47 protein-coding genes, 1 tRNA gene and 1 pseudogene (2 of these 49 only partly in view) are annotated in these 57,231 nt (G+C 73.2%); 20 read left to right on the top strand and 29 right to left on the bottom strand.

Features of this window, described 5'->3' with window-relative positions; genetic code table 11:
• The 4 genes in view from ACIRG9_RS25735 to ACIRG9_RS25720 are tightly spaced (at most 9 nt apart) and all read left to right on the top strand, a layout consistent with a single transcriptional unit that may run on beyond the window.
• Positions 1-1,673: the 3' portion of an MFS transporter gene (locus tag ACIRG9_RS25735; RefSeq protein ID WP_402861127.1), read on the top strand. Its footprint begins 235 nt before the window's first position; 1,673 of the gene's 1,908 nt are visible here — the last part of the coding sequence; its start codon lies beyond the left edge, outside the window; it ends in the stop codon at positions 1,671-1,673.
• Complete coding sequence (locus ACIRG9_RS25730) at positions 1,670-2,227, top strand: hypothetical protein (protein WP_402860875.1); 558 nt, start codon at positions 1,670-1,672, stop codon at positions 2,225-2,227. The genes ACIRG9_RS25735 and ACIRG9_RS25730 overlap by 4 nt, the downstream gene beginning before the upstream one ends.
• On the top strand, positions 2,224-3,393 hold the full coding sequence (locus tag ACIRG9_RS25725) for a M23 family metallopeptidase (protein ID WP_402860872.1): 1,170 nt from the start codon (positions 2,224-2,226) through the stop codon (positions 3,391-3,393). The genes ACIRG9_RS25730 and ACIRG9_RS25725 overlap by 4 nt, the downstream gene beginning before the upstream one ends.
• A 9-nt stretch (positions 3,394-3,402) precedes the next feature.
• Positions 3,403-4,005, top strand: coding sequence for a hypothetical protein (locus tag ACIRG9_RS25720; protein ID WP_402860869.1), 603 nt, complete (start codon positions 3,403-3,405; stop codon positions 4,003-4,005).
• Positions 4,006-4,012: 7 nt separating this feature from the next.
• On the opposite strand, the gene ACIRG9_RS25715 is transcribed toward ACIRG9_RS25720, so the two are convergent.
• On the bottom strand, positions 4,013-4,573 hold the full coding sequence (locus ACIRG9_RS25715) for a hypothetical protein (RefSeq protein ID WP_402861124.1): 561 nt from the start codon (positions 4,571-4,573) through the stop codon (positions 4,013-4,015).
• 281 nt (positions 4,574-4,854) lie between these two features.
• Here ACIRG9_RS25715 and ACIRG9_RS25710 point away from each other — a divergent pair, with 281 nt between their 5' ends.
• On the top strand, positions 4,855-7,413 hold the full coding sequence (locus ACIRG9_RS25710; protein WP_402860866.1) for an FtsK/SpoIIIE domain-containing protein: 2,559 nt from the start codon (positions 4,855-4,857) through the stop codon (positions 7,411-7,413).
• 37 nt (positions 7,414-7,450) lie between these two features.
• Positions 7,451-8,149, top strand: coding sequence for a hypothetical protein (locus tag ACIRG9_RS25705; RefSeq protein ID WP_402860863.1), 699 nt, complete (start codon positions 7,451-7,453; stop codon positions 8,147-8,149).
• A gap of 71 nt (positions 8,150-8,220) precedes the next feature.
• Here ACIRG9_RS25705 and folE read toward each other — a convergent pair whose 3' ends face one another.
• The 5 genes from folE to ACIRG9_RS25680 form a co-directional block, all read right to left on the bottom strand.
• The gene (gene folE, locus ACIRG9_RS25700; protein ID WP_402861121.1) at positions 8,221-8,886 is read right to left on the bottom strand and encodes a GTP cyclohydrolase I FolE; all 666 of its coding nucleotides are present in this window, start codon (positions 8,884-8,886) and stop codon (positions 8,221-8,223) included.
• A gap of 32 nt (positions 8,887-8,918) precedes the next feature.
• Positions 8,919-10,925: an ATP-dependent zinc metalloprotease FtsH gene (gene ftsH / locus ACIRG9_RS25695; RefSeq protein WP_402861118.1), complete on the bottom strand. Its 2,007-nt coding sequence runs from the start codon at positions 10,923-10,925 to the stop codon at positions 8,919-8,921.
• Positions 10,926-11,302: 377 nt separating this feature from the next.
• The gene (hpt, locus tag ACIRG9_RS25690) at positions 11,303-11,878 is read right to left on the bottom strand and encodes a hypoxanthine phosphoribosyltransferase (RefSeq protein WP_402860860.1); all 576 of its coding nucleotides are present in this window, start codon (positions 11,876-11,878) and stop codon (positions 11,303-11,305) included.
• Positions 11,879-12,014: 136 nt separating this feature from the next.
• Positions 12,015-15,332, bottom strand: a complete 3,318-nt coding sequence (locus ACIRG9_RS25685; RefSeq protein ID WP_402860857.1) for a S8 family serine peptidase — start codon at positions 15,330-15,332, stop codon at positions 12,015-12,017.
• A 485-nt stretch (positions 15,333-15,817) separates the two neighbouring features.
• Positions 15,818-16,066 carry a hypothetical protein gene (locus ACIRG9_RS25680; protein WP_402861136.1) on the bottom strand — a complete coding sequence of 83 codons (249 nt, stop codon included), beginning with the start codon at positions 16,064-16,066 and terminating at the stop codon, positions 15,818-15,820.
• Positions 16,067-16,105: 39 nt separating this feature from the next.
• Between ACIRG9_RS25680 and ACIRG9_RS25675 the strand changes: the two genes are divergently transcribed.
• The gene (locus tag ACIRG9_RS25675; RefSeq protein WP_402860854.1) at positions 16,106-17,065 is read left to right on the top strand and encodes a GlxA family transcriptional regulator; all 960 of its coding nucleotides are present in this window, start codon (positions 16,106-16,108) and stop codon (positions 17,063-17,065) included.
• Here ACIRG9_RS25675 and ACIRG9_RS25670 read toward each other — a convergent pair whose 3' ends face one another.
• The 4 genes from ACIRG9_RS25670 to dacB form a co-directional block, all read right to left on the bottom strand.
• Positions 17,066-18,694 (bottom strand): gamma-glutamyltransferase family protein, encoded by a 1,629-nt coding sequence (locus ACIRG9_RS25670; protein WP_402860851.1) that lies wholly within the window; start codon positions 18,692-18,694, stop codon positions 17,066-17,068.
• Positions 18,695-18,788: 94 nt separating this feature from the next.
• The gene (tilS, locus tag ACIRG9_RS25665; RefSeq protein WP_402861115.1) at positions 18,789-19,802 is read right to left on the bottom strand and encodes a tRNA lysidine(34) synthetase TilS; all 1,014 of its coding nucleotides are present in this window, start codon (positions 19,800-19,802) and stop codon (positions 18,789-18,791) included.
• 60 nt (positions 19,803-19,862) lie between these two features.
• Positions 19,863-20,933 (bottom strand): zinc-dependent metalloprotease, encoded by a 1,071-nt coding sequence (locus tag ACIRG9_RS25660; RefSeq protein ID WP_402860848.1) that lies wholly within the window; start codon positions 20,931-20,933, stop codon positions 19,863-19,865.
• An 80-nt stretch (positions 20,934-21,013) separates the two neighbouring features.
• Positions 21,014-22,516: a D-alanyl-D-alanine carboxypeptidase/D-alanyl-D-alanine-endopeptidase gene (gene dacB / locus ACIRG9_RS25655; protein WP_402861112.1), complete on the bottom strand. Its 1,503-nt coding sequence runs from the start codon at positions 22,514-22,516 to the stop codon at positions 21,014-21,016.
• A gap of 625 nt (positions 22,517-23,141) precedes the next feature.
• On the opposite strand from dacB, the gene ACIRG9_RS25650 reads away from it, so the two are divergent.
• The gene (locus ACIRG9_RS25650; RefSeq protein ID WP_402860845.1) at positions 23,142-23,642 is read left to right on the top strand and encodes an inorganic diphosphatase; all 501 of its coding nucleotides are present in this window, start codon (positions 23,142-23,144) and stop codon (positions 23,640-23,642) included.
• A gap of 58 nt (positions 23,643-23,700) precedes the next feature.
• On the opposite strand, the gene eccD is transcribed toward ACIRG9_RS25650, so the two are convergent.
• Entirely contained in the window at positions 23,701-25,104 is a 1,404-nt protein-coding gene (gene eccD / locus ACIRG9_RS25645) for a type VII secretion integral membrane protein EccD (RefSeq protein ID WP_402860842.1), read from the bottom strand.
• 103 nt (positions 25,105-25,207) lie between these two features.
• On the opposite strand from eccD, the gene eccCa reads away from it, so the two are divergent.
• The 3 genes from eccCa (at position 25,208) to ACIRG9_RS25630 (ending at position 31,532) form a co-directional block, all read left to right on the top strand.
• Positions 25,208-29,215, top strand: a complete 4,008-nt coding sequence (gene eccCa / locus ACIRG9_RS25640) for a type VII secretion protein EccCa (protein ID WP_402860839.1) — start codon at positions 25,208-25,210, stop codon at positions 29,213-29,215.
• A 68-nt stretch (positions 29,216-29,283) separates the two neighbouring features.
• The gene (gene mycP, locus ACIRG9_RS25635) at positions 29,284-30,645 is read left to right on the top strand and encodes a type VII secretion-associated serine protease mycosin (RefSeq protein WP_402860836.1); all 1,362 of its coding nucleotides are present in this window, start codon (positions 29,284-29,286) and stop codon (positions 30,643-30,645) included.
• Between the two features lie 29 nt (positions 30,646-30,674).
• Entirely contained in the window at positions 30,675-31,532 is an 858-nt protein-coding gene (locus tag ACIRG9_RS25630; RefSeq protein ID WP_402860833.1) for a phosphatase PAP2 family protein, read from the top strand.
• Positions 31,533-31,605: 73 nt separating this feature from the next.
• Here the strand turns inward: ACIRG9_RS25630 and ACIRG9_RS25625 are convergent, their stop codons facing one another.
• The 6 genes from ACIRG9_RS25625 to ACIRG9_RS25600 form a co-directional block, all read right to left on the bottom strand.
• On the bottom strand, positions 31,606-32,784 hold the full coding sequence (locus ACIRG9_RS25625) for a MarP family serine protease (protein WP_402860830.1): 1,179 nt from the start codon (positions 32,782-32,784) through the stop codon (positions 31,606-31,608).
• A 63-nt stretch (positions 32,785-32,847) separates the two neighbouring features.
• Positions 32,848-33,540, bottom strand: coding sequence for an NUDIX hydrolase (locus ACIRG9_RS25620; protein ID WP_402860827.1), 693 nt, complete (start codon positions 33,538-33,540; stop codon positions 32,848-32,850).
• Between the two features lie 34 nt (positions 33,541-33,574).
• Positions 33,575-34,183 (bottom strand): TlpA family protein disulfide reductase, encoded by a 609-nt coding sequence (locus ACIRG9_RS25615; RefSeq protein ID WP_402860824.1) that lies wholly within the window; start codon positions 34,181-34,183, stop codon positions 33,575-33,577.
• Positions 34,180-34,959, bottom strand: coding sequence for an endonuclease III (gene nth, locus ACIRG9_RS25610; RefSeq protein WP_402860821.1), 780 nt, complete (start codon positions 34,957-34,959; stop codon positions 34,180-34,182). The genes ACIRG9_RS25615 and nth overlap by 4 nt, the downstream gene beginning before the upstream one ends.
• Positions 34,960-35,021: 62 nt before the next feature.
• On the bottom strand, positions 35,022-36,182 hold the full coding sequence (locus ACIRG9_RS25605; RefSeq protein WP_402860818.1) for a CapA family protein: 1,161 nt from the start codon (positions 36,180-36,182) through the stop codon (positions 35,022-35,024).
• 106 nt (positions 36,183-36,288) lie between these two features.
• Positions 36,289-36,951, bottom strand: coding sequence for an adenosylcobinamide amidohydrolase (locus ACIRG9_RS25600; RefSeq protein ID WP_402861109.1), 663 nt, complete (start codon positions 36,949-36,951; stop codon positions 36,289-36,291).
• Positions 36,952-37,080: 129 nt separating this feature from the next.
• Between ACIRG9_RS25600 and ACIRG9_RS25595 the strand changes: the two genes are divergently transcribed.
• On the top strand, positions 37,081-37,758 hold the full coding sequence (locus ACIRG9_RS25595) for a Crp/Fnr family transcriptional regulator (RefSeq protein WP_402860815.1): 678 nt from the start codon (positions 37,081-37,083) through the stop codon (positions 37,756-37,758).
• A gap of 122 nt (positions 37,759-37,880) precedes the next feature.
• On the top strand, positions 37,881-38,624 hold the full coding sequence (locus ACIRG9_RS25590) for a metallophosphoesterase family protein (protein WP_402860812.1): 744 nt from the start codon (positions 37,881-37,883) through the stop codon (positions 38,622-38,624).
• Positions 38,625-38,873: 249 nt separating this feature from the next.
• Here the strand turns inward: ACIRG9_RS25590 and ACIRG9_RS25585 are convergent, their stop codons facing one another.
• The 8 genes from ACIRG9_RS25585 to ACIRG9_RS25550 form a co-directional block, all read right to left on the bottom strand.
• Positions 38,874-39,335 carry a hypothetical protein gene (locus ACIRG9_RS25585; RefSeq protein WP_402860809.1) on the bottom strand — a complete coding sequence of 154 codons (462 nt, stop codon included), beginning with the start codon at positions 39,333-39,335 and terminating at the stop codon, positions 38,874-38,876.
• Between the two features lie 91 nt (positions 39,336-39,426).
• Complete coding sequence (locus tag ACIRG9_RS25580; RefSeq protein ID WP_402860807.1) at positions 39,427-40,935, bottom strand: serine/threonine-protein kinase; 1,509 nt, start codon at positions 40,933-40,935, stop codon at positions 39,427-39,429.
• Between the two features lie 30 nt (positions 40,936-40,965).
• Complete coding sequence (locus tag ACIRG9_RS25575) at positions 40,966-41,436, bottom strand: hypothetical protein (RefSeq protein WP_402860805.1); 471 nt, start codon at positions 41,434-41,436, stop codon at positions 40,966-40,968.
• A 203-nt stretch (positions 41,437-41,639) separates the two neighbouring features.
• Positions 41,640-45,221, bottom strand: a complete 3,582-nt coding sequence (locus ACIRG9_RS25570; protein WP_402860803.1) for an adenylate/guanylate cyclase domain-containing protein — start codon at positions 45,219-45,221, stop codon at positions 41,640-41,642.
• Positions 45,218-46,012, bottom strand: coding sequence for an MBL fold metallo-hydrolase (locus ACIRG9_RS25565; RefSeq protein WP_402860800.1), 795 nt, complete (start codon positions 46,010-46,012; stop codon positions 45,218-45,220). Before ACIRG9_RS25565 ends, ACIRG9_RS25570 begins: the two co-directional genes overlap by 4 nt.
• Positions 46,013-46,141: 129 nt before the next feature.
• Entirely contained in the window at positions 46,142-46,603 is a 462-nt protein-coding gene (locus ACIRG9_RS25560; RefSeq protein ID WP_402860797.1) for a RidA family protein, read from the bottom strand.
• A 5-nt stretch (positions 46,604-46,608) separates the two neighbouring features.
• Positions 46,609-46,764 (bottom strand): DUF4177 domain-containing protein, encoded by a 156-nt coding sequence (locus ACIRG9_RS25555; protein ID WP_013736319.1) that lies wholly within the window; start codon positions 46,762-46,764, stop codon positions 46,609-46,611.
• A gap of 61 nt (positions 46,765-46,825) precedes the next feature.
• A complete protein-coding gene (locus ACIRG9_RS25550; protein WP_402860786.1) occupies positions 46,826-47,275 on the bottom strand; it encodes a hypothetical protein in 450 nt (149 codons plus the stop codon).
• A 624-nt stretch (positions 47,276-47,899) separates the two neighbouring features.
• On the opposite strand from ACIRG9_RS25550, the pseudogene ACIRG9_RS25545 reads away from it, so the two are divergent.
• The 3 genes and pseudogenes from ACIRG9_RS25545 to ACIRG9_RS25535 form a co-directional block, all read left to right on the top strand.
• Positions 47,900-48,463 (top strand): annotated as a pseudogene (locus ACIRG9_RS25545) (hypothetical protein); the annotation flags it as partial.
• 26 nt (positions 48,464-48,489) lie between these two features.
• Complete coding sequence (locus ACIRG9_RS25540; protein WP_402860783.1) at positions 48,490-49,467, top strand: ArsA-related P-loop ATPase; 978 nt, start codon at positions 48,490-48,492, stop codon at positions 49,465-49,467.
• A gap of 53 nt (positions 49,468-49,520) precedes the next feature.
• Positions 49,521-50,672 (top strand): ArsA family ATPase, encoded by a 1,152-nt coding sequence (locus ACIRG9_RS25535; RefSeq protein WP_402860780.1) that lies wholly within the window; start codon positions 49,521-49,523, stop codon positions 50,670-50,672.
• A gap of 34 nt (positions 50,673-50,706) precedes the next feature.
• On the opposite strand, the gene ACIRG9_RS25530 is transcribed toward ACIRG9_RS25535, so the two are convergent.
• Positions 50,707-51,027, bottom strand: a complete 321-nt coding sequence (locus tag ACIRG9_RS25530) for a WhiB family transcriptional regulator (RefSeq protein ID WP_402860777.1) — start codon at positions 51,025-51,027, stop codon at positions 50,707-50,709.
• A 404-nt stretch (positions 51,028-51,431) separates the two neighbouring features.
• Here ACIRG9_RS25530 and ACIRG9_RS25525 point away from each other — a divergent pair, with 404 nt between their 5' ends.
• On the top strand, positions 51,432-53,873 hold the full coding sequence (locus ACIRG9_RS25525) for a penicillin-binding protein (RefSeq protein WP_402860774.1): 2,442 nt from the start codon (positions 51,432-51,434) through the stop codon (positions 53,871-53,873).
• Positions 53,874-53,936: 63 nt separating this feature from the next.
• Here the strand turns inward: ACIRG9_RS25525 and ACIRG9_RS25520 are convergent, their stop codons facing one another.
• Positions 53,937-54,392, bottom strand: a complete 456-nt coding sequence (locus tag ACIRG9_RS25520) for a GatB/YqeY domain-containing protein (protein ID WP_402860771.1) — start codon at positions 54,390-54,392, stop codon at positions 53,937-53,939.
• A 25-nt stretch (positions 54,393-54,417) separates the two neighbouring features.
• Between ACIRG9_RS25520 and ACIRG9_RS25515 the strand changes: the two genes are divergently transcribed.
• Together ACIRG9_RS25515 and ACIRG9_RS25510 are read left to right on the top strand one after the other, a co-directional pair.
• Positions 54,418-55,311, top strand: coding sequence for a metallophosphoesterase (locus tag ACIRG9_RS25515; protein WP_402860768.1), 894 nt, complete (start codon positions 54,418-54,420; stop codon positions 55,309-55,311).
• A 73-nt stretch (positions 55,312-55,384) separates the two neighbouring features.
• Positions 55,385-55,461: transfer RNA gene (locus tag ACIRG9_RS25510), tRNA-Pro, on the top strand.
• 150 nt (positions 55,462-55,611) lie between these two features.
• On the opposite strand, the gene ACIRG9_RS25505 is transcribed toward ACIRG9_RS25510, so the two are convergent.
• Positions 55,612-55,872, bottom strand: a complete 261-nt coding sequence (locus ACIRG9_RS25505; protein WP_402860765.1) for a hypothetical protein — start codon at positions 55,870-55,872, stop codon at positions 55,612-55,614.
• Positions 55,863-56,429, bottom strand: a complete 567-nt coding sequence (locus ACIRG9_RS25500) for a hypothetical protein (protein WP_402860762.1) — start codon at positions 56,427-56,429, stop codon at positions 55,863-55,865. Before ACIRG9_RS25500 ends, ACIRG9_RS25505 begins: the two co-directional genes overlap by 10 nt.
• A 149-nt stretch (positions 56,430-56,578) precedes the next feature.
• Here ACIRG9_RS25500 and ACIRG9_RS25495 point away from each other — a divergent pair, with 149 nt between their 5' ends.
• A protein-coding gene (locus tag ACIRG9_RS25495; RefSeq protein WP_402860759.1) for a carboxypeptidase regulatory-like domain-containing protein crosses the window boundary here: on the top strand, positions 56,579-57,231 show its 5' portion. It continues 1,393 nt past the right edge of the window; the window shows 653 of its 2,046 coding nt (coding positions 1-653); its start codon is at positions 56,579-56,581; its stop codon lies off the right edge, out of view.

Below are 57,231 nucleotides of genomic sequence, written 5' to 3'. Positions count from 1 at the left end.
TGGCGGGCTGGTTCGCCTCCCGCCCCGACTCCGCGAAGCTCCCCGGTCCGAAGGGGCTCTACAGCGACTACGGGTATGCGGGGTACAGCTTCACGACGTACGACGTGGACGGGGGCTGCGCGTCGTCGGTCCTCCACCCGGACTACCGCTTCACCAACATGGTCGCGAACGGCGAGTTCATGTTCGCCAACGCGGTGATCGGTGCGTCGAACGCGCTGCGGGAACGGGCCTGGGACCCGCGCTCGATGTGGCGCTGGGCGGACCCCTTGGTGGAACAGGCCACCAAGGCCGTCTATCAGAAGGTGTTCAGCGTCTTCGGCATCATCACGCTCTGCGTGGTCGGCCTCTACCTGCTCTGGCGATCGCGTCAGTCGGACATGAGCAACGCCATGACCACGGCGGGCTGGGCGGTGCTGGTGATGGTGGCGGTGACCGCCCTGGCGGCCTGGCCGGTGAAGTCGGCGAACCTCGCCGACAACACCCTGATCACCACACTCGGCGTCGTGCACGACGCCGTAGGCCCCGCGTCCCGAGACACGCCTATCGGCCAGTGCGACGACCCGAACCCGGAGGCCTGTAAGGACCATCGTCCCCCAGCTGTCCGCGCCAGTGACACCGCCACCGAGACGATGCTGTACCGGAACTGGCTGCGGGGGGTGCTCGGCTCGGCCGACAGCGTGACCGCCAAGAAGTACGGCCTGGCTCTGTACGACGCCAAGTCACTGACTTGGGACGAGGCGGAGTCCATCCGCGCCAACCCCGCCACTCGCGATGTTGTCATCAAGGCCAAGCAGCAGCAGTGGTCCAGGGTCGCCGAGCAGATCAAGACGGAGGACCCGGAGGCGTACGAGTACCTCAAAGGCGTCCGGGACATGGACCGGATCGGGGCCGGCTTCATCGCGGTGCTGGCCTCACTGCTCTTCGCGATGTTCGACCTGACCGCCTCGCTGCTGGTGCTGCTCGGCTTCATGATCTTCCGCTGGGCGGTGATCGCCGCGCCGATCCTCGGCACGGTCGGTCTGATGCGCCCGGCGAGCGCCGGGCTTCGCCGGCTGGCGAACGCTGTGGTGGCGGCCGTCTTCAACATCGCCATCTTCGGCACCGGCGCAGCCATCTACCTGTTCGCCGTCGACCTCATCATGAACACCCCGACCCTGCCCGGCTGGCTGCAGGTGGTCCTGGTCTGGCTCTGCGGTGTGGTGGGCTGGCTGCTGCTCCGTCCATACCGGCGGATCACCCAGCTCGGCGGCAAGGACAGCAGCGAGGCGATCAGCTCAGCCGGCTCCTGGCACCGCCGGTTCTTCCGTGACATCCGAATCGCGGCCCGCTTGGACGTGGCCGAGCCCGGCAGCACCGCCGAGCCGGCGGTCGGCCGGCGGCGCGGCGTGGCGGTCGAACAGAGCAGCCTGCGGCCCGAGGCCCGACATGAGGACCCGTCGCACGCCGCCACGACCAGCGAGCGCGAGCGACCGGACGGGCGGGAATTGGCCGACGAGACCCCCGCGCCCGAGCGGAAGAGCGGACGGACGGCGCCTCGCCCGCGCCGACAGCCGGCGACCTGGACCGAACCGGACGTGCCCGAGGAGGCTCCTTCCTTCGCCATCTACCGGCCGGACTCGGCCGACCGCGCACCGGCCAAACCGGCTCCCCGGGTGCGCTCCGAGGCGCGGTGATGGCGATGCGTCGGGCGCTGGAGTTCCTGTTCACCCGGGTACTGCGGTCCCGGCTCGGCATCGCGCTCGTGATCGCCGCCCTCGTCTTCGGCGTGATCGGCGCGGCCCGGCTGATGTCGGGGCCGCTCGACCCGGCCGCCGGCCTGAGCAACCGGCCACGCGAGCCGATCAGCACGGTCGACCCGGAGGTCGGCGACGACGGGGTGCTGGCCAGCCCGGCTGCGCCGACCCCGAAGACGCGCCCGGGCGAGCTGCCCCCCGAGCAGGCCGCCGCTCGCTTCACCACCGCCTGGCTGGCCGGCCCGGGCAGCAGCGCGGACAACTGGCAGGCACAACTGCAACCGCTCTCCACGCCCGCGCTGACGGAGAAGCTGACCGGCGCGGACCCGGAGAGCGTGCCCGCCCGCAGGGTCACCGGCCAGGTGACCCTCCGGCCACGAACGGAGTCCTTCGTGGAGGCGCTGATCCCGCTCGACAGCGGCCAGCTCCGGCTCGAACTGGTGGCCCCAGAGGGCCGCTGGCTGGTGGACGCGGTCGACTGGGTGCGGCAGTGAGCACGGGGGGCCAGGTTCCCGGCCGGCGGAAGCTACGGCTCGGCGTCGTGGCCGCCGCGCTGACCGCGGCGCTCACCCTGCTCTGCTGCGTCGGCGGTGCCGGCGCGTTCTTCCTCACCGAGTTGGGCGGCGACGAGCAGGACCGGCTGACCGCCAGCCTGGCCTGCGACCCCGCGTACCAGGTCGACATCACCGGGGACATGCCACGTTTCGCCGAGTACGGCGACGGCCAGCTACGCAACGCGGCCGTCATCATCGAGGTCGGCCAGGACATGAAACTGCCCGCTCGCGGCTGGGTGATCGCGCTGGCGACCGCGATGCAGGAGTCCGCCCTGCGCAACCTCGCCAACAGCACGGTGCCAGCGTCGCTGGCGCTGCCGCACGAAGGCGTCGGCTCCGACCATGACTCGCTCGGCCTGTTCCAGCAGCGACCCGGCTGGGGCAGCATCCAGCAGCGGATGACACCGTCGTACGCCGCGCGGAAGTTCTACGAGAAGCTGCTCCTGGTGCCGAACTGGCAGCAGCGACCGCTGACCGTGGTGGCACAGCGTGTTCAGGTCAGTGCCTTTCCCGACGCCTACGCCAAACACGAGGACCTGGCCGGCCGGATCGTGGACGCGCTCGCCGGCGGTGCCGCACGCACGGTGGAGATCGGCGGCAAGGCGGTCTGTGACGCTGCCGCCGGTGCCCGGATCGCCGCCTCCGGCTGGACCGCACCGCTCCCTGGTGGAGTCGGCTCCGGCTTCCGCACCGCCGAGCGTCCCAGCCACAACGGCGTCGACATCGCCGCGGAGAAGGAGACCCCGATCCACGCGGCGTCCGCCGGCCGGGTGCTGGTGGCCCGCTGCGATCCCGACCACTCCGGGCGACGAGACTGCGACCGCGACGGTTGGCCGGGCAAGGGTGGTTGCGGCTGGTTCGTGGACATCCTGCACGCCGGCGGGAACATCACCCGCTACTGCCACATGGTGCGGCGCCCCCTAGTGGTGCCCGGGCAGTCGGTGGAGGCCGGCCAGGAGATCGGCCGCTCCGGGAGCAGCGGGAACTCGTCCGGCCCGCACCTGCACTTCGAGGTGCACGTGGACGCCGACAGGTCAAGCCGTGGTGCGATCAACCCGGTGCCGTTCATGCGGGATCGTGGTGCCCCGCTGGACGGCACCACGTGAGGCCGGGCCATGAGTAATCCGCTGCCCGACCCCTTTGCGGACCAGCCCGACTGGGCACCGCTGCCGCCCCGACCCGTCGAGATCGTGCCCGCCGCCGGCCGGATCGAACTGCGCGGCCGGCGGGTGCTGACCGGCCTGCCCGGCCTCGGTTGGCGCGGTGACCTGCGGGCCGACGAGCGGGTGGTGCAGGGCAGCCGCACGTATGTGCCGGTCATCCCGGAGCACGAGTGGTACCGCGCCGAGTCCGAGCAGGTGGAGGTCTTCGCGCCACTGGTACCGGTCGAGCGGGTCTGGGTGGAGACCGTCGGCGGCGAGCGCCGGCCGTCCGGCCAGCCTGCCCAGGCGGGCCTCCGGCTGGTCTCCCTCGACGCGCCCGCTCATCGTCCGCCCACCCCGGTCTTCGAGGCGGACTCGGTGGCTGGCCGGCGCGTGGTGCACGTGGCGGGCACGGCCGAGCAGCGTGACCTCCGCGCGGTGACGGAGACCTACTCCGGCGCGGACGGGGACATCTGCGTCCGGGTGACTCCGGAGATCGATTGGTACCGCTGGGCGTGGCGTGGTCAGACCCCGACCACGTTGGAGGTTCCGGTCCACCTGCTCTGGCTCGAGTGACCGGCGCTCACCCAAGCTTGTTGCCGCCACAGACTCGCCAGCCGTCCCGGTCGACGACGTGGAAACGCCAATCCTCTCGTCGGCTGCTCCTCGGCTGGCCATTCGCCGAGCTCGAAATAGTCAGAGTTGTCGTCACCCGCTCGCCATCCCCGTCCTTCGCCCGGGTCAGGGGTCCCCAGCTCACCTTGACTACAACGTTGAAGTTGGCCTCACGCCGCTCTAGTTCGGCGCGGAGGCTGCGCACCGAACCAAGGTCATCTCCGTTGTCGCAGGTAAACTGATTCGCCTTCACGTCGTTGCGGTCTATGAGGTAGGCCTGGATGTAGCTGGCCACGACGACGTCGGGGGCGCTGCGGTCGGGGGCGGTCGCGCGGTCGTACAGCACGTAGCCGACGACGGCGCCGCCGCCACAGAGCAGTGCCAACAGCCCGGCGACGGCGGCGAGGACGGTACGCAGCCGCCGGCGAGGACGTTCCGGCGCCGGAGCCGGCGCGGGGGGCGCCAACTGCTCGGGCGGGGTCCGTTGCGCCGGCACGCGGGAGATCTGGGAACCGGCGGGGGGCTGCACTGATTCCACCTCCTGAGGCTATCGGCTGCGCCGCGCGTACCCAATGCCCCAGATCCCCGGATCGTGGCGACCCGCCGGGCGGCCGGCGCGGCGGGGCCAGCCACCCGCCCAGCCGGAACGAACCGCGAACGGTGACGGTCCGGACCGGGCGCCTGATCAGACAACCGGCGGGGCAGGCCCACCGTGAGCCCGCTCACCGCCGCCGCAACGACCGACGCAGCGCCGACCGACATCCCGGAGGACGGACCTCGACTGGGATACCGTCACAACTCGGGGAGGAGATGTCGGCCTCGGGAAGTGAGGTGGACGCGATGGCGGGTCCGAAGGCGCGAGCCGGCCGGGCCGCTGCGCTGCACCGCAGGGCCGAGGCGACGGCGACCGCCGCGGCCGGCATCCTCGACGAGATCCGGCCCGCCCCGGCCGACCACCACCGGCAGTACGAGCTGGCGGAGCGGCTCCGGACGGCGGCGGCGCTCGCCGCGCCGGGCTGGGCCGGTGCCCCGCTGGAGACGCTGGCCCCGACCACCCCACCCGGGGACGGCCCACCGCCGGTGGTCCGGGTCGGCACCGCGGCCCCGTTGGACGACGCCCGGTTCCCCGCGCTGGTGCCGCTGCTCGGCAGCGGGCACCTGAGCGTCGACATCGACGCCCGTGACCCGCGGGTTGCCGGACTGCTGCGGGCCCTCCTGCTCCGGCTGTTCGCCGCCGCTCCGGCCGGTGCCCTGCTGGCTCGCGCGGTGGACGGGGCCGCCGAGGCAGAGCCGGTAGCCGGGGGCATGTTCGCCGGGTTCGCGGCGCTGGCCGACGCGGGACTGCTGCCACCGCCCGCCACCGACGTGGCGGGGCTCCGGGCGGTCCTGACCGAGGCCGAGCAGTGGGTGGCCGCCGGCACGGCCCGACAGCGCGGGCACGACCGGATGCTGCTGCTGGTGGTGGCCGGCCTGCCCGACGGTGCCGCCCCGTCCGACCTCGCCCGGATCGGGGAGCTGGCAGCCCAGGGCCACCGCGCGGGCCTGCACCTGGTGGTGGCCGGCTGGCCGGCCGGCGCACCGCTGCCCCAGGCCACCTCGCTGGCGATACGCACGGCGTACGCGCTGGTGGGTGACCCGCCGGGCACCGGGTTGAGCAGCCCCGGGGCGGAGTCGCCCGGTGGCCTGAACTCGCCGGTCTTCGTCGAGGAGGACCCGCCGCAGGAGCTGGTCACCGAGGTCTGCCGCCGGCTGGCCCGGCAGATCGAGGACGGCTCCCGGCTCGCCCTGACCGACCTGTTGCCCGCCGGCGACCTGTGGGTGTCGGACTCCGCCGGAGGGCTCGCCACCGTGGTCGGTGACGCCGCCGGCCGGCCGGTCAGCCTCGGTTTCACCGAGTTGACCCCGCACTGGCTGATCAGCGGCCGCTCGCAGGCGGGGCGGTCGGCCTTCCTCACCAATGTCCTGTTCGGCCTGGCCGCCCGGTACGGCCCCGACGAGCTGGCGCTGTATCTGGCGGACCTCGACGAGGGCGAATCCTTCGTGGAGTTCCTGCAGACCGAGCGGGACCGGTCCTGGGTGCCGCAGGTGCGGGCCGCCGGGATGGCCGCCGACCGGGAGTACGTGGCGGACCTGCTCGGCGAGCTGGAGGCGGAGCTGCGCCGCCGGGAGGACGCGGGTCGGCGGGCCGGCGGGCAGCGCTACGCGGAGCTGCGTCAGCACCAGTCGCTGCCCCGGATCGTCTGCGTGATCGACGGTTTCCCGCTGCTGCTGCGGGACCGGGACCGGTTGGCCACGGACTTCCTGGCCCGGCTGGAGGCGCTGGCCCGCGCCGCCCGCGCGTATGGGATCCATCTGGTCCTGGCCGGCGAGGGTGACCTCGGCATCGGCGGTCCGCGCGACCCGCTGCTCGGCCAGTTCCCGGTCCGGGTGGCGCTGCCCGGCGGTGCGGCGGTGCTGGAGCCGACGAACGACGCGGCGGCCGGCCTGCCCGTGGGCAGCGCGGTGGTGAACACCGCCGGCGGGCTGGGCGGCCCGCGCGGCGCGACCCGGGGTCACGAGCGGATGATCCGGTTCCCGGACCCGCACGAGGATCAGGATCTTCTCGCCGAGCTGCGGCACCGGCTCTGGTCGGCTCGCCCGGAGGACACCACCCCGCCGGTGGTCTTCGCCGGGTACGCGCGCCCGCTGCTCGCCAACGACCCCCGGTTCCGGGCCGCCCTGGCCGGTCGGGCGCACGCCCCGGCCGCGTTGCTCGGCCGGGCGGTGGACGTACGCCGGTCGACGGCCTCCGTACCGCTGGGGCCGGCCGCCGGCCGGAACCTGGCGGTGCTGGGCCGGGACGAGGAGGCCGGGCGGCTGCTGGTCACGGCAGTCCGGAGCGTGGCCGCCCACCACGGCTCGGCGCGGTTCGTGCTGGCGCCGTTGGCGAACGGTTCGGCCGAGCCGGCCGCGGCCCTCGCCGCGGAGCTGGCTGAGCGGCACGAGGTCTCGACCGTCGACGTGACCGGGCTGCGGGTCGCGCTGGAGGCCGGCGAGCCGGGCTACCTGGTGGTGTTCGGGCTGGACGTGCCGGACGCGACCGAACTGCCGGCCGAGCGGCTGCGGGAGCTGCTGTTGGAGGGACCGCCGGCCGGGCGGCACCTGCTCGGCTGGTGGCGCTCGGTGGCGCCGCTGGCGGGGCTGCTTGGCCCGGTGGGCGAGGTGGACAAGCTGACCGCCGTGGTGGTGACGGACGTGCCGGGCGGCCGGCTCGAGCAGCTCTTCGACCGGCCGGTGCTGTGGCGGCCTCGGCCGGGACGGGCGATGCTCTGGGACGGCCCCGGTGAGCACGGGACGGTCCTGGTGCCGTTCGGGGAGGGGTCGCCGTGAGCGAGCAGACCATCCAGCTCGGTAGCGAGGCGGCGGCGTGAGCGAGCGGAGCGAGACGGGCGCGGCCGCGTCCGGCGGCCCGGCGGTCGACGCCGACCCGGTCGCGGCGGGCTGGGCTGACTACATCGCCGCCGCCCGGCAGCTCGACGGGGTACGCCGGGCCGCGGCGACCGCCGCCGGCGAGCAGGCCCGGTCGGTGGCGGCGGCCCGGGAGGAGTTGACCGCGGTACGGGACCGGCTGGCCGCCCAGCAGTCGCAGCTGCGGGACCGGGGTGTGTCAGCGATCTCGCTGGCGCCAACGCCCCCGGAGATCACCGAGGCGGCCCGGTCGATGGCGGCCGGCCCGTCGGCGGTGCTGGCCTCCCTGCAAACCGCCAGCGGCTGGGCGGAGGCCGCCGACGACACGCTCGCCGCGCGCGGTCTGCCCCGGCTGGCACGTTGGCCGTCGCGCCCCCGCAACCTGCTGGTGTACGGGCCGCTGGCGCTGGTGGTCCCGCTGGTCCAGGTGGTGCTCTTCCTCGCCACCGGCACGGGCCCGGCGACCATCGTGGCGCTGGTGGTGGGGCTGCCGATGCCGGCGGTCGCGTTCATGCTGGGCTGGCTCGCGGTGGGGCGGCTGTTCCGGCCCCGCCCGCAGGACCGGGTGGACCGGACACCCCGGTTCGGTGCGCTGGTGTGCCTGGTCCCGGCGGTGCTGACCACCGCCGGGATCGTCCTGGGGATGCTGGCCGGCTGACCGCCGCCCGCCGGGCGTGGCGCGGGGATCCCCGCGCGGCCGGCTGGACCGCCAGGCGGCGGCCGGCGGCGTTACCGGGGAATGATGAGGGCCATCGCTTCGGCGCGGGACTTGGCGTCGTGCTGCAGGGTGCCGCGCACCGCCGAGGTGATCGTCTTGGCGCCGGCCTTCTGGATGCCGCGCATCGCCATGCACATGTGCTCGCACTCGAGCACCACCACGACACCGCGCGGGACCAGCTTGCTCATCAGCAGGTCGGCGATCTGCGAGGTGAGCCGCTCCTGCACCTGGGGGCGGCGGGCGAAGACCTCGACCAGCCGGGCCAGCTTCGACAGCCCGGTGATCCGGCCGTCCGGCCCCGGGATGTATCCGATGTGCGCGCTGCCCCGGAACGGGAGCAGGTGGTGCTCGCACAGGCTCATCACGTCGATGTCCCGGACGAGCACCAACTCCTCGTGGTTGGCCTCGAAGGTGGTGCTGAGTACCTGCGCCGGGTCGACCCGCAGGCCGGCGAAGAGCTCGGCGTACGCGCGGGCGACGCGGGCGGGCGTCTGCTGGAGGCCGTCACGGTCCGGGTCCTCGCCAACGGCGATGAGGATCTCCCGGACGGCCTTCTCGATCCGGCCCAGGTCCATGGTCTCCTCGACCGGCCGGCCGGTGAGCTTGCCGCTGATCAGGCGTGCGGCGACGTAGTCGAGCGCCTCGTCACCGTCCGGTTCGGTCGACGAGGCGGCCAGCCCCTTGTCGGGGCTGGCCGCTGCGTCCGTATTCAGTGCGTACCGTCCGAGTTGTTCGACGAGCCGCCGACCGAGGCACCGTCGGCCTGGGCCTGCGCCTTCAGGGCTTCCTTCTCGGCCGGGGTGAGCACCGGCGGCTCGGTGGAGGGCTGACGCTTGCCGAAGCCGTGATAGGGGGCCATCGGTGGGCGCTTCGCCACCCGGGCGCAGATCCGGGCCATGTCGGCGGTGGAGAGGGTCTCCTTCTCCATCAGCTCGAGCACGATGTTGTCCAAGACGTCCCGGTACTCCACCAGGATCTCCCAGGCCTCGTCGTGGGCCAGCTCGATCAGCGCCCGCATCTCGCCGTCGATCTCGGCGGCCACCGTGTCCGAGTAGTCCCGCTCGTGGCCCATGCTGCGGCCGAGGAACGGCTCGTCGCCGCTGGTGCCGTACTTGATCGCACCGAGCTTGGAGCTCATGCCGTACTGGGTGATCATCGCGCGAGCCAGCTGGGTGGCCTTCTCGATGTCGTTGCCGGCACCGGTGGTGGGCTCGTGGAAGACCAGTTCCTCGGCGGCCCGGCCACCCAGCGCGTACGCCAGGGTGTCGACCATTTCGGCCCGGGTCTGGGTGTACTTGTCCTCGGTCGGCAGGACCAGGGTGTGGCCCAGCGACCGACCCCGGGACAGGATCGTCACCTTGTGCACCGGCGCGGCGTGCGGCAGCGCCCAGGCGACCAACGCGTGCCCGCCCTCGTGGTACGCGGTGATCTTCTTCTCCTGGTCGCTCATCACCCGGGTCCGGCGCTGCGGACCGGCGATCACCCGGTCGATCGACTCCTCCAGGGAGTCGTTGGTGATCGCCCGCTGGTCCTTGCGGGCGGTGAGCAGTGCGGACTCGTTGATCACGTTTGCCAGGTCGGCACCGCTGAAGCCGGGGGTACGCCGGGCGACCGAGTCGAGGTCGACGTCGGGCGTGAACGGCTTGCCCTTGGCGTGCACCCGCAGGATCGCCTTGCGGCCCTCCATGTCGGGGGCGTCGACCGGGATCTGCCGGTCGAAGCGGCCCGGGCGCAGCAGCGCCGGGTCGAGGATGTCCGGCCGGTTGGTGGCGGCGATCAGGATGACGCCGCCCTTGGTGTCGAAGCCGTCCATCTCGACGAGGAGCTGGTTGAGGGTCTGCTCCCGCTCGTCGTGGCCGCCGCCCATGCCGGCGCCGCGGTGTCGGCCGACCGCGTCGATCTCGTCGACGAAGACGATCGCCGGTGCGTTCGACTTGGCCTGCTCGAAGAGGTCGCGGACCCGGCTGGCGCCGACACCGACGAACATCTCCACGAAGTCCGAGCCGGAGATGGAGTAGAACGGCACCCCGGCCTCACCGGCGACCGCCCGTGCGAGCAGGGTCTTACCGGTGCCGGGCGGGCCGAAGAGCAGCACGCCCTTCGGGATCTTGGCGCCCAGGGCCTGGTACTTCGCCGGGTTCTGCAGGAAGTCCTTGATCTCGTGCAGTTCCTCGACGGCCTCCTCCGCCCCGGCCACGTCCGCGAAGGTGGTCTTCGGCGTGTCCTTGGTGATCATCTTCGCCTTGGACTTGCCGAAGTTGAGCACCCGGGAGCCGCCGCCCTGCATCTGCGACATGAAGAACAGCAGCAGGAGCACGAGCAGCACGATGGGGAGCAGGTTGACCAGCAGGCTGACCCAGATGCTGTCCGAGGAGACCTTGGTGTCGGCCTTGCCGGTGATCCGGTCGGCGGCCTTGGCGTCGAGCACCTGTTTCCAGACGTCGTTGCCCGCCGCGTACGGGAACTGGGCCTCGATCCGGTCGGTCGTGGTGTTGTCGAACTTGGCCTTCTGCGCCAGTTCGAGCTGGATCGTCTGTTCCTTGTCCTGGAAGACGACCTTATTGATCTTGGCAGTGTGGAGCTGGTCGAGCGCCACCGACGTATCCACCCGGTGGAAGCTGGGACCAGCTGTGAAGAGTTGACTGAGCACAACGGCGCCGAGGATGACCAGGATGATCCAGACCACCGGTCGGCGGAAGAAACGCGTACGTTCCATACTGTCGTCGGGCATCGAGACGCCCGCATCCTCCTGATCGACGTCCTGACCGTCTTATTGGTGTCGCCGCCTCGGGCGGCGCCGCAGCCGCCGTGCGGGCCGGCCCCGACCCCGAGACGCGCCAAGTGCCGCGCCGCGGTCATTCGACGGTACACCGTTCGAGCCAGATGTGAGCTTGCGAGCCCGGCACTTACGCGTACGGCGAACTCGGGTTTGAGCCGGCGTGGCGGGGAGCTCCTCACCCGACCACCCGAACGCCCGGTCACACGGTTCGAGGGGCCGGGCGCGAAGAATGCCTCCACGTCACCGGCCTCTACCGTAGACCGAAAGGCTGAGAGCCCGCTGTACGTCCGCTTGACGGGCCCGGAGAGGCCGGCTCAGGCCCGGGCGTACACCTCGGGCTTGAGCACGCCGACGTAGGGCAGCTCCCGGTACCGCTCGCCGAAGTCGAGGCCGTAGCCGACAACGAACTCGGTCGGGATGTCGAAGCCGACGTACTTGACCGGGACGGACACCTTGACCGCGTCCGGCTTGCGGAACAGGGCGACCACCTCGACGCTGGCGGCGGAGCGGGACTCCAGGTAGCGCAGCAGCCAGGAGAGGGTCAACCCGGAGTCGACGATGTCCTCGACGACCACCACGTGCCGGCCGGCGATGTCCCGGTCCAGGTCCTTCAGGATCCGGACCACCCCGGAGGAGGTGGTGCCCTGGCCGTACGAGGAGACGGCCATGAACTCCAGCTCGGCGGGCGGGCCCTGGCGGCCCAGCGCGCGGGCGAAGTCGGCCATGAACATGACCGCGCCCTTGAGCACGCAGACGAGCAGCAGCCCGTCCTCGACGTGCGCGTAGTCCGCCGAAATCTGCTTGGCCAGTTCCGCGGTCTTCTCGCGGATCTGTGCCTCGGAAATGATCACGTGGTCGATGTCGGCGTCGTACCAGGAGCCCTCAGCCATGCTCCTAGCCTGCCGTACGCGGCTCGGGTCCGCTGCGCCGGGGCCACCCTGCCAGCCTCCCGCCGACCGGCGTCAACGCGGGTGCCCCGCCACCGGAGGTTCCGGTGGCGGGGCACATCACAGGTACCGCGTGGAACTACTTACCGTTACCGGGGTGTTTCACCTCGACTGCGGAGGTCACCACCGTCGTACCGGGAGCGGACGGCGAGGTCAGGGTGCTGGTGACCACACCGTTGCCGTGCGTCTGCCCCGCCACGCTCACGGTGTACGACACCGATCCGCCGGGGACGGGGTCGCTGCTGGTGATCACCAGGTCCTGGCTGGGCCGGGTGCCGGTCGGCAGCATGTCGCCACCGGTACCGCTGGAGTTCTCCGCGCCGACCACCGTCGCCTGGTTCGCCGGGAGTGCCGGCAGCGCCCTCGGGTCGTACGCGAAGCTGATGTCCTCCGTGCCGTTGATGCCGATCCAGACCTGGAAGTGCCGGTTGGAGGTGGTGCCCCAGACGTTCACCTGCCACTCGACGACCAGCCAGCTGTGGACGCCGTCGGTGAGCGAGCCGATCCGGACGCCCTGCGCCCCGGCACCGGTCAGGTCGGTCCAGAACGGCGCGAGGACGTTGTTGGGCCGGGCCGGGTTCGGGATCGCCGGCGGGTCGTACTCGACGTCCTCGGACGTGCCGCCACCGACCACGAGGTAGCCGTTGGAGACGATCCCGAGCCGGCTGTAGGTCTGCCCGCCGTAGACGAAGGCGGGCACGTTGAAGTTGATGATCTCCTCGTCGCCGATGGCGTACGGTGCGAAGAAGCTGGAGAGCGGGAGGTACCCTCCGGCGGGGTTCAGCCCCGGGCTCAGCGACGGTGCGCCGGGCACCGCGCCGGTCAGGGTCGCGCCCTTCTTCTCCACCGACCGGTCGCCGAGCCTCGTCGCCCCGTTGGCGCTGGTCACCTTCAGGTTGTTGTTCGTGCTGGAGGTGAGGTCCACCACCGCGTCACCGAACGACTCATTGGTCGCGGTAACGGTGCAGGTCGCGGTCTCGTGCATCGCGATCTTGTCCGGGGTGCAGGTACTGGCCAGCGTCACGTCACCCTGCTTCGGGACGAAGGCCACCGGCAGGTGCAACGCGGGCAGGCTCTTGCTCACCGGTGCCAGCTTGACCTCGCCGAAGAGCTGCTTGCTCGGCGCGGTCGACGAGATGGTGATCCGCAGATCGGCGGACCTGCCCGGCTGGACCGTGAAGACGCTCGGCGTGACGGTGATCGTGCTGTCCGCCGGCGACGTCGTGCTGACCTTGTAGGTCTGGGGCTTGTCGGTCACGTTCTTGGCGGTCCGGACCGTGGTGAGCTTGCCCGGCATGACCGGGGCGTTCACCGACGGCAGGTTGAGGTGGACGGCGTTGACCTTGTCGTTGCCCAGCGCCACCATCCGCGCCGCGGTCTCGTCGAAGGTCAACCCCGGGGTGCCCGACCTGGTGAGATCCACCCGGCCGCTGCCGGTGTCGAACGGGTCCGCCGGGGTGGTCATGTCCTCCTTGAGCACGCCGGTCTTCGCCGTGGTCATGAGCGCGGACTTGATCTGACCCGGGGTCCAGTCCGGGTGCAGCGCCTTCATCAGGATGCCCGAACCAGCGATGTGCGGCCCGGACATCGAGGTCCCGGCGACCGCCTGGAAGTACTCGCCGGCCGGACCGCCGGTGATGTCCTCCGGCGTCGGGGTCTGCCCGGCGAGGATCTGCACACCGGGTGCGGTGATGTCCGGCTTGATGCCGAACCCACCCGGGCCACGCGAGGAGAAGGAAGCCATCACGTCACCCTGGCCGTTCTCCTTCACACCAGGGGTGAAGGTCGCGGTCACCCCGGTGTGACTGCCCATCCAGGCAACGAACTGGGTGCCGTCGGCGAGGTGCACCGTGGGCAGCCAGTGGTTGTCGGTCTCGACGTCGGCCAGCGTCGGGTTGTAGAGGATCATTCCGGCCGCGCCGCCCTGCATGGCGTTGTAGCCCTTCTCCACCCGGCCGTTCGCGCCCCGCTGGCAGGCGACGATCTTGCCGGTGAAGGTGCCGGCAGTGGCCGGCTTCTGGCAGAGCGCGTCGTTGTACGGGGCCGCCGACGCCATCACCACCGGCGTCTCGCTGCTGACCCCACCCATGATCGAAGCGCCCTTGAGCACCAGCGTGTCGGCGCCGGCCTTGAGGGTCAGCGTCGAGTTGAACTCGCGGGTCTGGGTCGAGGCAGCGACCGTCGTCACCCAGGGGGCGACGTGGTTGACCGTCGCCGTACCCGGCCCCTCGTTGCCGGCCGAGGCCGCCACGAAGACCCCCGCGGCGTACGCGTCGAGGAACGCCAGCTCCACCGGGTCGGCGAACGGGTTGGTGCCGCCGGAGATGGAGAAGTTGATGACGTTCACGCCGTCGAGCACCGCCTGGGCGACCGCGGCGGCGGAGTCGGAGCCGAAGCAGCCCTCGGCGCCGCAGACCTTGTAGGCGGCGACCCAGGCCCCGGGGGCGACGCCGCGCGCCGGACCCCGTTCCACGCCGAACACCTTGGCCGAGCTAATCGCGTTGCCGGCCGCGGTGCTGCCGGTGTGGGTGCCGTGCCCGCCGCTGTCACGGGCGGAGTTCGGGTACATCTCACCGCCGGCAACCGCGTTGTAGGTGTCCATGAAGGGCTGGCCGGCGATCAGCTTGTTGTTGCACTTGAACACGTCGACCTCGGGGGTCAGCGGGTTGTCCCCGAAGTTGCAGACCCGGGCCGGGCCGGGCGGTGCCGGCAGGTTGCCCTGGTCCGCGAAGGACGGGTGCTCCGGCCAGACACCGGTGTCCAGCACCCCGAAGATCACGCCCTGGCCGGCGTTGCTGGCGCCGCCGAGACTGTTGTCGAGGCTGTCCGCGCCGATGAAGCCCGGGCTGGAGTCGGTCAGCGGCTTGCGCATCTCGTCCTTCTGCACCGCCACCACGCCGTCGATCTTCAACAGATCGCCGATCTGGTTCGCCGGCACCACGGCGGACACGCCACCGTAGACGGTACGCAGCTGGCGGTTCACCTTCGCCCCCGGCACCTTGCGGGCCAGGTCGGCCGAGAACTTCTGTTCCCGCTTGGCCAGGTAGCCCTCGTAGCTACGCTCGGCCGCCGAACCGGTCAGCTTGCGGCCGGTCACGGCCGGGCTGGTGGCGGCGTAGCCGTCCACGTCACCGCTGTAGGTGGCGACCGAGTCGTAGGCCAGTTTGACGACGACCGGCACGGGGGTGCTGTCGGTCCGGCCGAGCAGCGACTTGTCGGTCTCGGCCAGCCGGCTCGTCGGCGACTTCAACGCGGTATAGCGAGAGTCGGCAGGGATCGGGTCGCCGGCGGTGAGCTCGGCGGGCGCCGCCGCGCTGGGGCTGGCCCAGGCGACGACCGCCAGGGGCGGCAATAGCGCGGCTGCGAAAGCACCCCGCAGCCACCTGCTTGTCTTCATTTGTGATTCCTCTCGGGGGAAGAGAGCAAGCGACCCGCCGCTTCATACCGCCGGGCCAGTGCCATCGACAGCGTCCGAAGAGCGGGATATCCCGGCATCGTCACATGGAAGCCAAGAGAAGAGAAGAGACAGAGAAGTAGCGGCGCGAGGATCTTTCACCGATACCGTCGTCAAGAATCCGGTCCGATCCGGACCCGCTGGGCATAAGGGACTCGGCGCGTTTGGCATTTGTCTTGTGAATGACGCGGCCACTCCGACGAGAAGGCTACGTGAGGCCTCGAAACGTCGTCACCGGATCGCCATCCCGACCGAGGCCCAAGGGACGTGGATTTGGAAGGACCCCACCGAGCGGCTAAAGGGCCCCACCGAACTGTGGGGCCCCTCGTCGATACCGTCCCCTCCGGTCTACCCGGCGATGAGCCGGCCGGGTGCTCCGCCGGACGTGGTCCTGTGCGGACACCGGGCTGCGGCAGACGCGAGTCACGTCAGCAGATGCGGGACGACCAACGGCGGCCGTCGTCGGTCGACCGCCAGTCGGCCGAGTCCCGGGTGTCCGCGGTCAGTCCGACGGCGCTCGCGACGCCGAGGAGGAGCAGGAAGAGCAGTAGCAGCAAAGCAGTCATGGCGGCGCTCGCTTTCGCGTGGTTGATGTCGTTTTCGCCGCCGGTGCGCACCGGATGTAGACCAGTCTGCGGCCCGCCGCCCCAGGCGGACAGTGGCAGGAATGCCAGCACCCCTCGATTTCCTGCCACCTGCTGGGTTACCCTCCTCACATGCTCCGCTCGGTGGCCGTCGTCGCGCTCGACAACGTCGCCGCGTTCGAGCTCGGCGTCCTCGCCGAGGTCTTCGGCACCGATCGCACGGCCGACGGCTTCCCCGGCTACCGCTTCCACGTCTGCACGGACGATGGCCGGCCGGTCCGCAGCCGGTCCGGCTTCCTGGTCACCCCGCAAGCCGACCTGGCCCCGGTCGAGGACGCCGACCTGGTTGCGGTGCCGGCACACGCCGAGGGAGCGGCCATCCCGGAGCCGGTCCTGGCGGCGCTGCGCCGGGCCGCCGACCGGGGCGCCTGGGTGCTCAGCGTCTGCTCCGGCGCGTTCGTGCTGGGCGAGGCGGGGCTGCTCGACGGGCGGGACTGCACCACCCACTGGCGGCACGTCGACGAGCTGCAGCGGCGGTTCCCGGCCGCCCGGGTCCGGTGCAACTCCCTGTACGTGCAGGACGGGCGGCTGCTGACCAGCGCCGGCACCGCCGCCGGGATCGACGCCTGCCTGCACCTGGTCCGCCAGGAACACGGATCGGCGGCCGCCACCCGGCTGGCCCGTCGGATGGTCGTGCCGCCACACCGCGACGGCGGCCAGTCCCAGTACATCGAGGCGCCGATCCCGAAGGCGCCGGAGGCGCCCACCCTGGAGCCGGTGCTGGAGTGGCTGATGGGCCACCTCGACCGGGCGGTGACCGTGGACGAGCTGGCCGCCCGGGCCGGGATGGCGCCGCGTACCTTCGCCCGGCGGTTCCGTGCCGAGACCGGCACCACCCCGCACGACTGGCTGACCAACCAGCGGGTGCTGGTGGCCCGGCGGCTGCTGGAGGAGACCCGGCTGACCGTGGAGAGTGTCGCCGACCAGGCCGGCTTCGGCGACGCCGCCGCCCTGCGACACCACTTCACCCGCCGGGTGGGCACCACCCCGCACGCCTACCGGACCACCTTCCGGGAGCGGGCCGAGGCCTGATCACCAGCCCAGCATCGCCCCATCGATCCGGGACTCCGACCCTGCTACGTACCCGCCGGAGGGCGACCGCCAGATCGCCTGCCCGTACCCGAAGGCGGCCGGCCGGTCGGCGACCACCACCTCGTGCCCGCGGCCCCGGAGGCCGGCGACCAGGCCCGGGTCCAGCTCGGGCTCGACCAGCACGATCCGGCCGGCGTGCCAGTACCAGCGCGGGGTGTCCAGCGCGGCCTGCGGGTCGCGGCCGGCGTCGACGGTCGCCGAGACCAGCTGCACGTGCCCCTGCGGCTGCATGTGCCCACCCATCACGCCGAACGGGCCGACCGGAGCGCCGTCCCGGGTCAGGAAGCCCGGGATGATCGTGTGGTACGGCCGCTTCGCCGGCCCCACCGCGTTCGGATGGTCGGGGTCGAGCCGGAAGCCGAGGCCCCGGTTCTGCAACGCGAAGCCGTGGCCGGGCAGCACCACGTGCGAGCCGAAGGCCAGGTAGGTGGACTGGATCAGGCTGACCATCATGCCGCCGGAGTCCGCCGTGCAGAGATAGACCGTGCCGCCGCGTTCCGGTTCACCGGCCACCGGCTCGCCCGCTTGGTCGGTCACCAGCGCCCGGCGGGCCGCCGCGTACGCCGGATCGAGCAGGGCCTCCGCCGGCACCGGCGAACGCTCCGAGTCCGCGACGTACGCGTGCGCGTCGGCGAAGCCGAGCTTCGTCGCCTCGATCTGCCAGTGCAGCCGCTCCTCGGGCGACAGCGCGGCCAGGTCCACCCCGTCCAGGATCTGCAGCGCCAGCAGGGCCGCGATCCCCTGCCCGTTCGGCGGCAGCTCCCACACCTCGTGCCCGCGGTACCCGACGCGGACCGGGTCGACCCAGGTCGAGCCGTGCCGGGCCAGGTCGTCGCCGGTCAGGAAGCCGCCGGTACGGGCGGCGTGGGCGTCCAGCGCGGCGGCGATCCGGCCCCGGTAGAAGTCCTCCGCCCGGCTCTCGGCGATCCGGCGCAGCGTCCCGGCCGCGTCCGGGTTGCGCCACCGCGCACCCGGTTCGGGCGCCCGGCCGTCCACGGTGAACACCCGGTCGAACTCGGCGAACTCCGCCCCGCTCAGGCCGACGTGCCCGGCGACCCCGTAGGCCCAGGTGGCAGCGGTGCCGGCGGCGACCGGCAAGCCCCGCTCGGCGTACCCGATCGCGTCGGTGAACAGGTCGACGAAGGGCAGCGAGCCGAACCGCTCGTGCAGGTCCCGCCAGCCGGCGGGGGCGCCCGGCACGGTCACCGGCAGCCAGCCCCGGGCCGGCATCGCCGGCCCCGACGCCTGCGCCCCGCCCAGCGCCTCGACCGGCTCCGCGCCCCGCCGGTCGGTCGCGGCCAGCACGATCTCCCGGGTCAACGCGGCCGGGGAGCGCCCGGAGGCGTTCAACCCGTGCAGCCGCTCGCCGTCCCAGACGATCGCGAAGAGGTCGCCGCCGATGTCGTTCGACGGCGGCTGCACCACGGTCAGGGTGATCGCGGTGGCCAGCGCGGCGTCGACGGCGTTGCCGCCGCGCCGCAGCACGGCCAGGCCCGCGGCCGCCGCGAGCGGCTGGCTGGTCGCGACGGCACCGTTGGGGGCGAAGAGCGGCTGCCGGGGGTACGCCACCCCCATTGTCTACCGCCTTCGGCGGCTCCCGGCGACCCCCAGTTGTCCCGCCCGCGCACCTCCGATCACCGTCACCTCGGTGGGCTGGAGTGGGTCAGGTGGTCAGGCGGCCGTCGCGGCGGACCACCGGCAGCCCGCCGGGCAGATGCACGGCGCCCTGCCCGTGCCAGTCGGTGACCAGGGCGTCGAGGGCGGCGACGTGCCGGTGCGACAGGGCCGCCGGCGACGCGCCCAACTCCCGGGCCCAGGCGTGCAGCACCCGGGTGCGTATCGCTGCCGGCAGCGGGACCAGTGCCTCGACCGCAAGCCCGCCGGCGGCGGCCCGCACGTCGGCGAGCGCGAAGGTGGCCAGGGCGTCGAGGGCGGCGGTGTCGGCCGCGACCTGGCGGGCGGTCCGGGCGAGGTTGTCCACCACCCCGGGACCGAGCGCCGCGACCAGGGCCGGCAGCGCGTCGGCGCGGACCCGGGAGCGGGCGTACGCCGGGTCGGCGTTGTGGGGGTCGTCCCAGGGGGTCAGGCCGAGCGCGGCGCACGCCTTGCGGGTGTCCTCGCGGGCGATCTCGAGCAGCGGGCGCAGCAGCGGCACCCCGCCCAGCTCGCGGCGCTCCGGCATGCCGGCCAGGCCACGCGGACCGGCTCCCCGGGCGAGCGCGAGCAGCACGGTCTCGGCCTGGTCGTCGCGGGTGTGACCGAGCAGCACCCCGCTGGCGTCGTGCCGCCGGGCGGCATCGACCAGCGCCTCGTAGCGGGCCTCCCGGGCCGCCGCCTCCGGTCCACCAGGCCGCCCGGCGACCCGTACGGACACCGCCTCGACTGGTGCCAGGCCCTGCTCACGCGCCCAGCCGGCAACCACCTCGGCCCGCTCGGCCGAGCCCGGTTGCAGGCCGTGGTCGACGGTCACCAGGCCGGCGCGCCGGCCAAGGCGGCGCGCCACGAAGGCGGTCGCGGCGGCCAGCGCCAGCGAGTCGGCCCCGCCGGAGCAGGCCACCAGCACCGGCCCCGTCCCCGGCAGCCCGGTCAAGGCCCGCCGTACGGCGACCCGGACGGCGGCGACGGGCGGGGCGGGCCCGGCGGTTCGGGTCTCCGCTCGCGCCTGCGGGGCTCGCAGAACCGGCTCACTCCTCGCGCTCACCAGTGCCAGTCCTCGTTTCGCGACCGCTGGGCGGCCTCAGTCGGTGGCCGGGTTGGCGCGGGCCGGGCCGCCGTGCACCCGGGCCACCCAGGCGTCCGGGTCGCCCAGCTCGTCCAGCCGGGGCAGGGTCAGCGGCGAAGCGAAGATCTTGTTGAAGCCCGCCATGCCGACCCGGTCCACCACACCGTGCACGAACTTGCGGCCCTCGGCGTACTGGCGCATCTTGACCTCGATGCCGAGCAGCCGGCGGATCCCCTTCTCCAACGGGTTGCCGGCCTCCCGGCGGCGGTTGAACGCCGCCCGGATCGACTCGACGCTGGGAATCACCTGCGGGCCGACGCCGTCCATCACGAACTCGGCGTGCCCCTCCAGCAGGGTCATCAGCGCGGTGAGCCGGTCGAGCACGGCCCGCTGCGCCGGGGTCTGCACGAGGTCCAGCACGCTGGCCCGGCTGTCCGGGTCCTTCACCGCCTCGGAGAGGGTGGCGACCCCGCGCCGCAGCCGCTCCAGCAGGTGGTCGCCGCCCTGTGCGGCGTCCACGAACGCCTGCACCTCGCTGAGGAAGTACGCGCGCATCCACGGCACGGCGGTGAACTGGGTCCGGTGGGTCACCTCGTGCAGGCACACCCAGAGCCGGAAGTCCCGGGGGTCGGCCTGCAGCTTCCGCTCCACCTCGACGATGTTCGGCGCGACCAGCAGCAGCTGGCCCGGGTCGCCGGCGAAGACCTCGTACTGGCCGAGGACCCGGCCGGAGAGGTACGCCAGCACCGTGCCGGCCTGCACCCCGGTGAGCCGGGAGCCGATCGCCTCGGTCAGCGGCCCCGGCTGCTTGTCCCCGGAGACGCGGTTCACCAGCGGGGTGATCACCTCGCGCAGCCCGGCGATGTTGGCGGCCGCCCAGTCCCGGCGGTCCACCACGCGTACCGGCGGGTGGGTGACCTGGGCACGCAGGCCGGTGTAGTCGGCGACGTGCCCCGCGGCCTCCTCGGTCAGCCGTCGCAGCTCGCCGACCACGTCCGTGGCCTCTGCGTACGACACCCGGGGGCCCGACTTGCCCAGCGCCCCCGCGGTGGCGGCGGCCAGATCCCAGTCCACGAACTGCGCCATGAACCAACCGTACCCGCGCCGCGACACCCCCACCCCGGCTCGCGGCGGCCGGTCGACGCCGCTCGCCGGGCCGGGACGGGTCAGCGGCAGCCGCAGCCGGCCAGCGCGGAGCTGATCCGGTCGAGGGCCTCCCGGGTGTCGTCGAGACTGCCGGTCGTCCGGTCGGTGAGGACGGCGAAGGTGAGCAGCCGGCCGTCGGCGGTGGTGACCAGCCCGGCGATCGCGTTGACCCCGGTCAGCGTGCCGGTCTTGGCCCGGACCACGCCGGCTCCGGCCTTCGTCGCCGACTGCTGGTAGCGCCCGTCCAGGGTGCCGGACCAGCCGCCGACCGGCAGGCCGCCGAAGATCGCCGCCAGTTCCGGGTGGCTGCCGTTGCCGGCCAGGGTGATCAGGTCGGTGAGCAGGGACGGGCTGATCCGATTGGTCCGGGACAGCCCGCTGCCGTCGGCGAGGCTGATCTCGTCGGCCGGCAGTCCCAGTTCGCCGAGCGTCTGGTCGGTGGCGGCCGCGCCGCCGGCGAACGAGGCCGGCTTGCCCTTGGTCAGCGCCACCTGCCGGGCCAGGTACTCGGCGATGACGTTGTCACTGTCGCTGATCATGATGTCGACCAGCCGGATCATCGGCAGCGATTCGACCTTGCCCAGTTCGGTGCCGGGCGCGGGGGCCGCCCCGGCCGAGGCGCCGGAGGCGGCGGGCGCGCTGCCCGTCTTCACCTCGGCGGCGGCCCCGGAGAGCCCGAGCAGCTTCGCGAACTGCCGGCCGGCGGTCAGGTCCGGCTGGGGCACCCGCTCGGCGGCGCCGTGGGTGTCGTCGAAGTTCTTCCGGGCGGCCGCCGGGTCCTTGCGGCCGGCGTCGGTCGTCAGCGCGGTGATCGCCGCGCCGTAGCCGCCGGTGGGGATGTCGGAGTCCCAGCCGGGTTCGTACAACGGGCCGGAGAACAGGGACGAGTCGACGGTGACCTTCGTCGGTGCGGTGCCGCCCAGCGCCTTGCGTACCTGGGCGGCCAGGTCGTCGAGGCGGGCCGCGCCCGGGTAGAAGCCGTTCTTGTCCACGGCGAGGCTCGGGTCGCCGGCGCCGACGAGGACCACCTCGCCCGGGGCCGAGCCGACCACCGCCCTGGTGGGGATCCGATACGCCGGCCCCCGGGCGGCCAGCACGGCCACCCCGGTCGCCAGCTTGGTCACCGACGCGGGGACGGTCGGGTCGTCCTGCCCGCGGCCGTACAACTCCTGGCCGGTGGCGACGTCGGCCACCGACACGTTCACCCGCTCGCCGAGCGCGGCCGCCCGGACCAGCGGTTCGAGCGCGGCGCGCACCCCCTCGGGGGTCGGCAGCGGCGCGTTGGCGTCGGCGCCGGCGAGCACGGCCGGCGGGTCGGGCTCGGGCGGCTGGGCGCTCGGCGTGCCGTCCCCGCCCAACCAGCCGGCGACCGGGCCGGGGCGGACCACGACCAGCCCCACGGCAGCCAGGGCGACGATCAGCACGGCGGACAGCATCGCCAGCAGCCGGAACCGACCGCGCGGGGGTGGCGGGGGCGGGGGCGGGGCGGCGCCGACGGGCGGGACGGGTGGGCTCACCGGCATCCCGCCGGGCGCGTCGTGCGCCGGCCAGCTCACCGGGGCCGCGGGACCCGGGCCGGCCGGACCTGGGCCGTACCACCCCGGGTCGGGCCGGCCCACCGGGTCGGCGCCGTACTCCCGGCCGGAGGGGTGGTGTCCCTGCGGCTCAGCGCGGTACTCCCGGGGGCCGGCACCGTATCCCGGCGAATCGGTGCCGTAACCCTGCGGGCCGGTGCCGTACTCCTGCGGCCTGGTGCCGTACTCCCGGGGGGCGGCGCCGTACTCCCGGGAGCCGGTGCCGTGAACCTGCGGGTCGGCGCGGTACGCCCGGGGGTCGGCGCGGCCGACGGAGGCGGACCCGGTCGGGCGCCCCGGGACGCGCGGAGGATGCGCGTCGGGAATCGGTACGCGTCCGCTCGCACCGCCCGAACCGGAAGTGCCGGACCTGCGTCCGTCAACCCTCTCGGGGCGGTAGTGTGAATCTTCCCTCCCCACGACCCCCTCCTCCCCCGCTCGAAAGCGCCTTGGGTGACACTACTTCGGTCCGAACACTATGCGGCGGCCGGAGCCGGCGGGGGCCATTCTCCCGTCCGGGCGCGGCGGCACTGGTTTCCGTTAGCCAGCGTGGGCAAACGAGGGAGCGTGGAAGATGGATTTCGACGTCACGGTTGAGATCCCGAAGGGTCACCGCAACAAGTACGAGGTGGACCACGCGACAGGCCGGATCCGGCTGGACCGCACCCTCTTCACATCGACCCAGTACCCGGCCGACTACGGCTTCATCGAGGGCACGCTGGGCGAGGACGGCGACCCGCTGGACGCGCTGGTGCTGGTCCCCGAGCCGACCTTCCCGGGCTGCCTGATCCGCTGCCGCACCATCGGCATGTTCCGGATGACCGACGAGAAGGGCGGCGACGACAAGGTCCTCTGCGTCCCCTACGAGGACCCGCGCCAGGAGCACCTGCGGGACATCCACCACCTGGGCGAGTTCGACCGGCTGGAGATCCAGCACTTCTTCGAGGTGTACAAGGACCTGGAGCCCGGCAAGTCGGTCGAGGGCGCGACCTGGGTGGGCCGTACCGAGGCCGAGGCCGAGATCCATGCCTCGTTCCGGCGCGCCAAGGACGCCGAGGAACGCGGCGAGCACTGATCTTCGACGTCGACGGGCCCGGGTCGCTCCGTGGAGCGGCCCGGGCCCGCGCGTGTGTTCAACCCAGCAGCCCGCGGGCCCGGTCGTAGAGGTCCAGCACCGCACAGGCCACCGGCACCACGGAGACCACCAGCGCGGTGTCGGCCAGGTCGGCCAGCCGGCCGAGGTACGGGGACACCGGCCGCCGGGCGTCCGTGGCACCGGTGGTGACGGCGAGCAGCGCCAGGGCGAACCCGCCGACGGCCAGGACCAGCCGGCCGCCCGGCCCGGTGTGGCCGACGAGTACCGCGCCCAGCAGTGCGCACCCGGCCAGCCCGGCGGCCACGGCGGGCACCCGGTGACGGACCGCCACGAAGAGCCGGGAGCGCAGCAGCAGCACCGCACAGCCGACCGCCGCCAGCAGCCGGCCGGCCCAGCCGCCGGTCGTGGCCAGCACCGCCGTGGCGGCGACCGCCAGCAGCGCGTGCCCGAGCAGCATCCCCGTCAGCATCTCCTCGGTCCGGGCCACCGCCGCGTGTACCCGCCCCCGGTCCGGCAGGTCGCGGACGCCGTCGGGGCCGCCGGCCGGGGTGCTGGCGGGCAGGGTGATCGGCGGCAGCGGCACCTTGCCGAGCCGGATGGCCAGCAGCGGCAGCCCGCCCAGCGCGAAGATCAGCACGCAGAGCAGCACCGCGGCGGTGCCTGCCGGGTCGAGGAGGAGCCCGCCGAGGGCGGCGAGCCCGCCGGCCGCCCCAGCGGTGGCGCCGGCCACGAAGATCCGGGACCGGCTCGCCACCCCGAGCAGGCCGAGCACCGACACCAGCAGCAGCGCCACCGAGCCGGTCAGCAGTTCGGGCGCGCCGACCCAGGGCAGCGGCCCGAACGGGCCGACCGGGTCGCCGGAGCCGACCGCGAGGGTGCCGGCCGCGGCGGCGTACGGCAGGGCGTACCCGCCGAGGGTGGCGCCGGCCGTCCCGTCCCCGTATGCCCGGGAGGCGACGGTGGCGGCGAGCACGAGGAGCAGGGCCACCCCGGTGGCGACCGGCCAGCCGGTCCGGTGCCCGGGCCCGGCGGCCAGTACGGCGAGCAGCCCCACGGCGAGTGGCACGCCCGCCCCGACCAGGGTGGCGGTCCGGCTGGCCGCCGGCGACCAGGCGGCGCCCCGGCGCCGGGCCCCGTCGGCGATCGCCTCGACCACGTCGTCGTACTCCAGCTCGGGCCACTGGGCGTGGGCGGGTACGAGGTGCAGGACCTCGCCGTCGCGTACGCCCTGCGGTAGCAACGCCTGCGCGGTGGTGAGCACCGCGCCGTCGGTGCGCCGCAGTACCCAGCCGCCGTGCCGTTCGCCGTCGTCGGCGAGCCCTTCCCCGGCGTGCCGGAGCACCTCGGGCAGCAGCTCGGCCAGGGGAACCTGCTCCGGCAGGGCCACGTCCACCCGCCGCTGCGGGGCGCTGATCGTGACCCGGGCCAGCCCGGTCGTCATGGATGTCTCTCCATATCAGGCGGAAACGGTGGCTGACGGACGACAGGACTTTACCTACCATGAGCCAGGCTCGGGTTACCGAGAGCCACATTTGGGAGGACGAGTGTCCACTGTCGTCATCAAGCGGCCGCCGCGTCGCCCGGCCCCGGAGATCCCGGCCGGCGAGCTGCCCGTCGAGGCACCGCCGGAGATACCGGTCGGCACCGGCGGGCGCTGGCAGCAGGCGCTGATGGTGCTGCCCATGCTCGGCGGCACGGTGGCGATGGCGATGATGTTCGGCCGGGGCGGCGGGGCCTACTCGTACGTGGTGGGCGGCATGTTCGGGCTCTCCTCGCTGGCCATGCTGGTCACCTCGTGGGGCAGCGCGGGCCCGAAGAAGTCGGAGATGATGGCCGCCCGTCGGGAGTACCTGCGCCACCTGGCCACCCTGCGCCGCCGGGTACGGGAGACGGCCGGGGCACAGCGGGCCGGGCTCTACTACCGGCACCCCGACCCGGGACGGCTCTGGTCGACGGTGGAGAGTCACCGGGTGTGGGAGCGCCGGCCGGGCGACCCGGACTTCGCCGTGGTCCGGGTGGGCGTCGGGCCGCAGACCCTGGCCACCCCGCTGGCCCCGCCGATCACCCGGCCGCTGGAGGAACTGGAGCCGATGACCGCGGGAGCGCTGCGGCGCTTCCTCGACGCGTACTCGGTGGTGCCGGAACTGCCGGTGGCGCTCTCGCTGCGCAGCTTCGCCCGGGTCTTCCTGCGCGGGCCGAGCGGGCGGCAACTCCAGCACGGCGCGTCGGACGCCGCGCGGCGACCTGGAGCCGTCGTGCGACCCGGCACCGGCTCGCCGGCCGCGCAGGCGCTGGCCCGGGCCGTGCTCACCCAGCTCGCCGTCTTCCACGCCCCCGACGAGCTGCTGATCGCGGTCTGCGCCGGTCCGGAGCGGCGCTCGCTCTGGGAGTGGGTCAAGTGGCTGCCGCACGTCCACCACCCCAGCCGCACCGACGCGCTCGGCCCGGTCCGGCTGGTCACCACCTCCGCCGCCGAACTGGAACGGCTCCTCGACGAGGTGCTGGCCAGCCGGTCCCGGTTCAGCCCGGCCGGACCGGCCACGGACGGCCCGCACGTGGTGGTGGTGCTCGACGGGGGCGACCTGACCGGGGCCACCGACCTGGTCGGCGACGGCGGCATCGACGCGGTCACCGTGCTCGACCTGGACACCCCGCCGCCCCGCCTGCTCGACCGGTACGCCCTCCTGCTCGACCTGGCCGACGGCCGGCTGTGTTCGCATTCCGTCGAGGGTCCCGCCGAGGTGGGCACCGCCGACGCGCTGGACGTCGCCGACGCCGAGGCGGTCGCCCGCCGGCTCGCCCCGCTGCGCCTCGCCGGCACGGTACGCGGATCCGACGCGCCGCCCGGCGCCGAGCCGGGCCTGCCCGAACTGCTCGGCACCGGCGCGCCGGAGAGCTTCACCGCCGAGCAGGGCTGGGCACCCCGGGCCGCCCGGGACCGGCTGCGGGTGCCGATCGGGGTGGGCGCCGACGGCGGCGCGATCGAGCTGGACCTCAAGGAGTCGGCGCAGGACGGCATGGGCCCGCACGGCCTGCTCATCGGCGCCACCGGCTCCGGCAAGTCGGAGCTGCTCCGTACCCTGGTGCTGGGGTTGGCCGCCACGCACAGCTCGGAGCAGCTCAACTTCGTCCTGGTCGACTTCAAGGGCGGCGCGACCTTCGCGCCGTTCGAGCGGCTGCCGCACACCGCCGCGGTGATCACCAACCTGGCGGACGCGCTGCCCCTGGTCGACCGGATGGTCGACGCGATCAACGGCGAGCTGATGCGCCGGCAGGAGTTGTTGCGCCGGGCCGGCAACTTCGCCAGCCTGCGCGACTACGAGCGGGCCCGGGCCGCCGGAACCCCGCTCGCCCCGCTGCCGTCGCTGCTGCTGATCTGCGACGAGTTCTCCGAGCTGCTCTCCGCCAAGCCGGACTTCATCGACCTGTTCGTCCAGATCGGCCGGGTGGGCCGGTCGCTCGGCGTGCACCTGCTGCTGGCCTCGCAGCGGCTGGAGGAGGGACGGCTGCGCGGGCTCGACACCCACCTGTCGTACCGGATCGGGTTGCGGACCTTTTCCGCGCTGGAGTCACGGACGGTGCTGGGGGTTCCGGACGCGTACGAGCTGCCCCGCACTCCCGGGCACGGCTACCTGCGCGCCGGCACCGACGCGCTGGTCCGGTTCAAGGCCGCGTACGTCTCCGGCCCGGTACGCCGCCGGGGCGGCCCAGCGGGCGGGGACGGCGTGGGTCCGGCCCGGCTGCTCACCTTCTCCACGCATCTCGTGCCGGTGCCCGAGCCGGCCGCCCCGGCCGTGCTCCCCGCCGTGGAGGAGGCCACGGAGACCCTGCTCGACCTGCTGGTCGGACGGCTCGCCGGCCAGGGGCCGCCGGCGCACCAGGTGTGGCTGCCGCCGCTGGACTCCTCCCCGGCCCTCGACGAGCTGCTCGGCCCGGTCGGGGCCGACCCGGTGCGCGGGCTCACCGTCGGCAACCCGGAGCTGCACGGTGCCCTCCAGGTGCCGGTGGCCCTGGTGGACAAGCCGTTCGAGCAGCGCCGGGACCTGTTCTGGTTGGCCCTGGACGGGGCGGCCGGCCACGTGGCCGTGGTCGGCACCACGGGCAGCGGCCGGTCCACCGCGCTGCGGGCGCTGATCTGCGCGCTGGCGCTCACCCACACCCCGGCCGAGGCGCAGGTCTACTGCCTGGACTTCGGCGGCGGGACGCTCGGCGCGCTGCGCGGCCTGCCGCACGTCGGCGGGGTGAGCGGGCGAACCGACGACACCGCCGTACGCCGGACCGTCGGGGAGATCGTCACCCTGCTGGCCGAGCGGGAGCGGCGCTTCACCGAGGCGGGCGTGGAGTCGATGGCGGCCTGGCGTCGGCGGCGGGCCGCGGCACTGGCTGGCGGGCAGCCCGGCACCGACCCGTTCGGCGACGTGTTCCTGGTGATCGACGGCTGGAACACCCTGCGCAGCGACTACGAGGACCTGGAACCGCTGGTCACCGAGCTGGCCACCCGGGGCCTCGGGTACGGGGTGCACGTGGTGGCCTCCGCCCTGCGCTGGTCGGACTTCCGGCCGGCGATCCGGGACCTCTTCGGCTCCCGGGTGGAGTTGCGCCTCGGCGACCCGGCCGACTCGGTGCTGGTCAAGCGGCCGGTCGCGGCGACCGTGCCGGAGAAGCGGCCGGGACGCGGGATCACCGCCGCCGGGCTGCACTTCCTCACCGCCGAGCCCCGGGTCACCGGGCTGGGCACGGAGACCACCGACCTGGTCAAGGCGGTCGCCGGGGCATGGGCCGGGCCGGCGGCGCCCCGGGTGCGGTTGCTCCCGCCGGTGCTCCCGTACGCCGAGCTGGACCAGAGCGCGACCAGTGGGCTGGCCTTCCCGATCGGGGTGGCCGAGGCGGACCTGCGCCCGGTGGTGCTGGACTTCGCCACCGAGCCGAACTTCGTGGTCTTCGGCGACGCCGAGTGCGGCAAGTCGTCGTTCCTGCGCGCGCTGGCCACCTCGATCATCACCCGGTTCACGCCCGAGCAGGCCCGGGTGATCCTGGTGGACTACCGGCGCAGCCTGATGGGCACGATCGAGACGCCGCACCTGATCGGGTACGGCACGGCCGCGCCGCACACCACCGAGCTGATCGAATCGGCGGCCAGCTACCTCCAGGGGCGGCGGCCGGGACCCGAGGTCACCCCGGCGGAGTTGCGCAACCGGTCATGGTGGACCGGGCCGGAGCTGTTCGTGCTGGTGGACGACTACGACCTGGTGGCCGGCGGGCCGACCAACCCGCTGCGCACGCTGGAGGAGCATCTGCCGCAGGCCCGGGACGTCGGGCTGCACCTGGTGCTCGCCCGCCGCTCCGGCGGGGCCGGCCGGACCTCGTACGAGCCCATCATCCAGCGGCTGCGGGAACTCTCCACACCCGGCCTGGTGATGTCCGGTGGGCCGGAGGAGGGGGCGCTCGTCGGCCAGGTGAAGGCGGGTCCGCTGCCGCCCGGCCGGGGCCGCCTGGTCACCCGCCGGGAGGGCGTACGCCTGGTGCAACTGGCCCACCTACCGCCGGGTTGAACCTTCGCAGACCTGCGTCGGGTCGGATAGCAGACCCGGTAATCTCCGAGCAGCATGTTTCGATCGCGATGAAATGGTTGGGGAACGTGACCAGGGATCGGCAGGGAGGTTCGAGCGCCACGCGGCGTTCCGCCGGTCGTGCGTTGCTCGGCGCCGTGGCCGCCGCCGCCACTGTGGCCGGTCCGCTGGCTCCGCCCGCACACGCGGCCCCGCTCACGCCCGTCGCCTCAACTCGCTCGGTCGCCACCACGCCGGTCCGGCTGGTCCCGGTGGACACGACCGCACGGACGGACCAGGCCCGCGAGGAGCAGTGGCAGCTCGAGGCGCTCGGGGCGAAGACCGCATGGCGTACGTCGACCGGGCGTGGCGTGTTGGTCGCGGTGATCGATTCCGGGGTGGACGGTTCCCACCCGGATCTGGCCGGCCAGGTGCTTCCCGGCATCGACCTGGTCTCCTCCGACGGCGCCGACGGGCCGGACCCGGTGGGGCACGGCACCACGGTCGCCGGCCTGATCGCCGGGCGTGCCGACGACGACCGCGGGGTGGTCGGCCTGGCGCCGGACGCCCGGATCCTGCCGGTCCGGGTGCTCGACCAGGAGAACCGCTACAGCGACGCGCTGGTCGTCGCCAAAGGGGTGCGCTGGGCGGTCGACAACGGCGCCCGCGTGATCAACCTGTCCCTCGGCGGCAACGGGGACAGCCCGGCGTTGGCCGCGGCCCTCGACTACGCCTTCGCGCGGGACGTGGTGGTGGTGGCCTGCACCGGCAACCTCGCCACCTCGACCAGCACCAAGGTCTGGTACCCGGCCCGCGAGCCGGGGGTGATCGCCGTCGCCGGCCTGGAACGCGACGCCGAGCACCTCTGGCCCGGCTCCATCACCGGTCCGGAGACCGTGCTCACCGCGCCGGCGACCGAGCTGTTCGGAGCCCGCCCTCAGGGCGGGTACTGGCGGGTGCAGGGAACCAGCTTCGCGGCTCCGCTGGTCGCCGCGACGGCCGCCCTTGTCCGGGCCCGCTACCCGCGGATGTCCGCCGGGGATGTCATCAACCGGATGACCAGCACCGCACGTGACCTCGGTCCCGCCGGCCGCGACGACCGGTACGGCTTCGGGATGGTGGATCCGGTGGCCGCGCTGACCGCCGACGTGCCGTCGGTGGGGCGTAACCAGCTCGACGACAACGACTCCCCCGGCGTGGTGGGCTTCGGTCCGGCGCCCGGCTCGGCCCGGGCCGCCGCGGACACCGCCGGTGCGGGGGCCGATCCGTTCACCCTCGCCGCCCCGAAGCAGCCCACCCGCTGGTCGGCCCGTCCGGCCGGCCAGGCCGCCGACCCGGCGCCGGAGCGGCTCTGGGCCGGCCTCGCCCTCCTCGTCACCCTGCTCACCGGCGCCGCGTTGCTGGCCCGCAGGGTCCGGCAGGCTCGCCGCTGACGAGTGGTCTTCTGGGTGGCGATCAGCGGATGAACCGGCCGGGCACGGGCGGTCGGCTGTCCGCGGGCGACCGATCCCACAGCGACCGACTCGACCGGCACCCTTCGCCGGGCCGGCGGCGCACCCTCGCCGCCACGGGGGCGTTCCTGCCGCTGGCGCCGTTCATCCTGCTGGCGCTGCTGGTGCGGGCCACCTGGCCGCCGCTGTTCCGGTTGGACATCGCGGTGACCGGCGCGCTGCACCGGTATGCGCTCGACCACCCGGCCTGGGTACGCCTGATGGGTGGCTGGACCAACGTCTTCGCGCCCGGCCCGCTGCGGATCGCCACCGGCGCGGTGGCGGCCTGGCTGCTGCTCCGCCAAGCCCCGCGACCGGCCCTCGTCCGGTCCGGAGCACCGTCCAGGGGCGCGAAGGCCGAATTGTGGGCGCCAGCGTTGTGGGTGGCCACCACGATGGCCGGCGGCGGACTGCTCGGCGTACTGATCAAGCTGCTGGTCGGCCGGCACCGGCCGGAGCTGCTCAACCCGGTGGCCCGGGCGTCCGGGCTCTCCTTCCCGTCCGGGCACGCGCTGAACGCCACCCTGGCCGCCGGGGTCGTGTTGCTGGTGTTCCTGCCGTTCACCCGCGACCGGTGGCCGCTGCGCTGGGCGCTCTGGACCGTGGCCGTGCTGGTCGCGGTGGTGACCGGGTTCAGCCGGATCGCGCTGGGTGTGCACTGGACCAGTGACGTGGTCGGCGGGTGGCTGCTCGGCCTGGCGGTGCTCGCCGCGACGACGGCCGCCTTCCGCACCTGGCGGACCCGGGCCGGCCACCGGCCGGCGAGTGTGGTCCGGGAGGGCATCGAGCCGGAGCTGGCCGAGCCGGGGCCGGAAGGCACGCCGAGGTAACCCGATCCGGCCGGGGTCCGGTCCCGGTCGATCGTCGGCCCGCCGCCCGGCCGCCGGGAGGCGCCCCGGCCGCTCAGGTGCAGTCGCCGGTGCCGACCGCCCGGGTACGCTCGGCGCCGGCCAGAGCCACCGGCCGGGCCTCGGCGGCGGTCACCGCGAAGCCGGTGTTCGGGTCGTCGGCCGCCGCCGCGAAGATCACCCCGAGCACCAGCCCGTTCGCGGAGACCAGTGGGCCGCCCGAGTTGCCGCTGCGGACCAGCGCCCGGATCGTGTAGATCTCCCGGGTCACGTCCTTCGCGGCGTAGATGTCCGGCCCGGTGATCCGGTCGACGTCGCGGATCCGGGCCGGGCGGGCGTCGTACGGGCCGTCGAGGGGGAAGCCCAGCACGATGGCGTCCGCCCCGGAGCCGGCCGCGCCGGCCGCGAAGCGCAGGGACGGCCCGGGCAGCCCCGGCACGTGCAGCACGGCCAGGTCCCGCTGCGGGTCGTAGACGACCACGTCGCCGTCGTACCGCTCGCCGCGCAGCTCCACCGCCACCGAACGGGTGCCCGCCACCACGTGCGCGTTGGTCATCACCCGGTCGTCGGCGTACACGAAGCCGGAGCCCTCGATGCGGCGGGCGCAGCTGGGCGCGGAGCCCAGCACCTTCACCACCGACCGCTGGCTGTTCGCCACCACCTGGGAACCGACCAGCGTCGGGTCGGGCGGGGAGACCTGGCGGGCGCGGGTCGGCGAGAGTTTGCCGAAGACGTCCGGGAAGCCGTTGGTGTCGACCGTGTCCCGCAGTGCCGTGGAGAGCTGCTGTGCCTTGTCCGGCAGGATCCGGTCGATCACGGTGAGCAGGGCGCTGTTGCGCACCGAGGAGGCCACCCAGGGCACCGACGAAGAGCCCAGCGGCACCGCCACCAGCCAGACCACCAGCATGACCGCCACGGCCGAGACGATCGCGCCACCGATGTCGTCGAGCCGCCTGAGCAGCTCGTTGGTGATGGTCTGGCGCAGGTGGGAGCCGATCCAGCCGGCCAGGGCCTGCCCCAGCACAGCCAGCCCGAAGATCGCCACCAGGGAGATCAGCACCCGGACCCCGCTGTCAGTGAACTGCCGGGCGATGAGCGGACCGACCTGGAGGCCGACCAGCACACCAAGGAAGAACCCGGAGAGCGACAGCGCCCCGATGGCGAAACCCTGTCGGTATCCGCTGATCGCGAACACGAGCACGAGCAGGAGCAGTACGAGATCCACGGCGGACACCCGTCAAGGGTACGGGCCCCGGGCACGGGCGTGGCCCATCGCTCGCGGAACGTGACCGTCAGGTCAGCGTACGGGGCTCTCGTCGACCGCGTCGGTGCCGGCCGAGGGTGCCGGCGCGGCCCCGGCCGGCGGCAGCTCCACCACCCGGGAGCGCGGCCACGGGCGGGCCCAGTCACCCATCTCAAGCAGCGTGTTGAGCACCCCGGCGGTGAAGCCCCAGACCAGCATGCCGCGTACCGAGAAGGCCGGGCCGATCCAGCCGCTCGGGTGGCGTACCCGCATCCGGTTCTCCGGGTCGACCAGCTCGCTGACGGGCAGCCGGGCGACGTGCGCCACCTCGGCCGGTTCGCACGGATGTACCGGGTGCGGGGCGTGCCACCAGGCGAGCACCGGGGTGACCACGAAGTCGCTGACCGGGATCCACAGCTTCGGCAGCTCGGCGAGCACGGTGACGCTGGCCGGGTCGAGTCCGACCTCCTCGTTCGCCTCCCGCAGCGCGGTGGCGCTGGCGTCGGTGTCCTCCGGATCGGCCGCGCCACCGGGAAAGGCCGGCTGCCCGGCGTGGTTGCGCAGCGTGGCGGCACGTTGCAGGAGCAGCACGTCCAGGCCGGCTCCCGGCTGCTCACCGAGCAGCACCAGCACGGCGCTCTCCCGGCCACCGCTTTCCGGGGTGGTCAGCCGGGTGAAGTCCTCGGCGCGGGCGGTGCCGAGCCGGCCAAGCAGCGGGTCCAGCCACGCCGGGGGCTGCCGGGTCATGATCCCTGCTCCGTCCGGGGCACTGCATATCCGGTCACGACCGCACCTCCACGCCGAGGTGCTCGCGGACCAACTCGGCGAGGCGGGCGTCGTCCAGCGCGCCGGTCGAGTCGGTGTGCCGGATCCGCCCGTCCGCGTCGACGAGCACGGTCAGCGGGAACGCCTTGCGTTCCAGCGCCCGCTCGAACGCGTCGCCCTGGTCCACCAGCATGGGGAAGCGGACGCCGAAGTCCTCGCCGATGGACTGCGCCGCGCCGCGGCTGTCCTGGCTGTTCACCCCGATCACCTGGAGCCGGCCGGCGGCCCGCTCGCTGAGCCGTTGGAAGGCGGGCAGTTCCTTGCGGCAGGGCGGACACCAGGACGCCCAGACATTGATCACCGCGGGGCCCTGCACGTCGCGCAACAACACCGGGGCACCCCCGGTGAAGCAGGCGAGGGTCAACTCGGGCAACGGATCACCCTGCTTGCCGCTCGGCACCGGGGTCGCCGAGGCCGGCGGGGTGGTCAGCGTGGCGCAGTCGGCGAACGGCGAGGGACGCTCCGCCCGGGTCGCCGCCGCCCGGCCCGCCGGCCGCTCCTCGCTGGTGGTGCAGCCGGCGACCGCCAGCAGCAGCGGGACGAGCAGGTACGCGAGGCGGTTCACGGCACCTCCGCCGCGACCGCCTGCTGCGGCACCAGCTCCGGGTCGATGCCGACCGCCTCGGCGAGATCCCGGGCGCGCGGCCCCTTGAGCAGCTTGACCGCGACCGTCGGATCGGTCGGCCCGGTGCCGTACGACGGGCAGAGCTTCACCAGCGTGCAGGCGCCGCAGGCGGGCTTACGGGCGTGGCAGACCCGCCGCCCGTGGAAGATGACCCGGTGCGACAGCATCGTCCAGTCGCGCTTCGGATACAGCGCGCCGATGGCGTGCTCGATCTTGACCGGGTCGGTCTCGGCGGTCAGCTTCCACCGGGCCACCAGCCGCTGGAAGTGGGTGTCGACGGTGATGCCGGGGACTCCGAAGGCGTTGCCGAGGATCACGTTGGCGGTCTTGCGGCCGATGCCGGGCAGCGTGACCAGGTCGGCCAGCCGGCCCGGGACCTCGCCGGCGTACCGCTCGCAGAGCGCGCGGCCGAGGTTGATCAGCGAGCTGGTCTTGTTCCGGTAGAACCCGGTCGGCCGGATCAGCTCCTCCAGCTCGGTGCGGTCCGCCCCCGCGTAGTCGGCGGCGGTGCGGTAGCGGGCGAAGAGCTTCGTGGTGACCTCGTTGACCTTCTTGTCGGTGCACTGCGCCGACAGGATCGTGGCGACCGCCAGCTCCAACGCGTTGGAGTGGTCGAGTTCACAATGCGCGTCGGGATGGGTCTCGGCAAGCGCCCGGCCGATCCGCCGGGCGCGCCGGGTACGGCCGAGGTCGGTCTCGCGGGAACTCGTGGTCACGCCGGCCAGCCTACGTCGCCGGTACGACCTCCCGGCGTGGCCCACGCGCGGGATGGGGCCTGCTACGCGCCCGGCGCCGTGATCCGGCCGTCGGTGTCGAGCCGGGCGCCGGTCTTCGGGAAGTCCGCCTGGCTCATCTGCCGGACCAGCCCGAGGCCGCGCTGCTGCCGGTCGATCGCCGGCCGCCCCACGCCGTTCATCACCGTCGAGGTGAACTCGCCCTCGACGAAGCTGCCGTCCGCCGCGAGCGAGACCTTCAGCACGCCGCCCCAACCGAGCCGGCCGGCGCTGTTCAGCGACTTCCCGCCACCGGCGAAGTTGCCCAGGCTGTACGCGATCAGGCGCCCCTTGTAGAACTCCATGCCGCGCAGCACGTGCGGGCTGTGCCCGATGACCAGGTCGGCGCCCGCGTCGATCACCGCGTGCGAGAAGCGGAGCGGGTCGCCCCGGTTCTCCCCGGCGTAGATCTCGGTACCCGGCTTGACGTGCGTCTTGTCGATGCCCTCGGCCCCCATGTGCACCTGCACCACGACCAGGTCGGCCTGCTCGGCGGCCCGGGCGACCACCTTCTTGGCCGCCCCGATGTCGGTGAGGCTGTTCGACCAGGCGTAACCCGAGAAGCCCAGCACCGCGACCCGCACGCCCTTCACCTCGACCACGGTGATCTCGTCGGGCGCACCGGTGTGCTTGAGTCCGTGTTCCTCCAACGCGGCCTGGGTGTTCTTGTAGCCCTGCGGGCCGTAGTCGTAACCGTGGTTGTTGGCCTGGTTGAGCAGCTCGAACCCGGCGTCGCGCAGGTGCGCCGCGTAGCTGGGGGGCGCCCGGAACTGGTAGCAGTCCGTCGCGTCGGCCCCGCACTTGCCGGTGCCGGTGTCCTCGGTGAGCGGCTCCTCCAGGTTGCCCATCACCAGGTCGCCCTTGAGCGCGGCCTTGACGTCGTCGAAGAAGCCCTTCCCCCCGTTGGCCGGCAGCCGGGACGGGGCGTTGCCCATGATCACATCGCCGGTCGCGGTCAACGAGACGGACTGCGGGGACCTGGCGGGCTGGGTGGCGTCGACGGGGACCGCCGAGCCGCTCGGCGCGCCTCCGTCGCTCGCCTGCCAGACCGGCCCGCTAGCGCCGGCGTCGCTGCAACCGGCGACGAGCAGTGCGAACAGCAGTATGCCGAGGGCGGCGGCCCGGCGACGCCGGGCACGGAACGGGGAGGGGGCGGGAGCGTACATCGTCCGCGACGGTACCGTGTGGGAATCAGCCTGGCGATGGCCGATCGGTCGAAAAAGGCGGCCGGTCGAGCGTGGACCGCCGGCTCGGCCCGCCCCGGCGGCCAACTCAGCCCGCCTGCCGGTCGGACCAGGGGACGACCGCACCGACGCCACCGGCCCGGACGGCCGCGTGCACGGCCCGGGCCAGCGGCGCGCCCCAGGTCGACCGGGGGCCGCCGTACGCGGCGGGCTCGCCGTCGGCCGGGCAGAGCACGGTGACGGCGTCGGTGGGCGTGCCGGTGGCCGCCAGCCCCAGCTCCCAGATCGCCTGCGCCTTCGCCTCGGTGGCCGTCGCCACCGCGTTGACCAGGGCGGCCTCGCCGAGCCGGGCCGGGACGTACACCACGATGTTGACCGTGCCGACCCGCTGGGCCGGGGTCGCGGGCTCGGGCGCGGCGGCCCAGACCGGGGTGCCGAGCCCGACCGTCGCCCAGACCCGCACGCCGGTGTCGGCCCGTGCCACCACCTCGGCCACGTCGACCCCGGTCAGCAGCCCCACCCCGGGTCCGGCCAGGCCCAGGCCGTCGGCCAGCTCGGCCAGGTGGTCCGCCGGGTCGTCCCGGTCGTACGACATCGGCACGGTCGCGTTGACCACCCACCGGCGTACGCCGATCCCGCCGCCGAGCGGGGCGGTGCCGACCGCCAGCAGCGGCTCGTCGGCCCGCCAGGCCAGCAATGGGATGTTCCATCCGTCCTCGTCACGGGTGGTCAGGAATGGCTCGCGCAGCACGTCCCAGAGCCTACGTTCCAAGGGGTGCACCTCTGATTCCTGCTCACGTGCGCCTAGACTGGCTGCGCGCGAGGGATCAGCGGACGGCGGACCCGGCCGACGGACGGCACGCGCAGGCGGAGGTGCGCGATGGACGAGGTACTGGCCCGCAGCGGGATCTTCCAGGGTGTCGACCCGGAGGCTGCCGAGGCGCTCGCCAAGGAGATGGAGACGATCGAGGTCCGCAAGGGCGAGGTCGTCTTCAACGAGGGCGAGCCTGGTGACAGCCTCTACATCCTCCTGACCGGCAAGATCAAGGTGGGTCGCCGCGCGGCGGACGGCCGGCAGAACCTGATCGCCGTGATGGGCCCGTCGGACATGGTCGGCGAGCTGTCGCTCTTCGACCCCGGCCCGCGTACGGCGACGGCCACCGCGGTGACCGACACCCGGCTGGTGCGGCTGCGCAAGCAGGCGCTGCGGCCGTGGCTGAACAACCGGCCGGAGATCGCCGAGCAGCTGCTGCGGGTGCTCGCCCGCCGGCTGCGCCGCACCAACGACTCGTTGGCCGACCTGATCTTCACGGACGTGCCGGGCCGGGTCGCCAAGAACCTGCTCCAGATGGCCGGCCGGTTCGGCACCCGCGACGGTGGCGTGCTGCGGGTGACCCACGACCTGACCCAGGAAGAGATCGCCCAGCTGGTCGGCGCCTCCCGGGAGACCGTCAACAAGGCCCTGGCGGATTTCGCCTCGCGCGGCTGGCTGCGGCTGGACGGCAAGAGCATCATCATCCTCGACCCGGAGCGCCTGGCCCGCCGCGCCCGCGTCTGACCTCCGCACCCGACCACCCCGGCATGGGTGTCCCGGTCGGTGGGGCCGGGCACCCAGCCGGATCGGTCTGCCCGTCGCAGAATCGCTGGACCGGACCGATCGGATCGAGGGACGCTCGGGCGATGCTCGAACGTGTCGCGGTGCTCTCCGACATTCACGGCGTACTGCCTGCGCTGGAGGCCGTCCTGGCCGAACCGGACGTGGCCGCCGCCGACCTGATCGTGCTCACCGGTGACCTCGCCGCCGGTCCACAGCCGGTCGAGGTGCTGGACCTGCTCGCCGAACTCGGCGACCGGGCCCGCTGGGTACGCGGCAACGCCGACCGCGAACTGGTCGAGGCACGGGCCGGACGGGTCAGCCCGGTCGAGGTCTCGAACTGGGCCGCCGCGCAGCTCCGGGACGACCAGGTGGCCCGGCTGGCCACGCTGCCACTGACCGTCACCCTGCCGGTGGCCGGCCTCGGCGACGTGCTCTTCTGCCATGCCACGCCCCGGAACGACGAGGAGGTCGTGCTGGTCGACTCCCGGCTCGACCGCTGGGCCGAGGTGTTCACCGGCCTGCCGACCGAGGTCGGCACGGTGGTCTGCGGGCACACCCACATGCCGTTCACCCGACTCGTCGACCGCCGCCTGGTGATCAACCCGGGCAGTGTCGGCATGCCGTACGGCGGGGCGGGTGCCTGGTGGGCGCTGCTCGGTCCGGGCGTGGAACTGCGCCGGACCCGGTACGACGTGGCCGCCGCCTGCGCCCGGGTGTCGTCCGAGTCGGCGTTCCCGGACGCCGCCGCCTGGGCCGACGAGTACCTGCGCTCCCGCAACTCGGACGCGGACGCGCTCGTGGCCTTCGGCCCGCGTGACGGCCGCTGACACCGTCGGCGGCGGCAGCGACGGAAGGCCCGCCGAGTTCGGCTGACCGGTCCGGGGTGCGGCGGGTGCCCGATCACCCGCCGCACCCCGGGGGTCGGTCGAGGAGTCCTCGACCCCCGCCACTCTAGGGAGCAACGCCAACGAAGGGCACCCGCCGAACGCGGATCAATGCGACAAATTGCCGACTGATGTAACGAAAATTTCTCGCTCGACGCTTTTAGCGCCGCCGCGCGGGACCGAAGCAGCCGGCTATTCGACGCCGACGAACCAGGAGGGCGCCGGGGCGGTGCCAGCACCCTCAAGGTCGGGGACGTACGCGTCGGCCACCTGCCAGCCGCTGTCGCCCTCGGCCAGCAGCAGGAACCCGTCGATCTCGCTGGCCGGGGCACCGATCCCCCACACCTCACCAAGGTCCACGGTGGCCTTCTTCAATCCGCAGACGCCGCGCGGGTCCGGTTTGGCGGTCCCGCAGTCGCCGACGTACCGGCTGCCCTTCGGGTAGTGCGCGGTCACGTACCGGGCCATGGCCTGCTCGAACGTCACGCGCTCCACCTCCTTCGACGGGGTGGCCACGGCCGTGGGGTCGGACACGGTGGCGACCGGGTCGGGTGGGGACCAGGTCCGGGACCCCGTCGACGGCTCCGCCGATCCACAGCCGGCCAGTGCGGCCACCATCAGCAGGGCCACAAGGGGTCGGGAAACCCGATCCACGGACGTTCTCCTCTCCTCGACGAGAGGATCTTGACACGCTGGCGGCGATCGATTCCGGGGCGGTCCCGGCAGTAGCGGACGACGCGCGGGCTCAGCGACCGGTGAGGGTCGGCACGGCGAGTGCGTCCACCCCCCGCCCGGCCAGGCAGCGATAACTGCGGTCGGCATCCGAACCGGACGGCGGCAGCACCTCCAGGTTCCAGCCGGCCGCCTCGCTGAGGCCACTGGCGAGTTGGAAGGTGTGGACGTTGCAGACCTGCTGGACGTCCGGGTCGGCGGCGACCGCCGCGTGGCCGGCCTCGGCCAGCGTCGCGGGCAGGTCGCCCACAGCGTACGTCTCCCAGGTGTGCCGGCCGTCGCACCGCACCCGGGCCGCCTCGGCCCGGTCGCGGCGGAGCCGTACCGGCCCGAAACACTCCAGCTCGGACGCGCACCGGGCACCGGACGGCAGGCGCACCCCGCCGGCCGCACAGCCCGGCAGGGCCTTCGGCCCGGTCGGGTCGACGATCCCGGTGGCCACCGACGTCGGCGGGTCGGCACTCGACAGGCCGCCGGCGAGCCAGGCTCCCGCACCGGCGGAGGCGGCGGCCAGTGCGAGCACCCCCGCGCCGAAGAACCAGCGACGTGGCCACCGCCGGTCGCGCGCGGTCACGGCCGGGCGGCCGTCCTCCGCCGCCGGGCGCGGCGCCGGCTGCCCCGTCCGGCCCACGGCGTACGGCCCACCGGTGCCGGGACCGGCGTAGAACGGCAGGCCGCTGACCGGGGCCGCGCCGGGGTCGATCGGCAGCGCGGCGAGCATGCCGCCCAGTTCGACGGCGGACGGGCGTTCCCCGGGATCGTTGGACATGCCGAGCCGTAGCACGTCGATCAGCTCTTCGGGCACCCCGGGCAGGCCGGGAATCGGCTGGTTGAACATCTCCAGCACGGTGACCAGGCTCGGGTTGCGCTCCGACTGCCAGCGCGGCGGCCGGCCGTGCATCACCGCGTAGAGGGTGGCGCAGAGCGCGTAGACGTCGACCGCCGGCGACGGCGGGCTGTGGTTGAACATCTCCGGCGGCGCGTACGCCGGAGTGAGCACCTCCAGGGTGACCGAGGCGTCGCGCACCTCGGCCAGCACCGCCAGCCCGAAGTCGGCCAGCACCGCCGGGTTGAAGTGGGAGTAGAGGATGTTGGCCGGTTTCACGTCCCGGTGCAGCACCCCGGCCGCGTGCGAGTGGGCCAGCGCGTCGGCGATCTTGACGCCGAGGTCGCGGGCCTCCACCGGGCCCAGCGGCGAGTTACGCATCCGCTCCGCGTACGACCCGTCGCAGAGCTCCATGATCAGGTAGGGATGGCGGTCGACGGTGACCCCGACGTCGAAGAGGTCGACCACGTGCGGGTGGGAGGACATCTTGCCGGCGGCCCGCGCCTCGCGCAGGAAGCGCGCCTGGTCCCGCTCGCTGCCCAGCGTGCGGTTCTCCACCTTGACCGCGACCTCGCGCCCCACTGAGATCTGGGTGGCCCGGTAGACGGTGGCGTAGCCCCCTCGGGCAAACACCCCCAGATCGGTCAGACCGGGCACGATGGGTAGCCGCAGGGCGCCGGGCGGGGTCTCGGTCACGGGTCGAAAATACCCAACGATCCTGGTCGCTCAGTGCGCCGTGTCGGCCGCCGGCACGGAGCCCGACCCGGCGCCGACGGCGTCCGGCGTGCCGCCGGCGGCCGCCCGACGGGCGTCCCACCAGAGGCCGGCGGCCGTCGCGGCCGCGCCCAGCCCCTCCCAGGCGGCCACCGAGAAGAACCGACCCGGGGCCACCTCGGTGAGGACCGCGATGCTGAACACGGTGAACGTCAACAGCCGGAACCAGACCGTGAACCGGTAGAACGGCCGCCACTCGGTGGCGGCGGCGAGCAGGTAGTAGACCCCCATGTTGAACGAGGCCATCGAGGACGCGGTGAGGAACGTGCCGGTGTAGTCGCCCGGGGCCCGTACGGCCGGCGTCTCGAAGCCGAGCATCCGCAGCTGGGCCTCCGGCCAGATCAGCCCGAGCGCGCCGAGCAGCAGCGCCAGGAGCCCGAAGACAGCCATCGTCCAGCCGGCGCCCGAACGCGGCAGCCTCATGCTTCCTCCCCCACCCGCGACCGCCGATCTGGACGGCCCTCGTCGGCCCCCACGCTATCGACCGCCCCCGACACCCCGCATCCCCGGAACCGCCAAACCTGTGCCGGCACGGCACCCGCGCCCGCCCGGGCGGCCCGCGGATTCATCGAAAAATCAACCACGCGACGGCCGCCGTTCCCGGAACCTGCGCGGATCGGAGCCGGTCAGGGCAGGGCGAGGCGGGCGCGGAGGCTGTCGGCGACCGCCCGCTCGCTGCGCTGCTCGGTGGCGTACGCCAGGCGGACCGCCTCCTCGGCGCTGGCGAGCGCCTCGACCGGGCGACCGCAGGCGGCCAGCGCCTCGGCCAGCACACAGGCCCCGATCACCTGGCTGCGGACGTCCTCGGCCGGGGCGGCCACGGCCCGCTGCGCCCAGTCCAGCGCCTGCTCACGCTGGCCGTGGGCGAGCAGCGCGGACGCGTACCGGGCCATCGTCTGGCGGCGGGAGAAGAGCAGCGACGGGGTGTGGGCGGCGGCCGTGGCGACCGGGGCGAGCAGCCCCACCGCGGTCGCCGAGTCATCGGCGGCGAGCCGGGCCATGGCGAGCAGCACCCGCGGCCCCACCTGGGCGGGGGCCTGCGGATTGTGCGGCTCCACGGTGGTCAGCACCGACCGGGCCTCCCGCTCGGCGGTCTCCCGGTCGCCCAGTTCCAGGGCCACGAACCCGCGCAGCGTGCCGGCCATTCCGGTGAGCAGCGGGTGCGACGTCCGGTGGGCGTACCCGAGGGCGTCGGTGAGCAGGTCCGCGGCGTGTTCGGGGGCACCCAGCCCGCGCGCCACCACCCCGCGGACGACCAGCGCGAAACCCTGCCCCCAGTCGTCGCCGACCTCGGCGAACTCCCGGTACGCCTGGCGCGCTCCCCGGTCCGCCTCGGCCAGCTCGCCCACCTCGGCGGTGGCGTACGCCTCGACCGCCCGAAGCGTGCCGACCGCCCACGCCTCACCGACCCGCTCGCCGAACGGCAGGAAGACCCGCGCCATCCGGCTGGCCTCCCGCAACCGGCCGGCGAGCAGCCGGGCGAACGCGGTGGTGCCGCGCAACCAGGCCCGCCCGTACGGGTCCTTCAGCTCGGCGAAGAGCCGGGCGGCCCGGCCGAGCACCGCGTCGGTGCCGGCGAAGTCGCCGCGGGTGGTGGTGACCCAGGCCAGGTTCTGCAACGACCAGGCCTGCCCGCGCAGATCCCGAACGGAGAGGCTCACCTGGTAGGAGGCGGCGAGCCGGCTGCTCGCCTGGCTCAGCCGGCCGGCGATGAAGTCGGCCATGCCGAGCCGGCGCATCGCCGAGGCGCGCATCGCGGGCAGCCCGGCCGCGGTGGCCACCTGCAACGCCTCCTGCCAGCAGCGCACCGCCCGGTCGGCGTCACCCACGGTCTGGTGGGCCTGCCCGGCGAGCAGCAGGGCGCTGGCCCGGCTGGCCGCCGACTCTCCGGCGTTGGCGGCGATCTTCTCGGCCGAGGCGAGGGCGTCACCCGGGCGGCCGATCTGGAGCAACGCCCGGGCGTGCACCACCTGGTCGGCCAGCGGCATCCCGTCCCGGGCCAGCTCGGCGGCGCGTTCGGCGTACTCGACCGCCAGGGCCGGCTCCCCGGAGCGCAGCGCGCGGCGGGCGGCCCGGCCGAGCGCGGCCGCGCCCAGCGGGGCCACCGCGCGGGCGGGCGCGTCGGGGCGGAGCTTCACCGCGTCGGCGAGCGTCGCGGCCCGCTCGACATGCTCGGCGACGAACTCGTCCCGGGCGGCCTCGGTGAACCCGCCGGCCGGGGGCGTGGCGGCGTCGACGCTCTCCGGAGCGGCCCAGCGGGCCAGCGCGGCGTGCCGCTCGGCCAGCTCGGCCTTGCTCACCCCGGCGTACGCGGCCTCCCGCATCAACGGGGTCGCGAACGCGTACCCGGTGCGGCTGCGGTGCAGCATCCGGCGTTGCAGCAGCTCCTCCACCGCGCGGTCCAGTTCGACCGCGGCCACCGCCGCCGGGCGGCCGTCCCGCCCGCCGCGCTGCTCGCGGAGCGCCTCCAGCGCGCCGGTCGGCACGGTGTCACCGACCACCGCGGCGTCACGCAGCACCGACCGGGCGTCCGGCGGCAGCGCGTCGATCCGCGCCGCGAGCACGGCGGCCAGGTCCCGGGAGAGCAGCCGGCTGCCCAGCGAGCCGGGGGCGAGCCGCCAGCCGACCGGCGGGTTCCGGTCCGGGCCGGGGGTCAGTGCCCCGCGTTCCATCAGCAGGGTGACCAGCTCGGCCAGGTAGAACGGGTTGCCCTGGGCGGTGGCCAGCAGCCGGTCGGCGTCGGCCTGCGACAGCTTGCCGCCGCCGAGGTAACTGGTGAGCAGCCGGGCGGCGTCCGCGCCACGCAGCGGGGGCAGCGCGTGCACCTCCGCGTCCGCGACCCGGGTCAGCGCGCCGGCGGTCCGTACCAGCTCGGGGCGGCCGAGCAGCAGCACCAGCACCGGGCCGGTGAGGCGGGAGAGGGCCAGCCCGAGCGCGTTGATCGTCTCGGCGGTGGCATCGTGCAGGTCGTCCACGACGACCATCAGGGGCGCCTCGACGGCGAGCGCGCTGAGCAGGTCGGCGACCGCGTTCGGCACCGCCTCGGCGTCCGGGTGCGCGGTGGCCGCGTTCCATTCGCCGCTCTCGGCGGCGGCGGGGAGTTCGGCGTACCCGAGCAGGGCCAGCAGCTGGTCGACGGCGACCGGGGGCGGGTCGCCGGGGATCCGGCTCAGCCGCTGCCCGAGCCGGCGCAGCCGCTCCTCGACGGCCGGCCGGGTGACCGCGGTGGCGGCGTCGTTGGGCAGGCCGACCGCCGCCCGCACCAGGTCGGCCAGGGGGGCCAGCCGGCGGCGCTCGCCGAACGCGGCGCAGCGCACCGAGAGCACCCGGGCACCGGTGTGTGCCGCGTAGCGGCCGGCGCCGACGTCGTAGCCGGCGGCGAGGCGTTCCACTTCGGCGGCGAACCGGGACTTGCCGATCCCCGCCTCGGCGGTCATCAGCAGCACCCGGGGTTCGCTCCGGTCGATCACCTCGGCGAGCCGGCCGGCGATCCGGCCGATCTCGGTCTCCCGGCCCACGAAGGGCGCCTCGTCGCCGAGCCCGGACCGGGTGCCCGGCGCGTCCAGGAGACCCAGCAGCTCGTACGCCTCGACCGGCTCGCGCTTGCCCTTGAGCCGCAGCGGGCGCAGCGCCCGCCAGGAGGCGACGTGCCGGGTGGCGGCGGCGGTCCGGGCGCCCGCATAGACCGCTCCGACGGCGGCGGCGTCGGCCAGCCGGGCGGCCGTGTTCACCGTGTCGCCGATGACCGTGTATTCGATCGCCGCCTGGATGCCGGCGATCACGTCACCGGTGTTCAGCCCGACACGCAGGCCGAGCGGCGCGCCGCCGCCGCGCTCGTCGTCGAGCACCCGGCGGACGGCCCGCTGCATGGAGAGCGCGGCCCGCACCGCCCGCTCGGCGTCGTCCTCGTGCGCGACGGGTGCCCCGAAGACGGCCATGATCCCGTCACCGGTGAGCTTGTCGACGTGCCCGCCGAAGGTCTTGACCGAGCCGGCCAGGGCGGCGAGCACGCGGTCGGTGACCGCGCCGACCCGTTCCGGGTCGAGGTCCTCCGACCAGGAGGTGAAGTCGGAGAGATCGCCGAAGAGCACGGTGACCACCCGCCGCTCGGCGGCGGGCAGGATCGCGGCGGCCGGCAGCGCGGCACCGCAGTTGTGGCAGAACCGCGCGCCGGGTACGGCGACGGTCCCGCACACCGGGCAGGTCACGGCTGCTCCACCCCGAGGTATTCGAGCTGGGCGCGGACCGACCACTCGGCCGCCCACCAGAGCGACCGGTCGACATCGGCGTAGACCTTGGCGACCACCTCGGGCGCGGTGGTCGCACCCGCGGTCACGGCGGCGCGGACCTGGTCGAGCCGGGCCCGCCGGTGGGCCAGGTAGAACTCGGCCGCCGCGGCGCAGTCGGCCAGCGCCGGGCCGTGCCCCGGCAGTGCCGGGATTCCCCGGTACGCCGAGAGCAGCTCCAGGCTCGACAGATAGTCACCGAGGTGTCCGTCCGGGTGGGCGACCACGGTGGTGCCCCGCCCAAGGATGGTGTCGCCGGTCAGCACCACCCGCTCGTCGCCGTGCTCGACCAGGAAACAGACCGAGTCGGCGGTGTGCCCGGGGGTCGGTACGACCCGGATGGTGAGGCCGCCGGTCAGCACGGCACCCGGCGCCAGCGGCGCACCGCCGATGGTGTGCGCCGGGTCGGCGGACCGGACGGGCGCCCCGCCGAGCAGCTCGTGCGCGCGGGCCGAGCCCTCGGTGTGGTCCGGGTGCCCGTGGGTGATCAGCACGGACCCGACCGGCCCGTGCGCCGCGATCGCGGCCAGGTGGCCTTCGTCGGCCGGGCCCGGGTCGACGACGACCGCCTGCTCGGCGCCGGGGGCCCGGAGCACCCAGGTGTTGGTGCCGTCGAGGGTCATCGGCCCCGGGTTCGGCGCGCGCAGCAGCGTCACCCATCCCGGCAGCTCGTCCGCGAGGGCACCTGCCGCCCCGGTCACATGCCCGCCCATGGCAGCGATCGTACGACCCCGCCCGCCACTCCCCGCGATCTTGCAATCTCGACCGCTGATTTGTGGTCGTTCACGGCATTCTCGCCGGTGGACCAGCAAGATCGCGGGGAACGGAACGGGGCGGGCGGGTCAGCTGACCTCGACGATGACCTCGACCTCGACGGGGGCGTCGAGGGGAAGCTCGGCGACACCGACGGCGCTGCGCGCGTGCCGGCCGGCCTCACCGAAGACCGCGAGGAACAGGTCGGAGGCGCCGTTGATCACGCCCGGCTGGCCGGTGAAGCCCGGCGCGCTGGCCACGAAGCCGGCCAGCTTCACGATCTTCACGACGCTCCCCAGGCCGACCAGCGAGTCGATCGCCGCGATCGCGTTCAACGCGCACCGCTGCGCCAGGTCCTTCGCCTGCTCGGCGGAGACGCCGGCGCCGACCTTGCCGGTGGCGAGCAGTTTGCCCTCGGCCATCGGCAACTGGCCGGACACGTAGACGTGCTGCCCCGACTGGATGGCCGGCACGTAGCTGGCCACCGGAGGCACCACCTCGGGCAGGGTCAGGCCCAGCTCGGCGAGCTTCGCGTGCGGTCCGTTCGCCATGCCGCTCACGCCTTCGGCCGCTTGAGGTAGGCGACGAGCTGCTCCGGGTTCGGGCCGGGAACCACGGAGACCAGCTCCCAGCCGTCCTCGCCCCAGTTGTCGAGGATCTGCTTGGTCGCATGGACCAGCAGCGGCACCGTGGCGTACTCCCACTTCTGCATGCGTGACGGCTCCCTTGCCTGGCATGTACTTCGGTCAGCCACAGCCTACGATCCGCCGGTGCTACCGAGGCACGGGACGCTGCTCGGGCGTCGTGGGCGGCTCGCCACAGGGGCCGTCGTGGCCGTAACGCTGGGGGCAGCGGGAGCGGTCGGGCAGCAGCAGGTCGCAGAAGACCCGGTGCTGGTTGTTCTGATCGTCGCTGGTGGAGACCGTCGTCTCGCCGGCGTCCAACTCGCGAAGGAAGCCGAGCGAGGTGGCCACATTGCCGGCCAGCGCGGTCGCCGCCGCCAGGTCGGCGACCCGGATCGGCAGGTGGATGACGTAGCCGGGCGAGTCGTCGTCCCGGCCCCGCTCACCGGCACGGACCAGCGTGCGGATCACCTCGGCCGGCGGCCGGTACGTTCGCTCGTTGGGCGGCAGTTCCGTGCCCGACGCCTCGGCGCCGCCGTTCCGCCCGGCCCGCCCACCGGGGCGGAACTGCCCTCGAGGAGTGTTCTCCGCGTCGCGCATACCTTGCCTCCGGGCGTCGTACCTGCTCAGAATCACCGTCGTCCGGCGCTGACTCGCCGGCGGTCCGTCCCCCGCGTCGCGACGAAACTAGGACCCGGGGGAGAGTCCCGGCAACGGGACGCGCAGGTCCGATCACATCGAGTCACATATGCGACAGAGCCCGCATCGGAGAGGCAACGGCATTCTCCCGTTCATCGACGCAGGCCCCGCGTCCGACCGGGTACGCGGGGCGGACCGGGCCCCCACCGACCGCTACCCTTCGGGCTGGACGGGCATCCGCGCTCGCCCGCCACACCCGACCACGCACAGGCCGCCATCGGGCGGCGACGGCACCGCACCCCGGGGGAAGACATGACCCAACCGCCCATCGGTGGCGCCACCGGCTCGCCCGACGGTCCGTCCCACCCCGAGCCGCACGGCGGCACCGTCCCGCCTCCCCCGGCAGCCTTTCCCCCGCCGCCCGGATCCGGCCACCCGCCGTACCAGGACCCGGCCGCGCCGTACCAGCCGAGCCCGGCCGCGCCGTACCAGAATCCGGCCGCGCCGTATCAGCAGAACCCGGCGGGGCCGTACCAGAACCCGGCGGGGCCGTACCAGGACCCGGCGGCGCCGTATCAGCAGAACCCGGCGGGGCCGTACCAGAACCCGGCGGCGCCATACCAGCAGAACCCGGCCGGGCCGTACCAGAACCCGGCCGGGCCGTACCAGAACCCGGCCGGGCCGGATCAGAATCCGGCTCCGCCGAAGAAGCGGCGCGGGGTGCTGATCGCCTCGATCGTGCTGGCCGCGGCGATCCTGCTCTGTGGCGGTGGCGGCACGGCCGCCTTCCTCACCCTGCGCAAGGCCGAGGAGGGCCAGGGCGCGAAGGAGCCGGCCGTCGCGGTGGACGGCTTCCTCAAGGCGATCTACCACGACCAGGACGCCAGGAAGGCGGCCACCTTCGTCTGCTCCGCGGCCCAGGACGACAAGAAGATCGCCGCCAAGGTCGCCGAGGTACGGAAGTACTCGGAGCAGTACCAGAAGCCGCGATTCCGCTGGACCACCCCGAAGGTGGACAACCAGGCCAGCGACCGGGCGACCGTCAGCACCACGGTCAGCATGATCACCGCCGACGAGAAGATCGCCGACCAGGACCTGCACTTCATCGTGGTGCAGAAGACGGGTTGGCGGGTCTGCGAGGTCTCGTGAGCCCGGCGGCTGGGTAGGCTCGACCGGTGGCAGCAGCTGAACGGCCGGCCGAGCCCGCCGGCACCGGGTGGCCGGCCCGCCTCCACGTGGTGACTGGCAAGGGCGGCACCGGCAAGACCAGCGTCGCCGCGGCGCTGGCCCTGGGGCTGGCCGCCGGCGGCCGGCGGGCCCTGCTCGTCGAGGTGGAGGGGCGGCAGGGCATCGCCCAGCTCTTCGGCACCGACCCGCTGCCCTACGAGGAGCGGCACCTGACCGACGCCCCGGGCGGCGGCGAGGTGCTGGCGCTGGCCGTGGACGCCGAAGAGGCGCTCCTGGAGTACCTGGACATGTTCTACCGGCTCGGCGCGGCCGGCCGGGCGCTGCGCAAGCTGGGCGCCATCGACTTCGCCACCACCATCGCCCCCGGCCTGCGGGACGTGCTGCTGACCGGCAAGCTCAAGGAGGCGACCACCCGGACCTCCGGACAGCGCCGGGCGTACGACGCGGTGGTGCTGGACGCCCCGCCGACCGGGCGGATCGGCCGCTTCCTCAACGTCACCGCGGAGACCGCCCGGCTGGCCAAGGTCGGCCCGATCAAGACCCAGAGCGAGGGGGTCGCCGCGCTGCTCCGCTCGCCGATGGCCGCGGTGCACGTGGTGACCCTGCTGGAGGAGATGCCGGTCCAGGAGACGCTCGACGCGATCACCGAGCTGACCCAGCTCGGCTTCCCGGTCGGCCGGGTGATCGTGAACGGCGCCCGGCCGCCGGTGCCGGCCGGACCCGCGGTGACCGCGGCCGAGCTGAAACGGGGGCTGGCTGCCGCCGGCCTGCCGGCCGACGCGCGGACCGTGGCCGGCCTGGCCGAGGAGGCCCGGAGCCAGCAGGTACGCCGGGAGCTCGAGGACTCCCTCCGGGCCGAGCTGGGTGAGCTGGGCCTGCCCCTGACCGAGCTGCCGCTGCTCCCCGAGGGGGTCGACCGCGCGGGGTTGGAGACGCTGGCCGAGGTGCTCGTCCGGGCGGATTGACTCACACCTGCCGGCAGCGCGGGCAGAGACACCGGGTAGACCGATACGCTCGATTGGTGCCTTCCGAAGCCGCGGCGCCTGCGCTGGACGTCGACCGGATCCTCGCCGACCCCGGCGTACGGATCGTGGTCTGCTGTGGGGCGGGCGGGGTGGGCAAGACGACCACCGCGGCCGCGCTGGCGCTGCGGGCGGCCGAGCGGCACGGCCGGCGGACGGTGGTGCTCACCATCGACCCGGCCCGCCGGCTGGCCCAGTCGCTCGGCCTGACGGAGCTGGACAACACCCCGCGCCAGGTGAAGGGGATCGACGTCGAGTCCAGTGGCGGTGAGCTGCACGCCATGATGCTCGACATGAAGCGGACCTTCGACGACGTGGTGCTGGCGCACACCGATCCGGCGAAGGCGGCGGAGATCTTCGCCAACCCCTTCTACCAGGCCATGAGTTCCACCTTCGCCGGCACTCAGGAATACATGGCGATGGAGAAGCTGGGCCAGTTGCACGCCCGGGGCGAGTGGGACCTGATCGTGGTGGACACCCCGCCGTCCCGGTCGGCGCTGGACTTCCTGGACGCGCCGGCCCGGCTCTCCCGCTTCCTCGACGGCCGGATGCTGCGGCTGCTGCTCGCCCCGGCGCGTACCGGGGGGCGGAGCATGTTCAGCTTCGTCACCGCCGGCTTCGGGATGTTCTCCAAGGCCGTGCAGAAGGTGATCGGGGCGCAGATGCTCACCGACCTATCCGGTTTCGTCGCCGCGCTGGACTCGATGTTCGGCGGCTTCCGGCAGCGGGCCGAGCAGACGTACCGCATCCTCCAGGCCCGGGAGACGGCGTTCCTGCTGGTCGCGGCTCCGGAGCCGGACGCGGTGCGGGAGGCGGCCTACTTCGCGGGCCGGCTGCGCGAGGAGCGGATGCCGCTGGCCGGCCTGGTGCTCAACCGGGTGCACCGGCCGGTGGTGCCGGAGCTGAACGCGGCCGACAGCATCGCCGCGGCGGGCCGGCTGGCGCAGGAGGGTGGGCACCCGGGCACCGTCGAGGTGCTGCGGGCCCACGCCGCGTTGGCCCAGCAGGCGGAACGCGAGCTGCGGGTGGCGGCCCGGTTCACCGAGGCGTTCCCGGCGGTGCCGGCGGTGTCGGTGACGGCGCAGCCCGCCGACGTGCACGACGTCGACGGGCTGCGGACGATCGGCGAGGCGATCAGCCAGCGGTGAGCCGCCGGGACCGACCGGCCGGGCGGCTCGGTGGTCAGTTGGCCGAGGTCACCAGGACCTTGTCCCGACCGGCCTTCTCCTTGGCGTTCTTCTTCATGGCCGCCTCGAACATCTTGCGCCAGCTGGTCACCTGGGGGTGACGGCGCAGCAACGCCCGGCGTTCGCGTTCGGTCATGCCACCCCACACTCCGAACTCGATCCGGTTGTCAAGCGCGTCGGCCAGGCACTCGTACCGAACTGGGCAGCTCCGGCAGATCCGCTTCGCCACGTTCTGTTCGGCGCCCTGTACGAACAACGCGTCCGGGTCCCCGTTCTGACACGCCGCCATTGACGGCCAGTCAGCGATCATGCCCATCTGTACACGTCCCCCCTTGCATCGACCACGACTTCGCGCGACCAGCCGTCGAATTCCCCCCGGTCGTCCGGCCGGCCTCCCCCGGGGCGGCACCGGACGACATGTGGCTCTGTCGCCGCCATCATCATGCTGGGTAGTCACCCGATTACGCAACGTTGTCGGCGAAATCCATCATTCCAGACACTCCCGGCTTCCCGGGCCCTGCGCCCGCCGTCTACCCCGTCGAGGTACGTGAAAACCCTGCGCCGCTCCCCCCTTCGGGTGGAGACTTCTCGCCAGATTCACGCAACCACGCACCAGGGTTCGTGCGTTTAGCACAACGAGGTCGGCGCGCGCAGGAAATGGGGAAAAGACGCCCCAGCGCCCCTCGTTCCCTACTCGCGTACCCTGTCGAGGTGACCTGGATGCGGAAACGTGACCACAATGTGCTGACCAACGCCGCATCGCTACTCATCTGCGGCCTGCTGGCCGGCGTGGTGGTCGCGGCAGCGGCCTTCCCCGCAGTGGCGATGTCCGGACTGGCCGCCAAGGCGGGGGCCGAAACCTTCGGCGCGCTGCCGAAGGAACTGGCCGTGGCCCGCTCCCCGCAGATCACCTATCTGCTCGCCTCGGACGGCAAGACGCCGCTCGCCACCATGTACGACGAGAATCGCCACGACGTCAAGCTCAAGGACATCTCGCCGTACATGCAGAAGGCGATCGTCGCCGCCGAGGACCACAACTTCTACAAGCACAACGGCGTCGACTTCAACGGCGTGGCCCGGGCCTTCGTCAACAACAGCTCCGCCGCCAACTCGCAGCAGGGCGCGTCAACGCTGACCATGCAGTTCGTCCGGCTGGCCATCTCGTACTCGGCGACCCACCCGGCCGACGTGGTCGCCGCGACCGAGGACACCAGCGCCCGCAAGCTGCGGGAGATGTCGCTGGCCCTCCAGGTGGAGAAGGAGTTCTCCAAGGACGAGATCATGGAGCGCTACCTGAACCTCGCCGCCTTCGGCAACGGCGCGTACGGCATCTACGCGGCCAGCCAGGTCTACTTCGGCAAGCCGCCGAGCAAGCTGGACATCCAGGAGTCGGCGCTGCTGGCCGGCCTGGTGAAGGCGCCCACTGCGTTCGACCCCACCACCGCGTCCGGCTACCCCGAGGCGGTGGGGCGGCGGGACTACGTCATCGACAACATGGTGACCATCGGCGCCATCACCAAGGCCGAGGCCGACCAGGCCAAGCAGATCACGCTGAAGGTCAAGGACAAGCGCACCCCGAACGGCTGCACCGCCACGAAGGAACAGAGCTGGGGCTTCTTCTGCGACTCCTTCTACCGTTGGTGGTTGCAGCAGGAGACGTTCGGCTCCACCACGTACGACCGCGAGCGCCGGCTGAAGAGCGGCGGCTACACCATCGTCACCAGCCTCGACGTGCAGGCGCAGAAGGCCGCCGACAAGGCGGTCCGGAACAATCTGAGCGTGGACGCCACGGCCGCCCGGATGGTGGCGGTGGTCGAGCCGGGCAGCGGCCGGATCCGGGCGGTCGCGGTCAACCGCAACTTCAAGCTCGACGATCCGGACCACCCGCAGAACAAGATCTCCAGCGATCCGAAGAAGGCCAAGAAGAAGATCCGGGGCAGCCGCCCGAACACGGTGAACCCGCTGATCACCGGCGGCGGCGGGATCACCGGCTACCAGGCCGGCTCGACCTTCAAGATCTTCACCCTGGTCGCGGCGCTGGAGAAGGGCTACCCGCTCAGCTACACGATCAACGCGCCAGAGCGGTTCAAGTCGGAGTACATCATCAGCTCGAGCAACCCGGCCGCCTGCGAGGGGCACTTCTACTGCCCGGTCAACGCCAACAAGTCGATGGCCGGGGTGCACAACATGTGGAGCGCGTTCGGCTTCTCGGTCAACACCTACTTCGTCGCGTTGCAGCAACGGGTCGGCGCGGAGAACGTGGTGAAGGCCGCCCAGAAGCTCGGCATCACCTTCCGCGCCTCCAGCGACGCGGATCTCGCCAACGACAAGAACTCCGCGCACCAGTGGGGCGCGTTCACCCTGGGCGTCTCGCAGACCACCCCGCTGGAGCTGGCCAACGCGTACGCCACGCTGGCCGCCGACGGCAAGTACTGCGAGCCGATCCCGGTCCAGGAGATCCGCGACCCGGACGGCAACAAGCTCGACATCGCCAACCCGCGCTGCGAGCAGCGGATCAGCACCCAGGTGGCCCGGGCCGCCGTGGACGCCGCCCGCTGCCCGGTGGGCGACAACTCCCCGACCTCCAAGTGCGGAAGCCGCACCGCGGGCAACGTCCGCGGGATCGTCGACGCCCCGGTGGCCGGCAAGTCCGGCACCACCGACGGCGACAAGACCTCCGCCCTGGTCGCCATGACCAAGCAGTACGCGGTGGCCGGCATCGAGGCCGACCCGGACTGGCCACAGACCAGCCAGCGGATGAAGCACAACGAGGTGTCCTGGGGCATCAACCCGGCGGTCTACAACACGCTCCGCGACGCCATGGTGGGCAAGGAGCGGATCAACTTCACCCCGCCGAGCGGGAAGATCATAGAGGGCGACCAGCGCTCCATCCCCGGCGTCAAGTGCCAGTCGATCGAGACCGCCAAGTCACGGCTGCGCGGTGCCGGCTTCGAGCCGACGGTGTCCAGCAGCAAGGTGCCGTCGGAGTGCCCGGCCGGCACCGCCGCCGGCACCAGCCCGGACGGGAAGACCATCAAGGGCGGCGTGGTGACCATCGAGGTCAGCTCCGGCCAGAGCGACACGCCGACTCCCGGCAGCAGCACCGGAGCCGGCAACAGCCCGCCGCCGAACAACGGGCGTGGACCACGACCACGTAACTGATCCGGAGCAACGACAGCGGGCGGCCACCCCCTCGGGTGGCCGCCCGCTTCGTCGTCTACGGGATCAGAGGCCGAGCTGCCGGCGTACCTCGGCGGCGACCCGACCACCCTCGGCCCGGCCCGCCACCGCGGCCTGGGCCGCCTTCATGGCCGGGCCCATCTGCGCCTTACCGGTGAAGCCGCCCGCGGCGAGCGCGCCCGCGACCAGCTCGGCCAGCTCGTCGTCGGCGAGCTGCTTCGGCAGGTAGCGGTCCAGCACCTCACCCTCGGCGGTCTCCTTGCTCGCCTGCTCGGCGCGGCCCGCGTCGGCGAACGCGGTGGCCGCCTCGCGCCGCTTCTTCGCCTCCTTGGTCAGCACCGCGAGCACCTCGTCGTCGCTGAGCTCGCGCTTCTCCTTACCGGCGACCTCGGCATTGCCGACGGCCGCGAGGGCCATCCGCAGCGTGGAGGTGGTCAGCTCGTCGCGCGCCTTCAGGGCGGCGCGCATGTCGGCGGTGAGACGATCCTTCAGCGTGCTCATGGGTGGTCAAACTACCCTGAACATCATGCGAAAGCGCACACTATTCCGGCTCGCCGCCGGGACCGCCGTCGCCGGCGCGGCCACCCTGGCGTACGCGTCGCTCGTCGAGCGCAACATGTTCACCCTGCGCCGGTACGACGTACCGGTGCTTCCGACCGACGCCGAGCCGCTGCGCGTGCTGCACCTGTCGGACCTGCACATGACGCCCAACCAGCAGCGCAAGCAGGACTGGGTGGCCTCGCTGGCCGCCCTCGATCCCGACCTGGTGGTGGTCACCGGGGACAACATGGCGCACCCCGACGCGCTCCCCGGGGTGCTGCGCGCCCTGCAACCGCTGCTCGACCTCCCGGGTGCCTTCGTCTTCGGCTCCAACGACTACACCGGGCCGGTCTGGAAGAACCCGTTCACCTACTTCCTGCCCGAGCGCGAGTACACCGAGGGCGTGCCGCTGCCGTACGAGGAACTGCGCGACGTCTTCACCGGTGCCGGCTGGGCGGATCTCAACAACGCGCGGACCACCCTGAAGGCGGGCGGCCGGGAGATCGAACTGCTCGGCGTGGACGACCCGCACGTCGAGCGGGACGACTACGACGCGGTCGCCGGCCCGGTCGGCTCCACGTCGACGCTCTCCATCGCGCTCAGCCACTCCCCGGAACCGGTCGTGCTGGATCGGATGGCCGCCGACGGCTTCGGGCTGCTGCTGGCCGGGCACACCCACGGCGGCCAGGTCTGCGTACCCGGCTACGGCGCGCTCGTGACCAACTGCGGCCTGCCCCGCTCGATGGCCCGCGGCCTGCACCGCTGGCCCGGCTCGGACTCCTGGCTGCACGTCTCCGCCGGCCTCGGCACCCACCCCACCGCCCCCGTACGCTTCGCCTGCCCACCGGAGGCGAGCGTGCTCACGCTGATCCCCCGCTGAGCGACCCGCGTTCCGGGTGGGGGTACCGAGTTTGACCATCGGGGCGTGTGGGCTACTATTTGTCGGCACGCCTCGGGGTGTGGCGCAGCTTGGTAGCGCGCTTCGTTCGGGACGAAGAGGTCGTCGGTTCGAATCCGGCCACCCCGACCAGAGGTAACAACGGATCAAGGCCCCTCCACGGAGGGGCCTTGATCCGTTTCAGCGAGCACCCACCTGAACGTGGCGAGGAATCAGCAAACCTGTGATCCCGGCCATGCGTCCGCCGACCTCCGCGTTTCGGTCAAACGCGCGCTGTTGCGCTCACCGCGCGAAGGGAGATATGGGCAGCTCGGGCCGTGGCGGGGCATCGTTGTTCGCATCGGTGACCGTGATCTGCCATCGCACGATGGTGGGCGCCGCGAGCCGGGCGAGGTGCCAACTGAGGATCCCCGCAGTGATGACGAGCGACACGGCAGCCAGACCGAACAGCCATTCCTGGAGGCGTACCCGCCGGTCGACGGGGAGGCGAGGCGGCGGCCCGCTCTTGAGGTTGCCTGCCCAGTGGGGCGGAATCACAGCCATGACAGCACCTCCTGAGCGACGCTGGTGGCCGACTCGACGACGGCTGCGTCTGTGGCTCCCACAACCTCGTACCGGACGTAGACGAGATAGGTGCCAATGCAGGCGCTCAGGTGAATGACCTGGCTGGTGACGGAGTCGCCCTCCAGGAAGTAGACAGCAGCGTCGCCGAGCGCAACCGGGTGTTTGACGCGGTTGACGGGGTTTAGCAGCAGCCCGTCGATCGTGATGCACCGCGGGCCCTGGCCGTCGTGCCGGCCGAAGCGAGCCAACACCACCCACAGCGAGGCTCGTTCCCCGTCCGTCGTGGACGTGCTCTCCGCCTGACACGTCTTCGAGCGGGCACCTGGGAGGCTCTTCTCCTCGCCCCCGGCCTGAAGCGGCCCGTGCCGAGGCACGAGAAGGTCGAAGACCTCAGGTCGGATGAGTTGGCACACCGGAGGCGGGGAGGGTGGGTCAACCGTGGCACTCGCCCAGCCCTTCGACAGACCGACCGCGGCGGCGACCAGGACACAGACGGTCAGCACCGCGAGTCGCCGCCAGCTTCCCCAGTAGCTCACTTCGTCAGTGTGCGCGAGGCAGACAAGAAGTCATCGAGCGGCGATCTTCGACTGATCCGGTGAGGTACAGCCATTGCCGCCTGTCGCTACGCTGGCGGGCCAACGCGGGTCGCGTTCCCGACTCATCCCACTCCTTGCACGGGGGACTCATGAGGAGATCAACGCTGCGCCGGTTCGGCGCACTGCTGCTCGGCATCACCCTGGCCCTGACCGGGCTGGCCACGCCGGCCCAGGCGGCATCCACCGGCTCCATCACGGGCCACCTGACCGACGGCGGCGCCGCGGTCACCGGCGGCGCCGTCTACCTGTACGGCGACGACGTCGACCACTGGGACTACGCCTGGCTCGACGACCAGGGCCGGTACGCGTTCAACGCGGTCCCGCCGGGCCGGTACCGGGTGAACTTCGAGGCCTGGGGCCACCCGACCCAGTACGCCTACGGCAAGTCCGACTGGTCGTCGGCGAACCTCATCACCGTGACGGCTGGTGGCGCCACGGTGGTCGACGACGAACTGCTGCCGGCCGGCACCATCACCGGGCGGCTGGTCGACCGGACCGGCGCCCCGGTGCCGTACGCGTTCGTCAGCGCCGAGGCCACCGACTACAGCAGCTACGGCTACGGCAACACGGGGCCGGACGGCAGCTTCGACATCCAGGTCGTGCCGGGGAGTTACCGGGTCCGGTTCGACGTCGGCGGGTTCACTCAGTTCGCGTACGGCACGTTGGACAGCGACGCCGCGGCGGTCTTCGCGGTCACGGCGGGCGGCACGGTGACGGTCAACGACACCCTGGTCCCCACCGG

This window comes from Micromonospora sp. NPDC093277 (assembly GCF_044765245.1).
Taxonomy (GTDB): domain Bacteria; phylum Actinomycetota; class Actinomycetes; order Mycobacteriales; family Micromonosporaceae; genus Micromonospora.
The sequence above is the reverse complement of the archived record's forward strand: the minus strand, read 5'-3'. Positions and strand labels throughout refer to the sequence as shown.

What these genes read in the sequence shown, in the direction of transcription:
- ACIRG9_RS25675 (WP_402860854.1), top strand. Translation starts at nt 16,106, where the DNA reads ATGCTCCGCTCGGTGGCCGTCGTCGCGCTCGACAACGTCGCCGCGTTC.
- ACIRG9_RS25565 (WP_402860800.1), bottom strand. Translation starts at nt 46,012, where the DNA reads ATGGGCGGGCATGTGACCGGGGCGGCAGGTGCCCTCGCGGACGAGCTG.
- mycP (WP_402860836.1), top strand. Translation starts at nt 29,284, where the DNA reads ATGAAATGGTTGGGGAACGTGACCAGGGATCGGCAGGGAGGTTCGAGC.
- ACIRG9_RS25710 (WP_402860866.1), top strand. Translation starts at nt 4,855, where the DNA reads ATGTCGGCCTCGGGAAGTGAGGTGGACGCGATGGCGGGTCCGAAGGCG.
- ACIRG9_RS25520 (WP_402860771.1), bottom strand. Translation starts at nt 54,392, where the DNA reads ATGAGCACGCTGAAGGATCGTCTCACCGCCGACATGCGCGCCGCCCTG.
- ACIRG9_RS25620 (WP_402860827.1), bottom strand. Translation starts at nt 33,540, where the DNA reads ATGACCCGGCAGCCCCCGGCGTGGCTGGACCCGCTGCTTGGCCGGCTC.
- ACIRG9_RS25525 (WP_402860774.1), top strand. Translation starts at nt 51,432, where the DNA reads ATGCGGAAACGTGACCACAATGTGCTGACCAACGCCGCATCGCTACTC.
- eccD (WP_402860842.1), bottom strand. Translation starts at nt 25,104, where the DNA reads ATGACGACCGGGCTGGCCCGGGTCACGATCAGCGCCCCGCAGCGGCGG.
- ACIRG9_RS25630 (WP_402860833.1), top strand. Translation starts at nt 30,675, where the DNA reads ATGAACCGGCCGGGCACGGGCGGTCGGCTGTCCGCGGGCGACCGATCC.
- ACIRG9_RS25605 (WP_402860818.1), bottom strand. Translation starts at nt 36,182, where the DNA reads ATGTACGCTCCCGCCCCCTCCCCGTTCCGTGCCCGGCGTCGCCGGGCC.
- ACIRG9_RS25650 (WP_402860845.1), top strand. Translation starts at nt 23,142, where the DNA reads ATGGATTTCGACGTCACGGTTGAGATCCCGAAGGGTCACCGCAACAAG.
- ACIRG9_RS25660 (WP_402860848.1), bottom strand. Translation starts at nt 20,933, where the DNA reads ATGGCGCAGTTCGTGGACTGGGATCTGGCCGCCGCCACCGCGGGGGCG.
- ftsH (WP_402861118.1), bottom strand. Translation starts at nt 10,925, where the DNA reads ATGGAACGTACGCGTTTCTTCCGCCGACCGGTGGTCTGGATCATCCTG.
- ACIRG9_RS25515 (WP_402860768.1), top strand. Translation starts at nt 54,418, where the DNA reads ATGCGAAAGCGCACACTATTCCGGCTCGCCGCCGGGACCGCCGTCGCC.
- hpt (WP_402860860.1), bottom strand. Translation starts at nt 11,878, where the DNA reads ATGGCTGAGGGCTCCTGGTACGACGCCGACATCGACCACGTGATCATT.
- ACIRG9_RS25505 (WP_402860765.1), bottom strand. Translation starts at nt 55,872, where the DNA reads ATGGCTGTGATTCCGCCCCACTGGGCAGGCAACCTCAAGAGCGGGCCG.
- ACIRG9_RS25590 (WP_402860812.1), top strand. Translation starts at nt 37,881, where the DNA reads ATGCTCGAACGTGTCGCGGTGCTCTCCGACATTCACGGCGTACTGCCT.
- ACIRG9_RS25720 (WP_402860869.1), top strand. Translation starts at nt 3,403, where the DNA reads ATGAGTAATCCGCTGCCCGACCCCTTTGCGGACCAGCCCGACTGGGCA.
- ACIRG9_RS25550 (WP_402860786.1), bottom strand. Translation starts at nt 47,275, where the DNA reads ATGCGCGACGCGGAGAACACTCCTCGAGGGCAGTTCCGCCCCGGTGGG.
- dacB (WP_402861112.1), bottom strand. Translation starts at nt 22,516, where the DNA reads ATGCCGGTGAGCCCACCCGTCCCGCCCGTCGGCGCCGCCCCGCCCCCG.
- ACIRG9_RS25685 (WP_402860857.1), bottom strand. Translation starts at nt 15,332, where the DNA reads ATGAAGACAAGCAGGTGGCTGCGGGGTGCTTTCGCAGCCGCGCTATTG.
- ACIRG9_RS25530 (WP_402860777.1), bottom strand. Translation starts at nt 51,027, where the DNA reads ATGGGCATGATCGCTGACTGGCCGTCAATGGCGGCGTGTCAGAACGGG.
- ACIRG9_RS25595 (WP_402860815.1), top strand. Translation starts at nt 37,081, where the DNA reads ATGGACGAGGTACTGGCCCGCAGCGGGATCTTCCAGGGTGTCGACCCG.
- ACIRG9_RS25560 (WP_402860797.1), bottom strand. Translation starts at nt 46,603, where the DNA reads ATGGCGAACGGACCGCACGCGAAGCTCGCCGAGCTGGGCCTGACCCTG.
- ACIRG9_RS25575 (WP_402860805.1), bottom strand. Translation starts at nt 41,436, where the DNA reads ATGAGGCTGCCGCGTTCGGGCGCCGGCTGGACGATGGCTGTCTTCGGG.
- ACIRG9_RS25555 (WP_013736319.1), bottom strand. Translation starts at nt 46,764, where the DNA reads ATGCAGAAGTGGGAGTACGCCACGGTGCCGCTGCTGGTCCATGCGACC.